Genomic DNA, 57,671 nt, shown 5'->3' on the forward strand with positions numbered 1-57,671 from the left:
CTTCAGGTCCCGCAAGCTTCGCCGCCCACGTTTCTCTTTCTTCCAATCTTCAATTGTCAAATAGCCGACCAGTCACCCCAGTCAAAACCGTCCCCTCAAGCCCAAGACTTAAAGCCCAGAACCACAAATCAGCATCGCAGCCAATCAAGGAAACACATGAGCGAGAAACTCCGTCGCCAGCAGCGCCGCCGCCCTCGTTCAGTGAGTGGGCTTATAATCCCACCGCTTTCCCTTAGTCAACACCAACACTGTAAAAATTCTGACATTTTTGTAAGTGACTGATTCTATTGTGGGATTTCTATGTGAATTCAATTGGCCGCGAAAATCGCCCTCTTTTGAGGTGTTTTCCGGAATCATTTTTACGGGTCTTTGGCGAATCCATCTTTCAAAAGGGTGAGAGGCGAGAGGTCGGCTTTCAAAACCCGCGTCAGCCCTATGTCCGCGCCGCCAATTGCCAGTTCATAGCACAGGACCTAATAGAAAGCTGAGCAATGAAGGAGCAGACAATGTTGGTCCTCGACGAAGAGCAGACCCGTGCAGCGCTGGCCTGGCCGGCGCTCATCGAAGCGATCGCCACGATGTTTGCCGGTGGCTGCGTCATGCCGGTGCGGCATCACCATGATATAGAAGTTCCCGGCGAGAGCCATGCCACGCTGTTGCTGATGCCGGCCTGGCTGCCGGGGCAATATATGGGCGTGAAGATGGTTTCGGTTTTCCCGGACAATGCCAGTCGCGCCCTGCCCGCAATCTTCGGAACCTATCTGCTTTCGTCCGGCAAGACAGGCGAAATGCTGGCAGCGATCGATGGCGGGGAGCTCACGGCGCGGCGCACTGCCGCCACCTCGGCGTTGGCGGCGCGCTATCTCGCACGCACGGATGCGCAGGAATTGCTTGTCTGCGGCACGGGGCGGCTGTCGCTCAACCTGATCCAGGCGCATGCCGAAGGACGGGAGCTGACGCGAATCGGCGTGTGGGGACGCGATCGCGACAAGGCGCAACAGGTGGCGGACGATGCGCGTGCGTTTGGTTTGGACGTACAAGCCGTCACCGATCTGGAAGCGGCCGCGCGCAGCGCCGACATCATCTCCTGCGGCACGCTGTCGAACACGCCGGTTATCCAGGGCGAATGGCTGAAGCCCGGGGCGCATCTCGATCTTGTCGGCGGTTTCAAGCCGGATATGCGCGAGACCGATGACGTCGCGATCCAGCGCGCGCAGGTCTTCGTCGATACGCGCGCCGGCGCAATGAAGGAAGCCGGCGATATCGTACAGCCGCTGAAAAGCGGCGTGCTCACGGAGGATGCGATCCACGCGGAGCTCAGCGAGCTCATACGCGGCACGCGGCCGGGGCGCACGAATGAGAACGATATAACCCTGTTCAAATCGGTGGGAGCTGCGCTCGAGGATCTTGCCGGCGCGATCCTTGCCTATGAACATGTGCGGGGCAAGCAGGCGTGACGCCGATGACACCTTCGCTGCCCGAACTGCCGGTTTCACATGTGCTCGCCAATATCGGCGCAGCGCTCGCGGACGAACGACGCGCAGTTCTGTCGGCTCCTCCCGGCGCCGGCAAAACGACGCTGGTGCCGCTCTATCTACTTGGTCAAGGCTGGCGCGGCGACGGCAGGATCATCCTGCTGGAGCCGCGGCGGCTTGCTGCAAGAGCTGCGGCGGCGCGCATGGCCTCGCTGCTCAACGAGCAGGTGGGTGATACCGTCGGCTACCGTATGCGGCTTGATAATCGCATTTCCGCAAAGACGCGCATCGAGGTGGTAACCGAAGGCGTGTTCGCGCGGATGATCCTCGACGATCCCGAACTATCGGGCGTTTCCACGGTCATCTTCGACGAATTCCACGAACGCTCGCTGGATGCGGATTTCGGCCTGGCGCTGGCGCTCGACGTGCAATCGGCGCTCCGCGAGGATCTGCGTATCCTCGTGATGTCGGCGACGCTCGATGTCGAACGTGTCGCCGCCCTGCTCGGACGCCCGCCCATCATCGAAAGCATGGGCCGGAGCTTTCCGATCGAGATCCGCCATCAGGACCGGCCGGCCGGCGAACGGATCGAGGAGACCATAACCAAGGCGATCCTGGATGCGCATGCGACGGAACAGGGATCGATCCTTGCCTTTCTGCCCGGCCAGGCGGAAATCACCCGCACGGTGGAAAGACTCGAAGGCCGATTGTCGCCGGAGACAGTGATCGCGCCACTTTACGGCAATCTCGGTCAAAAGGAACAGGATGCGGCGATCCGGCCGGCGCCGAAAGGCACGCGCAAGATCGTGCTGGCGACATCGATCGCCGAGACGTCGATCACCATCGACGGCGTGCGCATCGTCATCGACAGCGGCCTGCAGCGGCTGCCGGTTTTCGAAGCGTCGACCGGGATCACTCGGCTGGAGACGGTGCGGGTATCGCGGGCTTCCGCCGATCAGCGCGCTGGCCGTGCGGGGCGAACCGAGCCTGGTATTGCGATCCGGCTTTGGCATCCAGGCCAGACGGCGGCACTGCCGGCCTTCACGCCGCCGCAGATTCTGTCCAGCGATCTTTCCGGGCTGGCGCTTGATCTTGCCCATTGGGGCGTGCAGGACCCAGCCGCACTTGCCTTTGTCGATCAGCCGCCGGCGACGACACTGGGCGAAGCGCGGGCATTGCTGCGGCAATTGGGGGCGCTGGACACGGAGAACGGGCTGACGGCACACGGCAGGCTGATGCGCGATCTGGCTCTGCCGCCGCGGCTAGCGGCCATGGTGATTTCAGCAGCGGAGTTCGGCCAGGCACGCGAGGCGGCGATGCTCGCCGTATTGCTGACGGAACAGGGGCTCGGCGGGCAAAGCATCGATCTGGAAGAGCGCCTGCGGCGGTTCAAGACGGAAAAGGGTGAACGCGCGGAGGCGTCGCGCCGGCTAGCAGGGCGGTTGGCGACAGCGGCAGGCGACAGCAAGGCTGCGGACGCAGGAGTACAGGTCCTGGCCGGTTCATTGCTGCTGCATGCCTTCCCCGATCGCATCGCCCTGCAGCGCGGCGGCCGCGGACGCTTCGTCATGGCGAACGGGCGCGGCGCCGAATTGCCGGAGACGGAGCGCCTCGCCGGTTCGCAAATGCTTGTCATTGCCGACCTGACGGGCCGGGCGGCGCAAGGCCGTATCTTGGCAGCGGCGGAAATTGCGCGTGCTGATGTCGAGGAGCATCTGCCGGGAGAGATCCGCACCGAGGACCAGAGCCTATTCGACAAGACCAGCCGGCAAGTGCGGGCGCGGCGCGTGACGCGGCTCGGGGCCATCATCTTCGAGGAGACCCCCTTGCCTCGACCATCGGGCGAGCGGGCGGCGAAGGCGCTGGCCGACGGCATCCGCGAGCTGGGGCTCGCCGTCCTGCCCTTTTCAAAAGAGGCGACGCAATTGCGTGAACGGATCGGCTTCCTGCACCGGACGATCGGGGAGCCATGGCCCGATATGAGCGACGATGCCCTGCTTTCGCGGCTCGACGAATGGTTCACGCCATTCCAGACCGAGGCACGCGGCCTCTCCGACATCTCGGCCGGCGGGCTTTCCAACGGGTTGATGTCGCTGGTGCCGCATGAGCTGCAACGCGACCTTGGCCGGATGGCGCCGACGCATTTCGAAGCGCCGACGGGCCAGCGTCATCCGATCCAATATGAAGGCGAAGAACCGCTGCTGACGATCCGCGTTCAGGAGCTTTTCGGCCTGAAGCAGCATCCGGCCGTCGGCGGTGGGCGGCTGCCGCTGGTGCTGGAACTGACGTCGCCGGCGCACCGGCCAATCCAGACGACGCGTGATCTGCCCGGCTTCTGGGCAGGATCGTGGAAAGACGTGCGCGCCGATATGCGCGGGCGTTACCCCAGGCATCCCTGGCCGGAGGATCCGGCTGATGCTTTGCCGACGACAAGAGCCAAGCCGCGTGGTACCTGAGAATGGCCCGTTTCTTCAGAGGATTGGACAAGATGGCGGACGCGGACGCCAAGCCGCAGGACGATCACCACACCAGCCGGCGGCTCAGGCTGCAGACGCTGGTGCGGCTGCGTTGGCTCGCGGTCGGCGGCCAGACGGTGACGGTGATGATCGTCGCCTTCTGGCTGAAATTTGCCGTGCCGCTGCTGGCCTGCTGCGTGTTGATCGCCTGCCTCGCCTGGATCAACTTCTTCCTGACGCTGCGCTATCCGCCAACGCACCGCCTGGAGCCGCCGGCTGCCTTTGCGCTGCTCGGCCTCGATCTCCTGCAGCTCTGCGGGCTGCTCTTGATCACCGGCGGGCTCGCCAATCCCTTTTCCGCCCTGGTCTGCGTTCCCGTCATCATCTCCTTCGCCTCGCAGCCGATCCGCTACAGCATGGCGCTGATCGTGCTGGCGATGATCTGCATCACGGGCCTTGCCTTCTCGCCTTTTCCGCTGCCCTGGTACGATGGCATCGAGATCAACGTTCATAGCGTAATGCAGCTCGGCGTCTGGTGCTCGATCGCCTCGACCATGGCCTTTGCCGCCTTCTATGCCTACCGCGTCTCCATGGAGGCGACGCAGCTTGCCGATGCGTTATCGGCGACGGAACTGGTGCTGCAGCGGGAAAAGCACCTGTCGCAACTCGACGGGCTGGCCGCCGCCGCGGCTCATGAACTCGGCACGCCGCTGGCAACGATCAGCGTCGTCGCCAAGGAGATGGAGCGCGAGCTCAGCCAGGACGACCGCTTCCGCGAGGATGTGGCGCTGCTGCGTAGCCAGAGCGAACGATGCCGCGACATCCTGCGGCGGCTGACGACGCTCTCCTCCGAGGACGAGGCGCATATGCGGCGGCTGACGCTGTCGTCGATGATGGAGGAGATCATCGCACCGCATCGGGAATTCGGCATCAAGCTGGAGCTGATCGAAAAGAGCCCGCGCCTCGGCGAACCCGTGCTGAACCGCAACGCCGGCATCATGTACGGGCTTGGCAATCTCATCGAAAACGCCGTCGACTATGCGCGAAAGAAGGTGACCGTCACGGTGGAATATAATCCCGATACGCTGACAATCGTCATCGAGGATGACGGCAACGGGTACTCTCCCGAAATCTTGATGCGGATCGGCGAGCCCTATGTCACGACGCGACAGCGAGACGATACGGCGGGCGGCCTCGGACTGGGCCTGTTCATCGCCAAGACCCTGCTGGAACGTTCGGGCGCAGAGCTTTCCTTCGGCAATCGCGACCCTGAAACGCCGGGTGCACGCATCCGTGTTGAATGGCCGCGAATGTTGATCGACAGTAATTCGACAAAATGAATTTCACGGCTTAAAACACCGGTCGTTAAAGTCAGTAGGACTATGCAGGCGGTCTGCCGCCGGGATTGAACATGATGACGGATAAAGAGCTCACCGACCCTCATGCGGGGGCCAAGGACGCGGCGGACCATATCGGGCCCGACGCGACATTGCTGATCGTCGACGACGACGGACCCTTTCTGCGCCGGCTGGCGCGCGCCATGGAGACGCGCGGCTTCGTGGTCGAGACGGCGGAATCGGTGGCGGAAGGCGTTGCCAAATCCAAGGCCACGCCACCGAAATACGCCGTGGTCGACCTTCGTCTCGGTGACGGCACCGGCCTTGATGTCATCGAGGCGATCCGGCAGCGGCGCGACGATACGCATATCGTGGTGCTGACCGGCTACGGCAATATCGCGACCGCGGTCACTGCCGTGAAGCTCGGTGCTCTCGATTATCTTGCCAAGCCCGCGGATGCCGACGACGTCTATGCGGCGCTGACGCAACGGCCGGGCGAAAAGGCCGAGGTGCCGGAAAATCCGATGTCGGCGGATCGGGTGCGTTGGGAGCATATCCAGCGCGTCTACGAAATGTGCGAGCGCAACGTCTCCGAGACGGCCCGCCGTCTCAACATGCATCGCCGCACGCTGCAACGAATCCTCGCCAAGCGCGCACCGAAGTAACCTTCATTCAGACGAAAAAGACTTACCCGTCGCCCATTCGGCCAGCATCAGCCGCTGGGCGGCGGCGCGGGAAAAATTGAGCGTCACCGATTTGCGCGTGGCTGGTGGCAGGCGATGCTCCGGCGCCTCGCGGATCATATGCGCGCCGTAACCGTCCGACAGGAAAAGCCCGCAATCTTCCGGAAAGATATCGAGCGGCACGTCCTTGTGGGTCGCGAAGAACAGGCGATCGCAATGCAGGCGGTAATCCGGCCATTTGCGGTCGACGCGAAAATCCTCGATCGACGATTTGATCTCGATGATCCAGATCTCGCCCTTTTCGGAAAGCGTGATGAGGTCGGCGCGGCGGCCGCTGGCGAGCGGCAGCTCCGGCAAGACGGCAAGGCGCATCTCGTGCAGTAATAGTTGCACGCCCCTGCGTACAAGCATCGCCCGTTCCGACTGCCGACCGTCTATTAACGGATTGTTATTGTAAACACTTAAAATCGTCATGAATTGCCTCTGGGACCGAACAAGCGTTGTTGCAAAAAAACCATGTCCCTTTAATTTGCGCAGCGGAGCTATTTTGTCGCCCCGCACCAGCTTGCAAAGCTAAATTTAATAGAAAATAAACCGTAGTCAAAGATGGTTGATACCATCCCATTCCCTGTCACAACTCACCAAGAGACTTCCATGCGCATCCGCAATGCTATGACCGCACTCGGCCTTGTCGCAACGCTTGCCACGGCTGGTTACGCCACCACTGCCGCAGCCACGCCGACCGCTACCGCCAATTCCGCTTCCGACACCGTCAAGACGTTCGATAATGATTACGGCGTCACGAGCGACAACGGCTTCCAACTGCCGGCGATCCCGATCCAGAAGGTGAAGCCGCAGTTCCGCCGCCAGATCGTCTCCTACAAGTCTGACGAAGCTGCGGGCACGATCATCGTCAACACCCGCGAGCGCCATCTTTATTACATCCTCGGCAACAACGAAGCCATGCGCTACGGCATCGGCGTCGGCAAGCAGGGCTTTGCATGGTCGGGCACGGCATATGTTGCCTGGAAGCAGGAATGGCCGAGCTGGCATCCGCCGAAGGAAATGGCGGTCCGCCGTCCGGAAATCGCCAAGTATGTCGATGACGGCATGAACCCGGGCCTCGAAAATCCGCTCGGCGCCCGCGCCATGTATCTCTACAACGAGAAGGGCCAGGACACGCTGTTCCGCCTGCACGGCACGCCGGAATGGGCTTCGATCGGCACCGCGGCTTCCTCGGGCTGCATCCGCCTGATGAACCAGGACGTCATCGATCTCTACAACCGCGTTCTGCCGGGTCACGCCACCAAGGTCGTCGTGATCCAGTAATCGCTGGCATTATTTGGAATTCAAAAGGCCGCGGGATCGATGTCCGGCGGCCTTTTTGTTTTGGGGAACTGAGGTCCGATATTATACCGCCCTACCCGCCCTCGTCCTTCGAGGCTTCGCCTTCGGCTGCGCGCCTCAGGATGAGGGCTGATCTCTTCCCTTAGCCGCAAGACTCTCTCCACCTCATCCTGAGGCGCCTTGCCGCCAAAGCGCCAGCGCAGGCGACAAGGCCTCGAAGGATCGAGGTGGCCCCAGATGGAGGGGTCATCCCGCCTGCTTTGCCTTCAGCTCGATGCGGCGGCGGTGCAGGACCGGCTCGGTATAGCCGTTCGGCTGCTCTCGACCCTTGAGGACGAGATCAAGCGCCGCCTGGAAGGCGATAGAGCCATCGAAATTGCCGGCCATCGGCCTGTAGAGCGGGTCGCCGGCGTTCTGCCGGTCGACGACGGCGGCCATGCGCCTCATGGTCTCGACGATCTGCGCTTCGGTGATGACCTTGTGGTGCAGCCAGTTGGCCATGTGCTGCGCCGAGATGCGCAGCGTGGCGCGATCCTCCATCAGGCCGACATTGTTGATATCCGGTACCTTGGAGCAGCCGACGCCCTGATCGACCCAGCGAACGACATAGCCGAGAATGCCCTGGCAATTATTGTCGATCTCGCGCTGGATTTCTTCCGGCGTCCAGTTCGGGCGGGACGCGACCGGAACGGAAAGAATGTCGGAAAGCTTGGCGCGAGCCCGGCTTTTCAGGCCCTGCTGGACCTCAGCGACGTTGACGCGGTGATAGTGGGTCGCATGCAGCGTCGCGGCCGTCGGTGACGGCACCCAGGCGGTGTTGGCGCCGGCCTTCGGATGCGCGATCTTCTGCTCCAGCATCGCCGCCATCAGGTCCGGCATGGCCCACATGCCCTTGCCGATCTGCGCGTGACCGGAAAGGCCGCATTCCAGACCGATATCGACATTCCAGTTTTCATAAGCCGCGATCCAGGCTGCCTGCTTCATGTCGCCCTTGCGGATCATCGGGCCCGCCTCCATCGAGGTATGGATCTCATCGCCGGTGCGATCGAGGAAGCCGGTGTTGATGAAGACGACGCGTTCGCTGGCAGCGCGAATTGCTTCCTTGAGATTGACCGTGGTGCGGCGCTCCTCGTCCATGATGCCCATCTTGATGGTGTTGCGCGGCATGCCGAGCACATCTTCGACGCGCGAGAAGATCGCGACGGCGAAGGCGACCTCTTCCGGGCCATGCATCTTCGGTTTGACGACATACATGGAGCCGGCGCGGGAATTTTTATGTCCGCCGTTCGGCCCGATATCATAGAGCGCGATCAGGCCGGTGATCATGGCGTCCATGATGCCCTCAGGCACTTCATGGCCGTCGCGGTCGAGGATCGCCGGATTGGTCATGAGGTGGCCGACATTGCGCACCAGCATCAACGAGCGGCAATGCAGCTCGAAGCTCGCGCCATCTGGCGCCGTGTAGGTCACATCCGGATTGAGATGGCGGGTGAAGGTCTTGCCGCCCTTGGAAACTTCCTCCGTCAGGTCGCCCTTCATCAGGCCGAGCCAATTGCGATAGACTTCGGCCTTGTCCTCGGCGTCGACGGCAGCGATCGAATCTTCGCAGTCCATGATCGTGGTGATCGCCGATTCCAGCCGGACGTCAGAAATAGCAGCCGCATCGGCCTTGCCGATCTCGGTGCCGGCATCGAGGACGATCTCGATGTGGATGCTATTGTTCTTCAGCAGGATATGCGAGGGAGCGCTGGCGTCGCCGAGATAGCCTGCGAAGTGCCCAGCATCGGCCAAAGCCGTAGCACCGCTCTTCGTTGCGATCGCCAATGCGCCGTCCTTGACAGTAAAGCCGGTGACGTCCTTCCAGCTCGCACCGGCAAGCGGCGCGGCGGTATCGAGGAAATCACGCACCCAGGCGATGACCTTTTCACCGCGCTTCGGATTGTAGCCCCTGCCCTTCTCGGCACCGTCGGTCTCAGGGATGGCGTCGGTGCCGTAGAGCGCATCGTAAAGCGAACCCCAGCGCGCATTGGCGGCGTTCAGCGCATAGCGGGCATTCATGACGGGAACGACGAGCTGCGGGCCGGCGATAGAGGCGATTTCGGGATCGACATTGGCGGTCGAGACCGAGAAGGCCGGGCCTTCGGGAATAATGTAGCCGATCTCGCGCAGGAAGGCTTCGTAGGCGGCCATGTCCACCGGCGCGCCGTTCTTGCGATACCAATCATCCAAGGCAGCCTGCATCCGGTCGCGCTTGGCGAGCAGATCGCGGTTCTTCGGCGCGAGGTCGTGCACGATCGCCGAGAAGCCGGCAAAGAAGGTATCCGGGTCGACGCCGGAGCCTGGCAGGGCCTCCTTGACGAGGAAATCATAAAGCACCGGCTCAATCTGAAGCCCGTTCTTGTCAATGCGGCTCATACCAATCACTCCTCACGGCCGTTCTACGGCTCAATTTTTACATGCTGCCAGTTTGCGGGCGGTTAGGCTCTCCGTCAATTTGGCAATAGTTCGAAAGATTTGTGCATTTATGGAAATAATCAGTCGGCGGCTATGCGCGGGCGGCCGCTGGCGGTGGCGATGAAGCGGGCCTCGACCAGCTTGCGATTGCCCTCGATCTCAGGCGCATCGACCTGTTCTTCCACGGCGATGACGGGATCTTCGGCACCATTCAAGCGCGCTTGCGCCGTCGCCACCTCGATTGCCCGCTGCCGCGCCAGAGAAAAAGTCTTTTGCTCGTCAGTGAACCGCAAAGTCTCGCCCGCGCCATTCAGCACATAGATGCCATCCTCGGGCATGGTGACGAATACCGTGGCGCTGGTGCGAACCTGGCCGACGACGGCGCCGATCGCGTTGGCCACATCCGAATCAGCGGGAATGGCGCTGTCACTTGCCAGCATCTCGGCGATGGCAGGGTAATAGACGGGGGCGGAAGCGCCGAGGCCGACCAGAGGGCGATCGAGCGAAACGGCAAAACGGGCGATGCCCCGTGCGCGACGAAGCGCGCGGTCGATCGAGATCGATTTGGCCGGATCGAGATGGGTAACGCCGTCCTCCGCCAGGCAGGCGGCCAGGATCACGTCGGCGGACTGCCGGGTCAGGCGACCGACGATCTTTTGCGCCAGCTCCTCTATCGAGTCGGCAATCGGGCGGCCGGAGCCGTCCTTCAACCGCATTGCCAGCGCGAGACCCAACCGGGCGGCTTCCGCACTCCACTGGCTTTGCCGCCCAAGCACATGCATTGCGTCTGACGGCGTCAGGCCGCAGAGATGCACCAGGCCACGGGCAACCAGGCGGTCCAGGGTCGCTTTCTGCGACGTCGAGGTCAGAAGCTGGTCGAGCGGCAGGGGTACCCTGCCGATCTTGTCGAACAACGCCTGTTCCGACGGCTGCAAGCCGCTCGCAAGATGATCCGGTACGCCGGTGCGCACGGCAAAGCGGCCGGCGTGGCGGCCGAGATGCGGCGCACGAAGCTGCTGCTCCAGCACACCGATGACGGCCTGGCTGTGTACATGGGCTGCGAGGCTGAGCGGCAGCAGGCGGCGCGGCCCGAGTTCGAAGGCGGCGACAAGACCGCGATCGTTGATCTTCACTTCGGAATCACCGCCAAGGCCATAGGTGCGCATGGCGACCGCTTCGACCATGGTGCGATAGCCGCCGACCACCGCACCGTCGGCATCGAGCCGCGGCCGGCCGGCCTCCATCACAGCGACATCCGTGGTGGTGCCGCCGATATCGGACACCACGGCATCGTCGAGGCCGGTCAGATAGCGTGCGCCGACAAGGCTCGCCGCAGGTCCAGAAAGGATGGTCTCGATTGGACGGAGCTTAGCTTCTGCGGCCGAGATCAGCGCGCCATCACCGCGCACGACCATCATCGGCGCCGCGATGCCGCGCGTGGCCAGAAACCCTTCGCAGGCGCCGACCAGCCGGTCGATCATCGACACCAACCGCGCGTTCAAAAGCGTCGTCAGCGCCCGGCGCGGGCCGCCAAGCTTGGAGGAGAGTTCATGGCTGCAGGTGACCGGCAGATGGGAAATCTCGCGGATGCAGTCACGCACACGGATTTCATGAGCCGGATTCCGCACAGCGAAATAGCCAGCGATCGCGAAGGACGAAACGCTCTTCGAAAGCTCCGGCAGCATCGCTTCGAGCGCCGCCAGATCAAGCGGGTTCTCGTTGCCATGGACGCTGTGTCCGCCGGGTACAAACACCACTGGATCGGTCCCCAGCGCCTCGGCCAGGCCGTCACGCTTCAGATCATCGGGGCCGAAGCCGATCATTACCAGTCCGGCGCGGCCGCCCTGCCCTTCGACCAGCGCGTTGGTGGCAAGCGTCGTCGACAGCGATACGAGACCGATAGCGGAAACGGGGATGGCCGCCTTGGCGATGACCGCATCGACAGCGCCGGCAATGCCGACGGCCAAATCATGCCGCGTGGTCAGCGATTTCGCCTTGGCAACAACGCCGTCGGTTTCATGGAAGAGAACGGCATCGGTATAGGTTCCACCGGTGTCGATGCCGAGCAGGAAATGAGATGTCACAGATCAATTTACCCTTGAGGAGATGAGTGAGGCGGCAAGCGCGGAGCCTATCTCGCCCTTGGCGGGCGAGAAAGCAAAAACTTAGGATTAGGCGGGGGCTTGTCCCCGTCTAATTCTTAGTTTTTGCAAGAGCGGGGGTAGGTAGGGACGCACGAAATTTAGAAATTTGTCTGAACAAGAAACTGACCCCCTCTCTTGCAATTTCAATGGCTTAGAAATTGCGCTAAGCATTTTTAATGCGTAGCAGCTTCTGCGCCGCAATTCCTAAGCCAGTGAAATTGCTTTCTCGCCCGCCAGGGGCGAGATAATCCCGTGCCCGCAGCGCCCCTACCGCCTCGTCACCCGCATTGGCAGCCCGCCTTGCGGCTGGGTCGTCAGCTTCTGCACCGGCCAGGGATTCGTCTGATCGGTCACATCGAAACGGAAGCGGTGCATCATGACAGCAAGGGCGATGACGGCTTCCTGAAGGGCAAAGGTGGCGCCGATGCAGACGCGGGGGCCGGCGCCGAAGGGCAGGTACTGGAAGCGGTTGATCTTGCCGCGATTCTCCGGAAGGAAGCGTTCGGGCATGAAGGCACGCGGCTTGTCCCAATAAAGCGCATGGCGATGCAGTGTCCAAGGCATGATCAGTACGGTGATCCCGGCCGGGATCTCCACGCGCTCCCCGCTTGGGCTTATCCATTCATCGTCAGCAATCGAGGCGCGGTTGATGGATGGCGCCGGCGGATAGAGGCGCATCGCCTCCTCGAAGGCGGCACGGACATTCGGCATCAGGTCGAGCCAGGCGACGGGCTCGGCGCCGGTGGCGAGCACCAGATCGATTTCCGCTTCCATGACCTCGCGGATATGCGGGGTATTGGCGACGCAGTAGAGCGTCCAGGCCAGCGCCCGCGCCGTCGTCTCATGACCGGCGCCGATGAAGGTGAGGATGTTGTCCTCGATCTCCTCCATGGTCAGGCCGTCGGGGCCGGCCTTTTCCAACAGCAGCGTCAGGAAATCGTCGGGAGCGCTGGCCCGATCCCTACGCATCTTGTCGAGCCGAAGATCCATCGTCTTGCGGACGATGCCGCGAAACTTGTCGAGCACCTTCTGGCCGCCGATGCGGGTGACGCGCGGCACCCAGGAAGGCGCGCGCAGAAGATCCATCGGGTCGACGCGGCCCATGCGATGCAGAAGCTGGTTGACGTCATCGGCGAAATGGCCGCTTTCGGTGACGATCTCACCGGAGAACAGCGTTTCGGCGAGGATGGCGAAGGTAAGCTCGGTCATATCGATGGCGATGTCGAAAACCTTGCCATCGCTGCCGGCCTCCTCGTATTTGCGAACATAGGCTTCGCTCTGGCTCAGCATCTGGCCGGCAAAGCCCTGGGCATGGCGCGGCGTGAAAACCGGCGCGACGGCCTTGCGCGAGCGCTTCCAGACCTGGCCTTCCGCCGTCAGCAGGCCGTCGCGCAGGATTGGCCGGAGCACGAGCTGGCGGATATCCGACATGCGGTAATTGGAGGCATTGTCGACCAGCACATGCTTGATCAGGCCGGGATCATTGACGATCAGCGTGTGCTCGCGAAAGAAGCGCGTCATGATCCATGGCAGCGTATAGGAAGGCTCACCCCATAATTCCAGCGGATTGCGCAGGATGGTGCGGATGATCGTCAGACGCGATGGCGGGACGGTACGCGGGGTCGGGGCTGGTGGGGAAAAGGCTTCCGGGATCATGTCCATGAGATCCAATCTCCTCGAAAACCTTATTTTCGCGACGGCTCCCGAAGTTTAAAGCAGCGACTTCAGATCGTCCAGCTTATCATTGATAAGCCAGCCATAGTAATTTTCCTCCGGCCAGACCGGTTGTCCGGCCCCACGGTTCTTGGCGGCGAGCGCTGCGGCCCGCTGGCGGGAATTGCCGACATTGTAGAGCGTCGCCGTGATGCCCGGATTGCCCGAAATGTCCATGCCGGCGATCGAACGGTAGTCATCGATCGACTTGCGGATCGAGGCCGCAACGAAGGCGAGCGACAGATCCGGATCCATGATGGCCTTGTAGACGCTGCCGGCGTCCTTTTCATCCAGCTTCGGAATGCCCGACGTGCTGCTGACGAGATCGGAGAGCTCCAGCGCCGTCAGCGGATTGACCTGGCCGAGGCCGAAGGTCTGGCCGGCATAGAAGGGCTGGAAGAACACGGCGCTGAAACGGTTGTCGGGGAAGGATTTGCCGCCGACCTTCTTGCCGCGGAAATCGCTTTCCCAGACATCTTCGCGGCAGGTCCAGAGGCTGTAGGAATCCCTCTTGCCCTTGCAGGCATCGAATTGCGGCCGGGCGACAAAATCATCGACGTCTTCGCCGTCATAGGCGAAGCGGAAGCTCTGGCCGGCATAGGAGGCGGCTTTGACGTAGTAGGACTGCAGGCCGTCATAGGCGTCGACATTATAGGTATGTTCGCCGACCAGCGCGCCGATGATGTGGATGGGGTCGATGCCGTAGGCGCGCGCCGTCGACTTGATCTTCGACATGAGCTTGGTATCGGTCGCCAGCAGTTCGTGAACCTTCTGGTATTTGCGCTCGAAGGTCGAATTCGTGCCCTTGGTACGGCGCACGGAGGCACCAGGGATTGCCGGCTGCTCGGCGTTGCGGTTGCCCGGCGGCACCATGGCCGCTGCATCCGCATAGGCCGGAGTCCAGGAGAGGCTGACAACCGCCAGAAGAAGGGTGATCAGAATGCGTCGCACGATGGCTGCCCTGTCGAAGTTTCATCCGATGTTTCAATGCGGCTGCCTGACGGACAATCTTGGCCGAATAAAGCCATTCCCACGCAAAGAAGCGGGCCTTAACTAAAAAGTTAACGGCCCGCTGTCGAGTGCTTAATATGTCAAGATGCCGTCACCGGCTTAATTCCATTAGAGAATGAAGCGCGACAGGTCGGTATTGGTGGCGAGATCGCCAACATGTTCGCGCACATAGTCGGCGTCGATGGTCACCGACACGCCGGCACGATCCGAAGCGTTGTAGGAAATATCGTCCAGTACACGCTCCATCACTGTCTGCAGGCGGCGGGCGCCGATGTTCTCGACAGTGGAGTTGAGGTGCACAGCGACATCGGCCAAAGCGTCGATCGCGTTATCCGTGAAATCGAGCTTCAAGTTTTCCGTCTCCATCAGCGCCTTGTATTGGCGGATGAGGCTGGCTTCCGGCTCCGTCAGGATACGGCGGAAATCCTCTTTGCTCAAAGGCTTCAGTTCGACGCGGATCGGCAGACGGCCCTGCAATTCCGGCAGGAGATCCGAAGGCTTCGACACATGGAACGCACCCGAGGCGATGAAGAGGATGTGATCGGTCTTCACCGGGCCATATTTGGTCGCAACCGTGGTGCCTTCGACCAGCGGCAGCAGGTCGCGCTGCACGCCTTCGCGGGAAACGCCGGCGCCCATGCCGCCATCGCGGGCGGCGATCTTGTCGATCTCGTCCAGGAAGACGATGCCGTCATTCTCGGCCGATTGAACCGCTTCGCGCTGGATCGCCTCGTTGTCGATCAGCTTGTCGGATTCGTCGCGGATCAGTTCCTTGTAGGAATCCTTCACCGTGGTGCGCACCTTCTTGGTGCGGCCGCCCATGGCCTTTCCGAACATTTCGGACAGGTTGAGGACGCCGATATTGGCGCCGGGCATGCCGGGAATTTCGAAGCCGGGCATGCCGGAGCCCGTGTCGGCGACTTCGATATCGATTTCCTTGTCGTCCAGTTGGCCTTCGCGCAGCTTCTTGCGGAAGCTGTCGCGCGTTGCCGGCGAGGCCGTAGAGCCGACGAGGGCATCGAGCACCCGCTCTTCCGCGCTCATATGCGCCTTCGCCTGCACTTCGGCGCGCTTCTTTTCACGCACTAGGCCGATGCCGACCTCAACGAGATCGCGGACGATCTGTTCGACATCGCGGCCGACATAGCCGACTTCGGTAAATTTCGTCGCTTCCACCTTGATGAAGGGCGCGCCGGCAAGCTTGGCGAGGCGACGGGAGATTTCCGTCTTGCCGACGCCGGTCGGGCCGATCATCAGAATGTTCTTCGGCATGACTTCGTCGCGCAGATCGGGCTCGAGCTGCTGGCGGCGCCAGCGGTTGCGCAGCGCAATCGCCACGGCGCGTTTGGCCTCATGCTGGCCGACAATATAGCGGTCGAGTTCTGAAACGATCTCGCGGGGGGAAAAAGTGGTCATTTCGTGTGCTTCCCGTCAGGGCTAGAAACAATCAAGAGAGGAATTAGGCTTCGGAGTCGAGCGTTTCGACCACGACATTGTGATTGGTGTAGACACAGATGTCGGCGGCGATATCGAGCGCGCGGCGGGCAACGTCCTCGGCCGATTTGTCGGTATCCATCAGCGCGCGCGCCGCGGCGAGCGCAAAATTGCCGCCGGAGCCGATCGCCATGGCGCCGTGTTCCGGCTCAAGCACATCGCCGTTGCCGGTGACGGCGAGCGTCACTTGTTTGTCGGCGACGAGCATCATGGCTTCGAGGTTGCGCAGATATTTGTCCGTACGCCAATCCTTGGCAAGCTCGACGGCGGCGCGCATCAACTGACCGGGATATTGTTCGAGCTTCTTTTCCAGCCGCTCTAGCAGCGTAAAGGCATCGGCGGTCGCACCGGCGAAACCGGCAATCACGTCACCCTTGCCAATGCGGCGAACCTTGCGGGCATTGCCCTTCATTACGGTCTGGCCGAGGCTCACCTGGCCATCGCCAGCCATCACCACCTTGCCGCCCTTACGAATAGTTACAATTGTCGTCATATAAACACCTGTTTGCCCCCATTTTGGCGGGCTTTCTGCCGGGCCGCGTTTCGGCCCCGTCAAGCCCTATGTAAGAGGGCTTTTTACGATTGCAAATGCCCGTTATTTCGGAATGATGCATGTAAGCCGGCTAGATAAGTCTATACTGACTTAACTTCTGGATATTTGCCGATGTGCCTGATAAGGAACGGCCGTCAATCCCGATGGAGCAACCATGGCAGAGACCGCAGCGAGCCGCACGGCAAGCGTTTCCCGCAAGACCAATGAGACTTCGGTCTCCGTGTCCGTCAACATCGACGGCAGTGGCAAGTCGACGATTTCGACGGGCGTCGGCTTCTTCGACCATATGCTGGAGCAGCTTTCGCGACATTCGCTGATCGATATGGAGATCGACACCAAGGGTGATCTGCATGTCGACGATCACCACGCGGTCGAAGATACCGGCATCGCCATCGGCCAGGCCATTGCCAAGGCGCTGGGCGACCGGCGCGGCATTACCCGCTACGCCTCGATCGATCTCGCCATGGACGAAACGATGACGAAGGCGGCCGTCGATCTGTCCGGCCGGCCCTTCCTCGTCTGGAATGTTGCCTTCAGCGCCCCGAAGATCGGCACTTTCGATACCGAGCTGGTGCGCGAATTCTTCCAGGCCTTGGCGCAGAATGCCGGCATCACGCTGCATATCCTCAACCACTATGGCGCCAACAATCACCATATTGCCGAGACATGCTTCAAGGCCGTTGCCCGCGCACTGCGCACGGCAACCGAGATTGATCCGCGGCAGGCAGGCCGTGTGCCCTCGACAAAGGGCACCCTCGCCTGAGCCCCCGTCATGGGGAAAGTGAAGAGATGGCAAGCTATTTGATTTTGACGCCACCCGGAGGACCGGACAAAAACCAGGTGAGCACGCGCTTCATCCGCGACGGTTTTTCCTGGACCGCATTTTTGTTTCCGACACTATGGATGCTTTTTCACCGGCTGTGGCTGCAGGCCATCGCCGCCTTTCTGCTACAGGGCATCGCCCTGGAATTGATCCGCCGGCCGGAGTTTTTTGCCGCCGGCATCGCGATCCTGCTCGGCGTGCATGTCCTGGCTGCGCTTGAAGGCAACCACGCCGCGTATCGGAGCCTCGTTGCAGGCGGCTGGAAGACGGAAGACTTGGTTTCGGCGCCCAATCTGGCGACGGCCGAAGAGATCCATTTCACTACGACTGAGCCGAAGGCCGAGGAGAATATCCGTTCAAACGATTGGGATATCCCCACCTCTCCAAACAATAGCCCAAGCCGGGGCGGACCGTCTTTCGGTCTTCCCGGCTATGACGGAGGACGCTGATCATGCGCGTCGCGATTATCGATTACGGCTCAGGCAATCTGCGCTCGGCCACCAAGGCCTTTGAACGCGCCGCCCGCGAAGCCGGTATCGACGCTGAAATCGATCTGACTGACGATGCCGAGCGTGTCGCCACCGCCGATCGCATCGTGCTTCCGGGCGTCGGCGCCTATGCCGATTGCCGCCGTGGGCTCGACGCCGTTTCCGGCATGGCGGATGCGGTGATTGATGTCGTGGAACACAAGGGCCGCCCTTTCCTCGGCATCTGCGTTGGCATGCAGCTCATGTCGTCGCGCGGGCTGGAAAAGACGATCACGCAGGGGTTCGGCTGGATCAAGGGCGACGTCAAGGAGATGACGCCCGGCGATCCCACGCTGAAAATCCCGCAGATCGGCTGGAACACGCTGGATCTCAGACACCCGCACCCGCTCTTCCACGGCATTCCGACCGGATCGGAGGGGCTGCATGCCTATTTCGTGCATTCCTATCATCTGGCCGCCGACCATGCCGACGATGTCATCGCCACGACCAGTTATGGCGGAGCGATGACCGCCTTCGTTGGCCGTGACAACATGGCCGGCTCGCAGTTCCATCCGGAAAAGAGCCAGAAGCTCGGCCTCGCCCTGATTGCCAATTTTATGCGCTGGAAGCCGTGACGCTTCGCGCATTAAGGACAAAGACATGATTCTCTTTCCCGCCATCGACCTCAAGGACGGCCAGTGCGTGCGCCTGAAGCTCGGCGACATGGAGCAGGCGACCGTCTACAATCCCGATCCCGCCGCCCAGGCGAAAGCCTTTGAAGACCAGGGCTTCGAATGGCTGCATGTCGTCGATCTCAACGGCGCCTTCGCCGGCGAGACCGTCAATGGGGCGGCCGTTGACGCCATTCTCAAGGCGACGAAAAACCCTGTGCAGCTCGGCGGCGGCATCCGTACGCTCGACCATATCGAAAACTGGCTGACACGCGGGCTTGCCCGCGTCATTCTCGGCACTGTCGCCGTGCGCGATCCGGCGCTTGTCGTCGAAGCCTGTCGGAGATTTCCAGGCCATATCGCCGTCGGCATCGACGCCAAGGGCGGCAAGGTGGCGGTCGAAGGCTGGGCGGAAGCCTCCGAACTCGGCGTCATCGAACTGGCGAAAAAATTCGAAGGCGCAGGCGTGGCCGCGATCATTTATACCGATATCGACCGCGACGGCATTCTCACCGGCATCAACTGGGCTTCGACGCTGGAACTGGCCGATGCCGTTTCCATTCCCGTCATCGCGTCCGGCGGCCTTGCCTCGCTTGATGATATCCGCCGCATGATCCAGCCAGATGCCCGCAAACTGGAAGGTGCGATTTCCGGCCGCGCGCTTTATGATGGCCGGATCGATCCGAAGGAGGCCTTGGCGCTGATCAAGGCGGCCAAGGCGAAGGAGATCGCGCAATGACCCTGAAAGCCCGCGTCATCCCCTGCCTCGACGTCAAGGACGGCCGTGTCGTCAAGGGCGTCAACTTTCTCAACCTCGTCGATGCCGGCGACCCCGTCGAAGCCGCCAAGGCCTACGACGCCGCCGGTGCGGACGAGCTGTGTTTCCTCGATATCACCGCCTCTTCCGACAACAGGGAGACGATCTTCGATGTCGTGGCCCGCACCGCCGAGCAATGCTTCATGCCGGTAACGGTCGGCGGCGGCGTGCGCACCATCGCGGATATCCGCAAGCTGCTGCTTTGCGGCGCCGATAAGGTCTCGATCAATTCGGCGGCGGTCAACAATCCTGATTTCGTCGCCGAAGCGGCCGACAAGTTCGGCAATCAGTGCATCGTCGTCTCGATCGACGCCAAGCGGCGGCGTACCGAGGCACTCGGCGGCGACAATATGAGCGCCTGGGAGATCTATACCCATGGCGGCCGCAACGCGACCGGCATCGATGCCGTCGATTTTGCCCGCAAGATGGTCGAGCGCGGCGCCGGCGAACTGCTCGTCACCTCCATGGATCGAGACGGCACCAAGGTCGGCTACGATCTGGAGCTGACGCGGGCAATTGCCGATGCGGTACGTGTGCCCGTGATCGCCTCCGGCGGCGTCGGCGATCTCGACGATCTCGTTGCCGGCATCAAGGAAGGCCATGCGACGGCCGTGCTGGCGGCTTCCATTTTCCACTTCGGCACCTATTCGGTCGGCGAAGCGAAGCACTATATGTCAGAGCATGGCATCGCCATGCGGCTCGATTAGGAAGGGATAGGACGGATGAGCGGATTTACCCTTTCCGACCTCGAAAGAATCGTCGACGAGCGCTCCAAGGCTTCGCCGGAGGAATCCTGGACGGCAAAGCTTTTCGCCGCCGGTCAGCCAAAGGCGGCAAAGAAGCTCGGCGAGGAAGCGATCGAAGCCGTCATGGCGGCGGTGACCGGCGATCGCGACAATCTCACCTACGAGGCAGCCGATTTGCTTTATCACCTTATGGTCGTATTGAAGATTGCAGGCATTCCGTTGCAGAATGTCATGGGTGAGCTCGAAAGGCGCACCGCTCAATCCGGCCTTCAGGAGAAGGCCAGCCGGTAGAATGCGATGACGATAGCGACCCAAACCCTGCCTGCGCACGAGACACTCGATATATTTGAGGCGAAAGCCTATTCGCCCTATTATTTCTTTTCTTCGGACGAGTGGTCGAAATTCAGAGCCGATACGCCGCTGACGCTGACCGCCGATGAAGTGACGCGGCTGCGCTCCATGGGCGACCCGATCGATCTCGATGAAGTCCGACGCATCTACCTTTCGCTATCGCGCCTTCTGTCCTCGCATGTGGAATCCTCGCAGATCCTGTTCGAGCAGCGCAATCGGTTCCTCAGTCTTTCCGACGTCGCCAAGACGCCTTTCGTCATCGGTATCGCCGGCTCCGTCGCCGTCGGCAAATCCACTACGGCCCGTATCCTGAAGGAATTGCTGCGCCGCTGGCCGTCGAGCCCGAAAGTGGACCTGATAACGACCGACGGCTTTCTATTTCCGAATGCCGAATTGCAGCGCCGCAACCTGATGCAGCGCAAGGGCTTTCCGGAAAGCTACGATACCGCAGCACTCCTGCGCTTCCTCTCGGCGATCAAGGCCGGGCAGCCGGACGTCAAAGCACCCTGCTATTCGCATCTCGTCTATGACGTGCTGCCGGACGAATACAAAACCGTCGACCGGCCGGATATCCTGATTTTCGAAGGCATCAACGTCCTGCAATCGCGGCATCTGCCGGCGGATGGCAAGATCGTGCCGATGGTGTCCGATTTTTTCGATTTCTCGATCTATATCGATGCCGACGAGCATCTGATCCACAACTGGTACGTCGCCCGCTTCATGAAGCTGCGCGAAACCGCCTTCCGCGACCCCAACTCCTTCTTCCACCGCTACGCCTCGATCACAGAACAAGAGGCAATCGCGACCGCCGAAGGACTGTGGAAGAACATCAACCTGAAGAACCTGCGCCAAAACATCCTGCCCACCCGCCCGCGCGCTGATCTCATCCTGCAGAAAGGCAGGAATCATCTGATCGAACAGGTGGCGTTGAGGAAGCTTTAGAAGTTACGGGTTCACCCGCCTTAAGGTTAGGTTTATCCGGCCGCCGTTTTTCAGCAGAGTCGAGGTCGCCGGATAGATGCGGTCGACGCCGTGGAAGCAAAGCCTGCCTTTTCCGCCGAGAAGGACAATATCGCCGCTGGAAAGCTTGAAAGATAGCGTACGATCATTGCGGTTAAGGCCGCCGACGCGGAAGAGGCAGGCGTTGCCGAGCGAGATCGACAGCACGGGCGCCGCCAAATCCTGTTCGTCGCGGTCTTGATGCAGGCCCATGCGGGCATCGTCATCGTAGAAATTAATCAGGCAGGCTTCCGGCGGCTTTTCATAGCCCGCTATATTGCTCCAGAGATCAAACAATTGTTGCGGAATCCCCGGCCAGGGCCTGCCAGTCACCGGATGGTTCTGCTGGTAACGATAGCCGCGCTGCTTGTCCGTCACCCAACCCAGCGGGCCGCAATTGGTCATGCGCACGGACATTTCCTTGCCGGTGCCGGGCATGACCGGGGTGTAAAGCGGCGCCTCGGCGACAACGGCGCGGATGGTCTCGACCAGCGCTTCCTGAGTGGAGCGGTCGAGATAACCGGGAAGATGGCGAATTCCGTTGGGTAGGAGCATCGATATTTTCCAAGATTGGTGATCGTCAGGGAAGTGCGCCATTGCCGCGTCTTTGTGCATGGCCCCTCACCTCCGCCCTCTCCCCGCCTTGCGGGACGAGTGAGCTTACAGTACCTAATCCGAACCCGTCACGAGTGGGGAGCTTTGTTGTTTCACACTGTCGTCCCTTCTCCCTGCAGTGCGGCGAGAAGGTTGGGATGACGGGCCAGGCACAGAGCTACGGCAACAACAGACTCGCCTGACAAGCCCCATTTTACCCAATCAAACCAAAACCGCAGCCCGAAACCTATTCGCCCCCGGGCTTGCCTCGCATCTTCTTGACCTCAGAGCGACCCGATTTTTCCTTCAGGCGCCGTTCGATCGAGCCTTTGGTCGGCTTGGTCTTCTTGCGTGGCGGCGGCGGCGGTGCGGCGGCTTCGAGGATCAGTTCCTTCAGCCGCTCGCGTGCATCCTCGCGATTGCGATCCTGGCTGCGGAAGCGGCTGGCCTCGATCATCAACACGCCGTCTTTGGAAACGCGCCGGCCGGCGAGCCTCGCGGCGTTGGCCTTCACGCGGTCATTCAGCGACGGCGAATTCGGAATGTTGAAGAATAGCTGAACAGCGGTCGCGACCTTGTTGACATTCTGCCCGCCGGGGCCGCCCGCCAGAACGAATTGTTCCGTCAGTTCCCAGCCGGCAATGGTGATCCGGTCGTTGATGTAAAGCGCGTCGCTGGCCATGGTTTTCTCCGCGCCCGTCTATCCCATATTGACGCGCGGTTGAAAACAGGCAGAGGGCAAAATGAAAAACCCGGCGGACCGGCCGCCGGGTTTCACGTGAGTCATTCCTCTGTGCGGCGAATCACTCCGCCGCGACACGCAAACCCGGCGCCGCGTCACGGACGTTGCCGTCGACATGATCCTCGAACTTGGCGAAGTTGGAGACGAACATCTGCACCAGCTTTGCCGCCTGCGCGTCATAAGCCTCGCCATCGGCCCAGGTGGAACGCGGATCGAGGATTGCGCTGTCCACGCCTTCGACCGCAACCGGCACGGCGAAACCGAAATTCGGGTCGATCCGGAATTCGGCATTATCGAGATCACCCTTCAAAGCGGCGGCCAACAGGGCGCGCGTCGCCTTGATCGGCATGCGCCGGCCCGTGCCGTAGGCACCGCCGGTCCAGCCGGTGTTAACGAGCCAGCAGCCGGCGCCGTGGCGGGCGATCAGGTCCTTCAGCAGGTTGCCGTATTCGGCCGGATGACGCGGCATGAAGGGCGCGCCAAAGCAGGTCGAGAAGGTGGCTTCCGGCTCGACCACGCCTTTTTCCGTGCCGGCGACCTTGGCGGTGTAGCCGGAGAGGAAGTGGTACATCGCCTGTTCCGGCGTCAGCTTGGCAATCGGCGGCATGACGCCGAAGGCATCGGCCGTCAGCATGATGATCGTCTCCGGATGGCCGGTCATGCCGGATTCCGAGGCATTCGGGATGAAATGCAGCGGATAGGCGCTGCGGGTGTTCTCCGTCAGCGAACCATCGTCGAGATTCGGCACGCCATGTTCGTCAAGCACGACATTTTCGAGCACGGTGCCGAAACGGCGGGTCGTGGCGTAGATTTCCGGCTCGGCCTCGGCCGACAGGCGAATGGTCTTGGCGTAGCAGCCACCTTCGAAATTGAAGATGCCATTTTCACCCCAGCCATGCTCGTCGTCGCCGATCAATGTGCGGGTCGGATCGGCTGATAGCGTCGTCTTGCCGGTGCCCGACAGGCCGAAGAAGATCGCGGCGTCCCCATCAGGCCCGACATTGGCCGAGCAATGCATCGGCATGACGCCGCGTTCTGGCAGGAGGTAATTCAGGACGGTGAAGACCGATTTCTTCATTTCGCCAGCATAGGAGGTGCCGCCGATCAGGACGATGCCGTTGACGAGATCGCAGGCGATCACCGTTTCCGTGCGGCAGCCATGGCGCTCCGGATCGGCGCGGAAGCTTGGCAGATCGATGATCGTCAGCTTCGGCACGAAGCTTTCCAGCGCCGACCGCTCGGGACGAATGAGCAGGTTGCGGATGAACAGCGAGTGCCAGGCGAATTCGGTGACGACGCGCGTCGGCAGGGCGTAATCCTGGTCGGCGCCCCCGATCAGGTCCTGAACGAACAGGTCCTTGCCGTGTACATGCGCCAGCATGTCCTTGTGCAGCAGCGCGAAATGTTCTGGCGACATCGGCTTGTTGTTATCCCACCAGATTTGGTCTTCGGTGGTCGCGTTGCGGACAACGAACTTGTCCTTCGGCGAGCGGCCGGTGTGCTGCCCAGTCAATGCTCTCAGCACACCATGAGCGGTCAGATCGGCTTCGCGCCGACGAATCGCTTCCTCATAGAGATGAGCTTCCAAGAGATTATAACGAACACTGGCGGCGGCTCCCAGGCCGATCGATTCGAGTTCGGTTGCGGGATTACGGACGCCGAATTGCTCCATCGCTCTATTCCTCTACGTGGCCTCAGCCGTTAAAACTAAATAAAGCGTAGAGGCGTCTTTTTAAAAGCACAAGAGAGTAGAGCGAAAAATCTTTAATGATATCATGTATTTAATCGATTTAAATAAATTTTCATAATTTTAAATCGGTTGAATAGATACCAGCGAGACGTTTCGCCGCACAACCCGTGGTTAACTGTTTGTGTGTTCGGCAATCCGCCTCTTTATCTTTGCCACAATTTGTTCCACCTTTATCCCCATAAGCGCGCCAGGTTACCGCCAACCGAGCTGGCAAGCCACCTGGGAGCCACCTGGGGCTGGATTCCAAATCCGGGAGAGACGCGCACTGATGATGGAGACGAACACCATGTTGACAATCGCGCTCGTTGACGACGACCGCAATATCCTGACTTCCGTGTCGATTGCTTTGGAAGCCGAGGGATATAAGGTGGAGACTTATACCGACGGCGCTTCGGCGCTCGACGGATTGCTTGCCCGGCCGCCGCAATTGGCGATCTTCGATATCAAGATGCCGCGCATGGACGGCATGGAGCTTTTGCGCCGCCTGCGGCAGAAGTCCGACCTGCCGGTGATCTTCCTCACCTCCAAGGATGAAGAGATCGACGAGCTCTTCGGCCTGAAGATGGGCGCCGACGACTTCATCACCAAGCCTTTCTCGCAGCGTCTGCTGGTCGAGCGCGTCAAGGCCGTGCTTCGCCGCGCCTCCGCCCGTGAAGCCGCGAACGCGGCCAGCAGCGGCACAGCCGCGAAGCCCGGCGCCGCGCAACAGGCCCGCTCGCTGGAGCGCGGCCAGCTTGTCATGGACCAGGAACGCCATACCTGCACCTGGAAAGGTGAACCGGTGACGCTGACCGTCACGGAGTTCCTGATCCTGCATTCGCTGGCGCAGCGCCCTGGCGTGGTCAAAAGCCGCGATGCCTTGATGGATGCTGCCTATGACGAGCAAGTCTATGTCGACGACCGCACCATCGACAGCCACATCAAGCGGCTGCGCAAGAAATTCAAGATGGTCGATCTCGATTTTGATATGATCGAAACGCTGTATGGAGTCGGCTACCGCTTCCGCGAAGCGGCCTAGAGCCGGGGGATTTTAGGTCGAATCGACCTAAAATCTGAATCCGCTCGAGAGGTAGAGAACAGGGCATGATGTCGTCCGAAAACCGCTTACACTTTTCGGCATCATACTTGGATAGTTTACTGGACCGTGCGACGGGCAATGAAATAAGAGCATGCGGACAGGGTCGCCGATCCTGTCTTCGAAAGGGCCGCTGGCTTGGCACAACTGGTGCAAGATAGAGATATCGACGAGACGGAAAGCCCGAGCGACGTCAGAATCGCCCGCCGTCGGTGGACTCACCCTTTCACGCTGATCCGCCGCATCTTCGGCAATGCAGTCTTTTCGAGCCTGACGCGGCGTATCCTGTTCTTCAACCTCGCCGCCCTCGTCGTTCTCGTCGGCGGCATCCTCTATCTCAATCAATTCCGCGAGGGCCTGATTGATGCGCGCGTCGAGAGCCTGTTGACGCAAGGCGAAATCATCGCCGGCGCCGTCTCAGCATCCGCTTCGGTCGATACCAACTCCATCACCATCGACCCGCAGAAGCTGCTGGAACTGCAAGCCGGGCAGAGCATCACGCCCGTCCCGAACGACGAGGACCTGGAGTTCCCGATCGATCCGGAGAAGGTGGCGCCGGTGCTGACGCGACTGATCTCGCCGACGCGCACCCGTGCCCGCATCTTCGATGCCGACGCCAATCTGCTGCTCGACAGCCGCCATCTCTATTCGCGCGGTCAGGTGCTGCGCTACGATCTGCCACCGGTGGAAGACGCGGCTCAGAACTGGTCGGACTGGTTCAGCGGCCTGCTCAACAAGATGCTGCAGCCGGGCAACCTGCCGGTCTATAAGGAAGCGCCCGGCGGTGACGGTTCGATCTATCCGGAAGTGATGAACGCGCTGACCGGCGTGCGCGGCGCCGTGGTGCGTACCACGGAAAAGGGCGAGCTGATCGTCTCGGTCGCCGTGCCCATCCAGCGTTTCCGCGCCGTGCTCGGCGTCTTGCTGTTATCGACGCAGGCCGGCGATATCGACAAGATTGTGCATGCCGAGCGCCTGGCGATCATGCGCGTCTTCGGCGTCGCGACACTGGTCAACGTCGTTCTGTCGCTGCTTCTGTCCTCCACCATCGCCAATCCGCTGCGCCGGCTTTCGGCAGCGGCCATCCGCGTGCGCCGCGGCGGTGCGAAGGAGCGCGAGGAAATTCCCGATTTCTCCGCGCGCCAGGACGAAATCGGCAACCTGTCGATCGCCCTGCGCGAAATGACGACGGCGCTCTACGACCGGATCGATGCGATCGAAAGTTTTGCCGCCGACGTCAGCCACGAGCTGAAGAACCCGCTGACATCGCTGCGGAGCGCCGTCGAGACGTTGCCGCTCGCCAAGAGTGACGATTCCAAGAAGCGGCTGATGGATGTCATCCAGCATGACGTGCGCCGCCTCGACCGGCTGATAAGCGATATTTCCGACGCCTCCCGCCTCGATGCCGAGCTTGCCCGCTCCGATGCGAGATCGCTCGATCTCGAAGTGCTCTTGCGCGACATGATCGATATTTCCCGTCAGGTCGGGCACAGCAAGAAGGCGGTCGAGATAGACTATATCGTCGACCGCAAGCCCGGCACGAAGACCAAGTTCACCATCGATGGCCACGACCTGCGGATCGGCCAGATCGTCACCAACCTCATTGAAAACGCCCGCTCCTTCGTTGCGAAGGACACCGGAAAGATCACGGTCAGGCTGACGCGAACGCGAACGCGTTGCGTCATCTATGTCGAGGACAACGGGCCAGGCATCCAGGCGGAAAATATCGACCGCATTTTCGAGCGCTTCTATACCGACCGGCCGGAAGCGGAAGGTTTCGGGCAGAATTCCGGTTTGGGCCTGTCGATCAGCCGGCAGATCGCCGAGGCGCATGGCGGGTCGCTACGTGCTGAGAATATCGTCGACGGCGAGGGCCCGGCGCTGCTCGGCGCCCGCTTCATCCTCTCATTGCCGGCCGAAACACCGGCATGAGCAGCAAAGCGACCAATGTCCACGGGACGGCGATCGTGATCGGCAAGACCGGCCTGCTGTTTCTGGGACCATCGGGCAGCGGCAAGTCCACGCTTGCCTTCGCATGCCTTGCCGCTGCCAAGCCGCTTGGCCTTTCCGCCACATTGGTCGCAGACGACCAGGTTTTCATCACGCAGCGTGAGGGCGCCATCATCGCCGAATGCCCGCCTTCGATCGCCGGACTAATGGAGATCCGCTACACTGGCATCGTCCGCCTTCCCCATGTTTCTGAGGCCGAAATGCATTTCGCCATACGCCCGGTCGATCCGGCAACGGCCGAGCGACTACCCCCGGAAGACGAACAGATCGATGTGACTGAATCCATTCGCTTACCGCTGATCCGGCTGTCCGCGGCATCGGCCAATCCGCTTGCAGTAATTATGGCGAAAATCATCATCAGTTTGGATTAATCGGCCATTTAGGTCCTTGCAGGCGCCTAAATATCATATTTTAAGCTTGCACTTCGGCTTTTCATCGCCAAGATGTCCCCCCACCGGTGGACGACATTGCTGCATTGCGATATGGGCCACCTGTTTGCGTGTGCGATGGGAGCAGTAATATCATGATCGGACTTGTGCTTGTCACTCATGGCAAGCTGGCTGAAGAGTTTCGGCATGCCGTCGAGCATGTCGTTGGTCCGCAGAAGTTCATAGAGACGGTATGCATTGGTCCCGAAGACGACATGGACAAGCGCCGGCAGGACATCCTGCAGGCTGTTTCCGGCGCTGACGATGGGCACGGGGTCATCATCCTTACCGATATGTTCGGCGGCACTCCCTCGAATCTTGCGATCTCCGTCATGAATAGCGGTCATACCGAGGTTATTGCCGGCGTCAATCTGCCGATGCTAATAAAGCTTGCGGGCGTACGGGGCGACAACAACATGGAGAAGGCTCTGGTTGAAGCCTCCGAGGCCGGGCGCAAGTATATAAATGTGGCCAGCCGTGTACTCAGCGGCAAATGACGAGACAAACATCCCGCCCATGACGGAACTTTCCCGGGAACTTCTGATCATCAACAAACGCGGCCTGCATGCCCGCGCTTCCGCCAAATTCGTACAGACCGTCGAAGCCTATGACGCCACCATCACCGTCTCGAGGGACGGAACCACGGTGGGCGGCAATTCGATCATGGGCCTGATGATGCTTGCGGCAAGCCCCGGCTGCAGCGTGCTCGTCACCGCCAGCGGCACCCAGGCCGCCGAGGCACTGGATGCACTGGATCGTCTGGTCGCCGACAAGTTCGGCGAAGAGATGTGATCTCCGTCTCCGCGCTATGCATGCTTCAAGCGCCGGAATGCGGATCGATGCTGTAGGGATGCACGGGATAACCCGGACCAATGGCATCTTTGACACGGGCAGACCAGGCGGAGACCGCCGGGTAGTCGGTCAGCGGAAAGCCGCAATCCGCGGCGCGGTGGCTGTAGGCGTAGACCGCAATATCGGCGATCGAAAGATCGTTCCCGACAAGAAACGGAAGACCGGCGAGGCTGCGTTCCAAGGCCGAAAGAGCGCGGACCGCGGCTTCGTGCTTGCCCGAAACCAAGGCCTGATTGCGTTCCAACCGCCCAGTCAGCGTCCAGAAGCGCAGCGAGCCGATGACTGGCTCGATGTGGTATTGCTCGAAGAACAGCCATTGCATGACCTTGGCGCGCTGGTAGCGGTCCGTTGGCAGAAAGGGCGTGCCTTCGGCGAGATAGGTGAGGATCGCGTTTGATTCCGCGATCGCGTTTCCGTCCCCCAGTTCGAGAACGGGGATAGCGCCCACCGGATTGAGCTTCAGGAAGGCGTCGGTGCGGCTCTCGCCCTCGAAAATCGACACAAGATGGCTGGTATATGGGATTTCGAGGAGCCCGAGCAAAACCCTGGCTTTCCAGCCGTTCTGCGACGGCAAATAGTCATGAAGCGTGAGCATGGCGGTTCCTTCGCTGTGAAAAGGCCGAGTTTGCTCGCTACAGTCGTCTGTGCAATCCGATTCTTGCAAGCCGGACGCAGCCAATGATCGCCTAGTTTCTGTAGAGCGGCGATTTCGGCTGGAAAGCGGACTTTGCTGCCGTTGCATCCATTCTGCTTACCGCTTCGCCAGCATTGGCAAGATCAAGCCCCATCCAGTCTCTTGAGGTGGTCCAGACAGTTCGAACCCCAACTTCTTGTAGACGGCTATCGCCCGTCCATTGTCTGGATGCGGATCGGTCGCAATCACAGGTGCGCCCTCATCGAAAAGAGCCTGCATCCTCATTCCGATAAACGCTGAACCATGTCCAACGCCGACCATTTCGGGGTCTCCGATATATTGATCAATTCCCCGCGACCCTTTGGGAAGACCGGCAAAATGGTGATCTTCCCATCCGTGCACCGTGTAGTCCTGCAAGAACGCAAAGGGCCGTTCGTTAATTGAAATGATCCAGCGAGCCACCCGAGGATCAACCAGTTCTGCTTCACCATACGGCTCACCAGAACCCCACCATTCCAGGACATGCGGGCTCGACCGCCACGCCTTCAGTAAAGCGAGATCATCCAGGGTCGCTCTGCGAAACTCGTAAGGGTTGGTCGCGAACATTAGATCACTCTAGCAGATTGTGCGACGGTGAGTATGGGCCGAATCCAGACGTCCTCGCCTCAGCTATGAAAAATCGCTTGCCGCCGACACGCCGACTAGAGAAGCCCCGATAGTCTCATGACAGAGAAGCACCCTAAAAATCGACGGATATAAAGATATAAAGACTTCTTTATATCAACATTGATTTCCGGCCTGAAGCCTGCTACAGGGCATCATCCCACACGCTGTCAGCGTGCAATTCTTGTTGCATTCGGCCGAGGCGTTCGCCTGTGGTCCGTTCGCATCGTTCAGGCTGGAGACCTTCATGAGCACTGAAAAGGACTACATCGTCGCCGATATCGGCCTTGCCGACTTTGGCCGCAAGGAAATCTCGATCGCCGAAACCGAAATGCCGGGCCTTATGGCTTGCCGCGCCGAATTCGGCGAAGCGCAGCCGCTGAAGGGCGCGCGCATCACGGGTTCGCTGCACATGACGATCCAGACCGCAGTGCTGATCGAGACGCTTGTCGCTCTCGGCGCTGAAGTGCGCTGGGCATCCTGCAACATCTTTTCGACCCAGGACCATGCCGCTGCCGCGATCGCCGCTTCCGGCGTTCCGGTCTATGCCGTCAAGGGCGAAAGCCTTGAAGACTACTGGATCTACACCGACAAGATCTTCCAGTGGGCCGATGGCGGCTTCTCCAACATGATCCTCGACGATGGCGGCGACGCCACCATGTACATCCTGCTTGGCGCTCGCGCCGAAGCTGGCGAGGACGTCCTCTCCAATCCGCATTCCGAAGAAGAAGAAATCCTCTTCGCGCAGATCAAAAAGCGCCTCCAGGCATCGCCGGGTTGGTTCACCAAGCAGCGCGAAGCCATTAAGGGCGTCACCGAAGAAACCACCACGGGCGTCAACCGCCTGTATCAGCTCAGCCAGAAGGGCCTGCTGCCCTTCCCGGCGATCAACGTCAACGACAGCGTCACCAAGTCGAAGTTCGACAACAAGTACGGCTGCAAGGAATCGCTGGTTGACGGCATCCGCCGCGCCACCGACGTGATGATGGCCGGCAAGGTCGCCGTCGTCTGCGGCTATGGCGATGTCGGCAAGGGTTCTGCTGCTTCGCTTTCCGGCGCCGGCGCGCGCGTCAAGGTCACGGAAGTCGATCCGATCTGCGCCCTGCAGGCTGCCATGGACGGCTATGAAGTGGTTCAGCTCGAAGACGTCGTCTCGACCGCCGACATCTTCATCACCACCACCGGCAACAAGGACGTTATCCGCATCGACCATATGCGTGCGATGAAGGACATGGCGATCGTCGGCAACATCGGCCACTTCGACAACGAAATCCAGGTTGCCGCCCTGCGTAACCTGAAGTGGACGAACATCAAGCCGCAGGTCGACATGATCGAGTTCGCCAAGGGCAACCGCATCATCCTGCTGTCGGAAGGCCGCCTGCTGAACCTCGGCAACGCCACCGGCCATCCGTCCTTCGTCATGTCGGCTTCCTTCACCAACCAGACGCTGGCGCAGATCGAGCTCTTCACCAAGCCCGGCCAGTACAAGAACGAAGTCTACGTGCTGCCGAAGCACCTCGACGAAAAGGTTGCTCGCCTGCATCTCAGCAAGCTTGGCGTGAAATTGACGGAGCTTTCTGAAGAGCAGGCTTCGTATATCGGCGTCACTCCGAAGGGTCCGTTCAAGTCCGACCACTACAGATACTGATCTTACGATCGATATCCACAATATCTTGTGGCCCCGGCATTGACAAATGCCGGGGCTTATTTTTTGGCCCGCTCCCTTCCCGGCGATTCCCTTAGGCAGTATTGTTTTTAGACTTGATTCGTGACGAACCGGGCATGCCCGGAGCCATGAAAATGGGATGTCTTGTCGAGATGCGGCACAGTAGAGTCGGATGATTTTAGGTCGACACGACCTAAAATCTGAATCCGCTCTACAATCAAATAAGTAGAGCATGATGTCGTCCGAAAACCGCTTACACTTTTCGGCATCATGCTCTGAAGGACGGAGACAGACCGCTTATGTCTGAAGGGAAAGACAACCTGCCTGAGCCAGCGATACCCCCAGCGGCGATCGCGCGGCGGCGGCAGGGCGGCGCATATATGCTTTTACCGCGAGCAAAGCGGCGGACGAATGCAGGCCTTTTGGCCTCATTGGGTCGCTTGCTGCGTTTCAGCGTTTTCGGCGGCATCGTCAGCGGCCTGGCGGGTCCCGTTCTGGCGCAGACGAGCGCCGGCACGCCGGCGGTAGCCCGTCTCTTTACCTCCTCCGAAATGGCCGTCTTTTCCGTCATCATCGGCGTAATTTCCGCGGCACTTCTGTCGACGGTCTGGGTGGTCCGCCAGCGCGGCAATATGGAAAGCGAAAGCCGCGAGATCCGTACGGCGCTATCGGACGCGAACCAGCGCATTTCGCAGTATCAGGCGCTGATCGCCGACAAGAATCGCCGGATCGTCATCTGGGACGGGCAGAACGCACGGCCGGAGCTGCTTGGCCAGCTCCCCGTCGAGACCGGCGCGCCGCAGGACAACGAATTCCTCGCTTTCGGCCGCTGGCTGAAATCCTGGTCGGCCGGCGAGCTGGAGAAGGCGATCGACAAGCTGCGCAGCAGCGGCCAAAGCTTCGATATGGTGGTCGAGACGAACCGCGACGAGATATTGGAGGCGCAGGGCCGCATCTCCGGCGGCCGCGCCTTCGTCCGCTTCATCGCGCTCAACAATCTGCGCGCCGAACTGGCCGAGCTCAAGATCGAGCGCGACCGGCTCATGACTTCGATCTCCGCTTTCCAGAACCTGCTCGATGCCATCGACCTGCCGGTCTGGCGGCGCGATACCGAGGGCAAGCTGACCTGGGTCAACCAGGCCTATGGCGAAGCAGTCGAGGCGGTGTCGCCGGATGAAGCCATCCGCGAAGGCCGCGAATTCCTGACGACCGTCGCGCGCGAGCGCATCCGTGCATCCACCACGCCGGAATCGCCCTTCCACGACAAGATTTCCACCGTCGTACACGGCAACCGCACCTTCTTCGATGTCATCGACGTCAAATCGCCGGACGGTTCGGCAGGCATCGCCATCGACGTTTCGGAAGCGGAAGCGGTTCGCGCCGAGTTGGCACGCACCTTGAAGAGCCATGCCGAGACGCTCGATCATCTGGCGACACCGGTCGCGATTTTCGACGGCGACCGGCGGCTGCAATTCTACAATCAGGCCTTCGTCCAGCTCTGGGAGCTCGACATCGCCTTCCTCGAGAAGAAACCTGACAATAGCGAGCTGCTGGATCGGCTGCGCGGCGCCAAGAAGCTGCCGGAGCAATTGAACTGGAAGACCTGGAAAGACGGAGTCTTGTCCGTCTACCGCGCGCTCGACACCCAATCGGATCTCTGGCACCTGCCGAACGGTCAGACCCTGCGGGTTTTCGCCACCGCCCACCCGCAAGGCGGCGCCACATGGGTATTCGAGAATCTGACCGAGCAGGTCGATCTCGAAACCCGCTACAACACGCTGGTCAAGGTGCAGGGCGAGACGATCGACCATCTCTCCGAAGGCGTTGCCGTCTTTGGCCCCGATGGCCGCATCCGCCTCTCCAACCCGGCATTCCGCATCCTGTGGAACATCACCGAGGCACAGGCGAAGCCCGGCACGCATATCCAGGCTCTGGCCGAGGCCTGCGCGCCCTCCTACGACCGGCCGGACGGCTGGAAGCGGTTTGCGGAGCAGATCACCAGCTTCGACGACGAACGCCCGTCGTCGCAGGGCACGCTGGAGCTCTATTCCAATCTCGTGCTCGACTATGCCGTCATTCCGCTGCCGAATGCGCAGACCATGCTGACCTTCGTCAACAAGACCGACAGCGTGCGCGCCGAACGGGCGCTGACCGAAAAGAACGAGGCGCTGCTGAAGGCCGACGAGCTGAAGAACGATTTCGTCCAGCATGTTTCCTACGAGCTGCGCTCGCCGCTGACCAATATCATCGGCTTTACCGATCTTTTGAAGACGCCGGGCATCGGGTCGCTGAACGACCGGCAGGCAGAGTATATCGATCATATCTCCACCTCTTCCTCGGTGCTCTTGACGCTGGTCAACGACATTCTCGATCTTGCAACGGTCGATGCCGGCATCATGCGGCTGAACTATTCCGAGATCGGGCTCGACGACCTGCTGGACGAGGTGTCGATGCAGATCGCCGATCGGCTGCAGGAAAGCGGCGTCACGCTGGAAATCACCGTCCCCGCCCATCTCGGTTCCGTGGTTGCGGATCAACAACGGCTGAAGCAAATCCTGCTCAAGCTTCTGACCAACGCCGCCAATTTCGCGCCGGAAGGCTCGACGATCGAATTGAGATGCGCACGCGAAGGCACCGATTTCGTCTTCTCGGTCGCCGACAAAGGTCCGGGCATCCCTGAAGAGATCATGCGTACGGTGTTCAACCGCTTTGCTTCCAGCGGCAAGGGCGGCAAGCGCAGCGGCGCCGGTCTCGGTCTCTCCATCGTCGAAAGCTTCGTCAGCCTGCATGACGGCCAGGTCTCGATCGAAAGCCAGCCGGGCAAGGGAACCACGGTCACGTGTCGGATTCCCTCCGCCGAATTGCCGCACTCCGTCGCAGCAGAATGACAGCAGCGAACACAAGCATCTCCCTTTTCCTGGCAGACGACGCGGCAACCACTCGCCTGGGCGAAGATCTGGCGCTGGCGCTCAAGGCCGGCGACTGCCTGGCGCTGTCGGGCGATCTCGGCGCCGGCAAATCCTCGCTCGCCCGCGCCCTGCTGCGCGCCATGGCCGATGATGCCGAACTGGACGTGCCGAGCCCGACCTTCACGCTCGTGCAATCCTACGAGCTGCGCATCCCGGTTTCGCATTTCGATCTCTATCGTCTGGGCGACCCCAGTGAGCTCGACGAGCTCGGCTTTGACGAGGCGTTGCAGACCGGCATCTGCCTGGTGGAATGGCCGGAGATGGCCGAAGGCGAACTGCCGAAAGAGCGCATCGATCTCAAGCTCGAGCACGAAGGCGAAGGCCGCCGCGCGACCATTGTGGCATCGGCCAAGCAATTCGCCCGCATCCAGCGCGTTCTGGCGATCCGCGCTTTCCTCGACACCAATGGTTATGCCGGCGCTCGGCGGCGTTTTCTGACAGGCGATGCTTCGCTGCGCGCCTACGAATCCATCCATCCGCATGGCGGCGGTAAGCGTGTGATCCTGATGGACTGGCCGCGGCTGCCCGAAGGGCCGCCGGTGCTCGACGGAAAGCCCTACCCCAAAGTCGCGCATCTCGCCTGGGATGCCTATCCCTTCGTGGCGATCGCCAATGTCCTGCGCGAAAACGGCTTTGCCGCGCCGGAGATCTTCGCGGCCGACTATGATCAGGGCATTCTTTTGATCGAGGATCTCGGCACCGATGGCGTGCTCGACAAGGAAGGCAAGCCGATCGCCGATCGCTACCGGGCAAGCGTCGCCTGCCTGGCGCATCTGCACAGCCTTCATATCCCGCAGGACATCCCGGTCACGCCGGATCACGTCCATCATATTCCGGATTTCGACCGGACGGCCATGACGATGGAAGCGCGGTTGCTCATCGACTGGCATCTGCCCTGGAAACGCGGTGCGCCGGCGAGCGACGAGGAAAGGGCCGACTATCTGGCGATCTGGAATGGCCTGATCGGTAAGCTGGACGATGCGGAAAAGAACCTGCTGCTGCGCGATTTCCACTCGCCGAACATCATCTGGCGGGCCAAGGAAAAGAGCATCCAGCGAATCGGCCTCATCGATTTCCAGGATGCGATGATCGGGCCGACGGCCTATGACCTCGCCTCCATCGTCCAGGACGCGCGCGTCACCATTGAGCGCGATCTGCATGATGAATTGATGGCGGATTATCTGTCGCTGCGGCATACCCAAGGCGGTTTCGACGAAGCAAAGTTCCTGAAGAGCTGGGCGATCATGTCGGCGCAGCGCAATTGCAAGCTCGCCGGCCTCTGGGTGCGGCTGCTGCAGCGCGACGGCAAGCCCGGCTATATGAAGCATATGCCACGCACGCTCGCCTATCTCGCCATCGCTTTCGAACACGAAACGCTCGCTCCGTTGCGCGAATGGTGTGCACGAGCTGGAATAGGCGACGTCTAGCTGACCGAGACCGGGCGACGGTTTTCCTGCAATATGCTAAAGGAAGACAGCCGAGCGAATCACAAATTCGAGACGAGATGACCATCAAGCAAGCCATGGTATTGGCCGCGGGCCTCGGGACCCGCATGCGGCCAATTACCGATACCATCCCAAAACCGCTGGTAAAGATCGCCGGCAAGCCGATGATCGATTATACGCTGGATGCCCTGGCCGAAGCCGGTGTCGAGCGGGCCGTCGTGAACGTCCATCATCATGCCGATCAGATGGAGGCGCATCTTCGGAACTATCGCGGATTAGACATCCTGATCTCAGATGAACGCGATGCGCTGATGAACAATGGCGGCGGCATCGTCAAAGGCCTGACGCTGCTGAGCCGCGATTCTGTTTTCGTCATGAATGCCGACTTGTTCTGGATCGGCGAGAAACCCGGCCAACCAACAAACCTCGAGCGATTAGCCGGATTCTTCGACGAGCAGCGCATGGACATGGCCATGCTGTGCGTCGAGCTGGAAAGAACCACGGGTCACAACGGCAAGAACGATTTCAGCATGGCTGGGGACGGCCGGCTTACACGCTATCGCGACGCGCAATATAATGGCGTTGTCTATGCCGGCGCCTTCGTCATGAACCCCTCCCTTCTTGACGATGCGCCAAATGATGCCTTCAACATCAACATCTATTTCGACAAGGGAATCGCCAAGGGCCGGCTCTACGGCACGATGATGGACGGCCATTGGCTGACCGTCGGCACGCCGGAGGCGATCGGCGAGGCGGAGGAAACGATCCGGACTTTCCGGGCGTTTGCGTGACGGATGACGGGCGGGCACCGGCAACGCATCCTGACGATCCCGGCGGGCCTGCCTTTTCTCAAGACCCTTGCCAGCGCTCTCTGTGATGGCCGACTGACCGAGCACTTTCGCCACGATCCCGGCGATCCGCTATCGCTTGCCAAGGTTACCATCTTCCTGCCGACAAGGCGCGCAGCGCGCGTGCTGCGTTCGGAATTCGTCGATCTGCTTGGCGGCCGCTCCGCGATCCTGCCGGTGATCCGCCCGCTCGGCGAGACGGACGACGATAGCGGCTATTTCGAAGAGGCTCTGCCCGCGACCGCGGATCTGGCACAGCCGCTTGCCAATACCGCGCGGCTGTTGGAGCTGGCACGGCTGATCCTTGCCTGGCGCAACAGGCTGCCGCAGATCGTCCGCGACATTCATTCGGATTCGCCGCTTGTTGCTCCCGCAAGCCCGGCGGATGCGATCTGGCTCGCCCGCAATCTGGCCGAACTCATCGATTCCATCGAGACCGAGGATAGCGACTGGGCCGAGCTTGCCAAGCTTAGCGCCGACGACCATGCGCTCTGGTGGCAATTGACGACCGAATTCCTGCAGATTGCCAGTGCTTTCTGGCCGGCGCGGCTGGAGGAACTCGGCAAATCCTCGCCCGCCAGACACCGCAACGCCATCCTGCGTGCCGAGGCGCAACGGCTTGCCACAATGCAGCATGCCGGGCCGATCATCATCGCCGGCTCCACCGGTTCGGTTCCGGCAACGGCGGAGCTGATTGCCGCCGTTGCCTCCCTGCCGCAGGGCGTCATTGTGCTTCCGGGGCTCGATCTTTCGATGCCGGAGGAGGACTGGCGGCTTGTGGCGCCGGAGACGGGCGCTGGCGCTAGGGTCGATCCGACGACACGCAGCCATTCACAATATGGCCTGTCGCTGCTGTTGAAGCGGCTGCGCGTGGAGCGAAGCGATGTGGAAACCGTCGCCGAGGCGCCGGAGAGCATGCAGATTCGCGCTGAGGTCCTGTCGCGCGCCCTGGCGCCGGCGAAAGCGACCAGTGGCTGGGGTGCATGGCAAAAGACGCTGGCGCCTGACGCGATTGCGCGAGCCTTCGCCGAGGTCGCCCTGATTGAGGCGACGAACGAACGCGAAGAGGCGACGGCAATCGCCATCGCCTTGCGGCTCGCGCTGGAGAAGCCGGGGCGCAACGGCGGCGAAAGCCAGGCGGCACTGATCACGCCGGATCGCAATCTGGCGCGGCGCGTGACGGCGGAGCTGGCCCGCTTCGGCATCACCGCCGACGATTCGGCCGGAACGCCGCTCGCCGCCACGCCGCAAGGGGCGCTGCTGCAATTGCTGCTCGAGGCCACGCTTCGCCCCGGCGACCCCGTTGCCATCGTCTCGCTCATCAAGCATCCCCTCGCCCGCTTCGGTTTTCGCACGGATGCCTTGCAGCTTGGCGTCGATGCGCTGGAAGTGCTCGCCTTGAGGGGCGGCATCGCCGATGTCGATATCGGCGCGCTGGAATCCCTGCTCGACCGGCAGCTCACCGAACAGGCAATGGACCGACATGCGCCGCACTGGCGCAAATCCCTGCCTCCGGAAGCCGTGGAACATGCGCGCGCGCTGGCCCGAAAGATCGCAGCGGCATGCGAGCCGCTGACCTCAGCGCTTTCGCCGGCATCCACCGGACTTCCCACCCTTTCTGAATGGGCCGATCGCACGGGCCGGGCCCTTGAAGCAGTCGCCGCCGATGAGCGCGGCAATCTGGCCGGGCTCTGGTCCGGTGAGGCTGGCGATACGCTGGCGAGCCTGCTGAAGGAGGTCATGGACACCGACGGCCAGCTTGAAGCGGACGGGCCGCAGTGGATCGATATCATGGCCGCGCTCTCCGCCGGGCAGTCGGTCAAGCCGCGGGCGCTGAGCCATCCTCGCCTGTTCATCTTCGGCACGCTGGAAGCGCGCCTGCAGAGCGTCGATACGCTAATTCTCGGCGGGCTCAACGAAGGCTCCTGGCCGGGCCAGACCGCCAACAATCCCTTCATCTCCCGCACGATGAAGACCGAGATCGGCCTGGAACCGCCGGAGCGCCGCATCGGTCAGCTTGCCCACGATTTCGAAATGGCGAATGGGACGCGCGACTTGATTTATTCGCGCGCATTGCGACAGGGCTCGACCCCGACCGTGGCGTCGCGCTGGCTGCAGCGGCTGATGGCGCTGGGCGGCAAGACGTTTGCCGGGGAATTGAAAGCGCGCGGCGATCAATATCGCCATTGGGCTGGGATGATCGACGAAGGCGAAAACCAGGCGCCGGCGTTGAGGCCATCCCCGAAACCGCCAGCCGAACTGCAGCCAAGAAGCTATTCCTTCAGTGAGGTCGGACGCCTTCGCCGCGATCCCTATGCGATCTACGCCCGACGCGTCCTGCGGCTCGACCCGATCGCTCCCTTCAACCGCGAGCCCGGCCCGGCCGAGCGCGGCACGCTCTATCACAAGATCATCGATCGCTTTATCCGTGAGGGTCATATCGCCGGAACGCCGAATGCATCGCTGGCTATGGATCGTATCGTGGCCGAGCTTTTCGACGCGGAGCAACTGCCGGTTCATATCGATAGCGTCTGGCGGCCACGTTTCCGCGAAGTGGCGCGCGCTTTCCTCGCCTGGGAGGCGGAGCGGCGGCCGGAGATCCGCTCGACGGCAACGGAAGTGCCTGCGGGCGTCGAGATCGAGCCGATCGGCATCCGCTTGACCGGCGTTGCCGACCGCATCGATTTCAAAGGCAGCAGAGCCGCCGACATCATCGACTACAAGACCGGCTACAATCCTTCGCCGGCGCAGGCCCGCGCGCTGCTCGATCCGCAATTGGCTCTGGAGGCTTACGCACTCAAGGCCGGCGCTTTCCGCGATGTCGGCGCACTTGCTCCGGAGAACCTGCTTTATGTGCGTCTGAGGCCCGGCGATCGCTTCAAGGTCGATCAGGTCAACAACGAACTTTCCGGCCGCAGCGGCAAGACGGAAACAAAGTCGGCTATGGATTTGGCGGAGGAGTCGATGGACCAACTCGTCAAATTCGTTGCCCTGCTGCAGTCCGGCGAAAAGGGCTTCTCGTCACGGCTGATCCCCGCCCAGCAATTTGAATATGGCGGCGACTACGATCACCTGGCCCGTGTCTCCGAATGGTCGACGGCAGAGACCGAACAGGAGGGAGGCGGCGATGAGTGAGCTTTCCGACGGCGAACTCAGCGCCCTGCCCGATAGCGACGATCCTGGCGTCTGGATCGGCTGGACGACGGTGCAGCAATCCATTGCCTCCGATCCGGAACGATCCGCCTGGGTCTCGGCCAATGCCGGTTCCGGCAAGACGCATGTGCTGACGCAGCGCGTCATCCGCCTGCTGCTCGCGGGCGCGCGGCCCTCGGCCATTCTCTGCCTCACCTACACCAAGGCCGCCGCGTCGGAGATGTCGAACCGCGTCTTCGATCGTCTGGCTGCCTGGGCAACATTGCCGGACGAGGAGCTGAAGGCGCGAATCACCGAGATCGAAGGCGCGGAGCCGGGTCTCTTGAAGCTCGCCGAAGCTCGCCGCCTCTTCGCCAAGGCGCTGGAAACGCCGGGCGGGCTGAAGATCCAGACGATCCACGCCTTCTGCGAAGCGCTGCTGCATCAATTCCCGCTGGAAGCCAATGTCGCCGGCCATTTCTCGGTTCTCGACGATCGCGCCGCGGCGACCCTGCTGGATGATGCCCGTCGGTCCCTGTTGACGGCAACGCCGCATGATCCGAATGCCGAACTTGCCGAGGCCTTCGCCTATGTGCTCGATCTCGGTGATGAATCCGGCCTGGAGACATTGCTGGGCGAGATCGTCGCCAACCGCAATGCTATCAGGCGCTTCACGGCGGAAGCCGAACGGAACGGCGGCATTGAGGCCGCGCTGCTTACCCGGCTCGGTCTCTCTCCCGAAGACACGGAAGCTGGGATCGCGGAGCAGTATTGGCCTCTGCCCGGTCTTTCCGGCTCGACGCTGGAGCTTTACCTCACGCTTGCCGATCTCAAGGGCGGAGCGAAAGCGCAGGATATCGCCTATGGGCTGCGCCTTGTCAAACGTGAAGCGAACCCGATCGCCCGCGCAGAGATTCTCGAGAAGGTCATGCTGACCGCCAAGGGCGAGCCGAAGTCGGACAGCCAGTTTTTCGTCAAGGCGATGCTGGCCGATGCACCCGCGCTGGCCGACGCAGTCGCTGCCGCCCGCGCCCACGTCGTCGCTTGCCGCGACCGGCTGAAGCTGATGCGGATGTATCGCGCCACCCGGGCGGCGCTTACCCTCGCCGACCGGCTGAACCGCGACTATGAAGAACTGAAGAAGCGGCGCAGCCAGCTCGATTTCGAAGACCTGATCACCCGCACCGCCGATCTGCTGACCAAGAAGGACGTCGGCCCCTGGATCCACTACAAGCTGGACCAAGGCATAGACCATATCCTCGTGGACGAGGCACAGGATACCAGCCCGATCCAATGGAGCGTCATCCAATCGCTGGCGGAGGATTTCTTCTCCGGCGAAAGCGCGCGCCCGACCCTCAGGACGATCTTCGCGGTCGGCGACGAAAAGCAGTCGATCTATTCCTTCCAGGGTGCGCGGCCCGAACGTTTCTCCGAGGAGAGCGACCGGACGCGGCGGCGCGTGGATAATAGCGGCCAGCAGTTTTCATCGATCCGCCTTCCGCTCTCCTTCCGTTCCACCGCCGATGTGCTGGCCGCCGTCGACCATGTCTTCACCGCGCCCGAGAATGCCCGTGGCCTCAGTGCCGCCGCCGAGCCCGTCGTGCACCGCTCCAGCCGCATCGGTCATCCCGGCGCCGTCGATCTCTGGGAGATGATTGCGCCCGAGCCGCTGGCGAAGGAGGAAGACTGGACGGCGCCCTTCGATTCGACGCCGGAAAGCGCGCCGGCGGCGATCCTGGCGCGGCGCATGGCGCAGACAATCGGCAACATCATTGGCCGCGAGACGATCATCGACAAGGGAAAGGCGCGCTTCATCGAGGCCGGCGATATATTGGTGCTGGTGCGCAAGCGCGACAGCTTCGTCAACGCGCTGACCCGGGCCTTGAAGCGGCGCAACAACATTCCCGTCGCCGGCGCCGACCGGCTGGTGCTGACTAGCCACATCGCCATTCAAGACCTTTTGGCGCTTGGCCGCTTCTTGCTGCTGCCGGAAGACGATCTTTCGTTGGCAGCGCTATTGAAGAGCCCCCTGTTCGATCTCGGCGAAGACGATGTGTTCGCGGTTGCAGCCTATCGCGGCGGCGATGAAAGCGTCTGGAGCCATCTCCAGAAATTCGCCGATGACGGCAATGAGCGCTTCCGGCATGTCGTCGACCGGCTGAAGACCTTTCTGGCGCTCTCCAAAAGCCTGTCCGTGCATGACTTCTACGCTCGCGTTCTCGGCAGCTTCGGCGGCCGGCGGCAATTCCTGGCGCGGCTCGGCACCGAAGTCAGCGACATCCTCGATGAGTTCCTGACCTTTACATTGGACCACGAAACCTCCGGTCTGCCGGGCCTGCAATCCTTCATCTCGACGCTGGAGCTGGAGGCGCCGACCGTGAAGCGGGAGCAGGACAAGGGCCGCAACGAGGTGCGGATCATGACGGTGCATGCCTCCAAGGGCCTGGAAGCGCCGATCGTCTTCCTCGTCGATGGCGGCGGCAAGGCCTTTACCCATACGCATTTGCCGAAGCTGCGCCTGATCGAGACCGGCAAAGGCGAAATCCCGCTGCCCGTCTGGGTGCCGGTCAGCGCACTTGCCAATTCGCTGACACAGGCCGATGCGACGAGGCTGCAGTCGCTGGCGGAGGAGGAATATCGCCGCCTGCTCTATGTCGGCATGACACGCGCCGCCGACCGGCTGATTGTCTGCGGCTATCGCGGCATTCGCGAAAACGCCGATACATGGCATGCTATGATTTTCAGGACGCTGCGCCAGGATGGCGAGCGCTGCACGCCTGTCAGCTTTTCCGGACCGGATGGCGAGTGGCAGGGTTTGAGCTGGCGCGTGACCCAGGTCGAGCGCAGTTTCGAGCACATGGAACAGGCGGAAGCGACCGTGGACCGAGGAGCGCTGCCGGTGGGATTAAGCCGGCCGCTGCCGCCGCAGCGAAACCTACCCCGGCCGCTCAGCCCTTCCGGTGCCGGCACCATCATCGACGATGAAGCCGACAATCTGCTTGTCGCCTCGCCGCTGTTCACCGAGAAGCCCAAATCGGATCGCTCGCTGGAAAAGGGCCGCTTCATCCACCGCATGCTGCAGACATTGCCGGAGATCGCGCCGGCAGATCGCGCCGATGCCGCGCGGCGCTACGCCGAGCGAGCCGCACGCTTCTGGCCTGAGGCCGAACGCGAAGCGCTGATCAACGCGGTGATGGCGCTGCTGTCGCACCCAGACCTGCAGGGTGTTTTCAGCGCCCATGCCCAGGCCGAAGTCTCGATCATGGGCACGCTGACGCTCGGCGATCAAAACTATGCCGTCTCCGGCCGCATCGACCGGCTGACCGTGCTCGACGATCGCGTGGTCATCCTCGACTACAAAACGAATCGCGTGCCGCCGCGTGGTGCCGAAGGGATTCCTTTCGCCCACCGGGCCCAGCTTGCCATCTATCGCGAGATCCTTTCGCCGCTCTATCCCGGCAAACGCATCGATTGCGTGCTTGTCTACACCGAGAACGCCTCGATCCACACGCTCTCCCAAGAAGCGCTCGCATTGGCGCTTGCGGAGCTCAAAACAAAGTGAAATACCAAATATTGAAATTTGGGCACCGCACCATCACATATCTAGCAACCCGCAAATCCTGGTAAGGAGCAGCCTATGGCTACCGTGAAAGTCGATACCTCCAACTTCGCTGCCGAAGTCCTGCAGTCCGCAGAGCCTGTCGTCGTTGATTTCTGGGCCGAATGGTGCGGTCCGTGCAAGATGATCGCGCCTGCTCTCGAAGAGCTCGCCGTACAGTTCGAAGGCAAGGTGAAGGTCGCCAAGCTCAACATCGATGAAAACCCGGAACTGGCTGCCCAGTTCGGCGTTCGCTCGATCCCGACGCTTGCCATGTTCAAGGCCGGCGAAGTTGCCGACATCAAGGTTGGCGCCGCTCCCAAGACCGCCCTGCAGAGCTGGATTTCCAGCGCTGCCTAATCGGTATCGACTGAGAGAATGAAAAAGCCCGCTTCGTGCGGGCTTTTTGTTGGTCGGAGAACACGGGCCATCCTCGCTCTTCGAGGCTTCGTACCATCAGGGCGAGGATGGAGCAGCTCGTCGCCACGGCAACGCAGAGATGAATGATGAGCCCGTAGCGCGGCTGGGCGAAAAGGTCAGCCCTCATGCCGAGGAGGCCCGCAGGGCCGTCTCGAAGCACGAGAGCGGGTTGTTGATCAAGGCACCGGAATCACTTCGGCGGCGTGCCGTTATCGGCAAGGACATCACCGACGAGATATAGCGAGCCGCCGATCAGAATGCGCGGCGCCGGCAAATCGGGTACGGCCAGTTCCTTGATCGCATCCAGCGCTTGGCCGACGCTCGACATCGGTTCGGCCACCAGACCAGCATCGTAAGCCGCGCCGGCCAAAACCACGGGATCGATCATCGAATCGCTGCCGCGGATCGGCACGCAATAGACCTTTTCCGCCAGGCCGGTGAATGCCTTGAAATAGCCGACAGGATCCTTGGTATTGATCATGCCGGTAATCAGGAACAACGGTCGCGGCTGGCGCTCCTCGAAATTGGCCATGGCTTCGGCAATGACCTCGCCGGCGCCGGGATTGTGGCCGCCGTCGACCCAGATTTCCGCGCCTTCGGGTGCGTGCACCAACAAATCGCCTTCCGTCAGACGCTGCAGGCGGCCCGCCCATTCGACCGAGGCCATCGCCTTTTCCATCATCGCTTCGGTGACGACAAAGCCCGCGGCCTTGACGGCACGGATGGCAGCGGCGGCGTTGGCATATTGATGCCGGCCCGGCAGGCGGGGCAGCGGCAGGTCGGCGAGACCGAACTCGTCCTGATAGACCAGCCGGCCATATTCCTCGTGAGCGGAAAAATCCTGGCCGAAAACCGCCGTCGGGCAACGCAGCCGCTCGGCAGTCGAGATCAGCACGTCCAAGGCGGCATCATATTCCTGATGGCCGATGACCACGGGACGGCCGGGTTTCATGATCCCCGCCTTCTCGGCCGCGATCAGCTCGACGCGGTCGCCGAGATAGGGCTGGTGATCGAGCGAGATCGGCATGATCACGGAGGCGGCCGGATCGGAAATGACGTTGGTGGCGTCGAAACGGCCGCCGAGGCCGACTTCGATGATCGCGACATCGGCCGGCTGCTCGGAAAACAGCATGAAAGTCGCCGCGGTCAGGATTTCGAAGACCGTGATCTTCTCGCCGCCATTGGCGTCGGCAATCCGCCGGAGCACATCGGCGAAAACCGCATCGTCGACGAGCTTGCCGCGGCCGCCCTTGATGCCCAGGCGGTAGCGCTCGTGCCAATTGACGAGATGTGGCGAGGTATGGACATGCACGCTCAGGCCGCCGGCCTCGAGAAGCGCTCGGCAGAAGGCCGTCACCGAGCCCTTGCCGTTGGTGCCGGCGACATGGATCACCGGCGGCAACTTTTTATGCGGATTGCCGAGGATGTCGAGCAGCCGAGTGATTCTATCCAGCGAGAGATCGAAGCCTTTGGGGTGCAGCCCCATCAGCTTGTCGATCTCCCGTGCCGCCTCGCTCATTGCGGATTGATCCATAGCCGTCATCCCGCACCTCCGCCTTTGGCCATCCGTTTTAGATCAGGCGCGCGCCACCATCGGCAACGCCGCGCCATTCAGGTCCTTCGCAGACACATCATTCGCCGGCTTCTTGGTCAGTATCTTCAGAAGCGTTGCCAGCGTGTCGGGGATGTCGTGACGCTTGACAACCATGTCGACCATGCCGTGCTCGAGCAGATATTCCGAGGTCTGGAAGCCTTCCGGCAGCTTTTCGCGGATCGTCTGTTCGATGACGCGCTTGCCGGCAAAGCAGATTTCCGCACCCGGCTCCGCAAGATGGACATCGCCGAGCATGGCGTAGGAGGCGGTGACGCCGCCGGTCGTCGGATTGGTCAACACGACGATATAGGGCTGGCCGGCTTCCTTCAGCATGTCGACGGCAACCGTCGTGCGCGGCAATTGCATGAGGGATAGAATGCCCTCCTGCATGCGCGCACCGCCCGATGCCGGGAACATTACCAGCGGGCACTTTTCGGCGATGGCGCGTTCGAACGCCTTGACGATCGCTTCGCCAGCGGCGATGCCGAGCGAACCGCCCATGAAATTGAATTCATGCACGACGGCAACGAGCTTCAGGCCACGAACCTTGCCGACGCCGACGAGAATCGTGTCTTCCTGCTCGGTCTTGACGCGGCTGTCCTTCAGGCGGTCGGTATATTTCTTCGAATCGCGGAACTTCAGCGGGTCCTGCGCGACCTTCGGCTGCGGCAGAGCTTCGTACTCACCATTGTCGAAGAGATCGGCAAGGCGGGCCTTGGCCGGCATCTTCATATGGAAGCCGGAGGCGGGAATGACCCACTTATTGTCTTCCAGATCCTTATGGAAGACCATCTCGCCGGTCTCCGGGCACTTGATCCAGAGATTTTCCGGCACTTCGCGGCGGCCCAGCATGGAATTGATCCGCGGGCGGACGTAATTCGTGATCCAGTTCAATTCGAAAACTCCTGATCGACTGAATTAACCGATATCGTAGTCGACACAGAGCGGTTCAGCGTCTCACGGAATCGCTTTCCCGCTCTATCCCTCTGTTTTTACGCAATTCCGGACGGAAAACCGCTTCGCACTTTTCCTGGAATTGCTCTAATGCGCACAGGCCGTTTCTTCAACCGAATCCGATTGAAGCTTTCCGCCTATGTGGGAAAACTATTCGGCAGCAACAAGGCGCGCCGAACGCGTCCCCGTCGACAGACCGCGCACCAGCGTGGCAACGGCCTGGATGGTGTCTGATGTCGCCTTGCCGTCCTTGGTCAGGCTGGTGGCGATCTGGTTGACGATGGCCGTACCGACGACGACGCCATCGGCGGAAGCGCCGATCAGCTTGGCATGCTCGGCCGTCTTGACACCGAAGCCGACGCAAACCGGCAGGTCCGTATGCTGCTTGATGCGCTTGACGGCGCCGGAGACCAGCGACGGGTCCGGCAAAGCAGAGCCGGTGATGCCGTTCATCGAAACGTAGTAGACGAAGCCGGACGTATTGTTCAGCACGGTCGGCAGGCGCTTGTCATCGGTGGTCGGCGTCGCGAGACGGATGAAATTGATGCCCTTGCGGATCGCCGGGATGCAGAGCTCGTCATCCATTTCCGGCGGCAGATCGACGACGATGAGGCCGTCGATCCCAGCGGCAATCGCGTCGTCGAGGAACTTCTCGACACCGTAGATATAGATCGGATTGTAGTAGCCCATCATCACGATCGGCGTATCGGCATCCGTCTTGCGGAAATCGGCAGCGAGCTGCAGCGTCTTCTTCAGCGTCTGGCCGGCCTTCAGGGCGCGCTGGCCGGCAAGCTGGATCGCCGGGCCATCGGCCATGGGATCGGAAAAGGGCATGCCGAGTTCGATGACGTCGGCGCCGGCTTCCGGCAGCGCCTTCATGATGCCGAGCGAGGTCTCATAGTCGGGATCACCACCCATGAAATAGGTGACGAGTGCCGGGCGGCCTTCAGCCTTCAAAGCGGCGAAGCGTTTGTCCATACGTGCGGTCATGGCGTCTAACTCACATTCCCAGAATCTTGCCGACGGTGAAGATGTCCTTGTCGCCGCGGCCGGAGAGGTTCATCAGGATGATCTCGTCCTTGCCCATCTTCGGCGCGCGCTTGATGACTTCGGCAAGCGCATGGCTCGGCTCGAGTGCCGGAATGATGCCCTCGAGGCGCGTCAGCGTCTGGAAGGCTTCCAGCGCCTCATGGTCCATGATCGGCACGTATTCGACGCGGCCGATATCATTCAGCCAGGAATGTTCCGGGCCGATGCCGGGATAGTCGAGGCCGGCCGATATCGAATGTCCTTCCTTGATCTGGCCGTCGCCATCCTGCAGCAGGTAGGTGCGGTTGCCATGCAGCACGCCGGGCGAGCCAGCGGTGATCGAGGCGCAATGCTCGTCGCCCTGCAGACCCTTGCCGCCGGCTTCGACGCCGACGATCTTGACGTCCTCGTCATCGAGGAAGGGATGGAAGATGCCGATGGCGTTCGAACCGCCGCCGACGGCAGCGATGACGAGATCCGGCAAGCGGCCTTCAGCCTCAAGCATCTGCTGCTTGGCTTCCGTGCCGATGACCGACTGGAAGTCGCGGACCATTTCCGGATAGGGATGCGGGCCGGCGGCCGTGCCGATCAGGTAATAGGTGTCGTCGACATTGGTGACCCAGTCGCGAAGGGCCTCGTTCATGGCGTCCTTCAGCGTGCCGCTACCGGCGGTGACCGGAATCACCTCGGCGCCGAGCAGCTTCATGCGGAAAACGTTCGGCGCCTGGCGCTCGACGTCGGTTGCGCCCATGTAGACGACGCAGGGAAATCCGAAGCGGGCGGCCACCGTTGCGGAGGCGACGCCATGCTGGCCGGCGCCGGTTTCGGCGATGATGCGGGTCTTGCCCATGCGCTTGGCGAGCAGGATCTGGCCGATACAATTGTTGATCTTATGCGAGCCGGTGTGGTTCAGCTCTTCGCGCTTGAAATAGATCTTGGCGCCGCCAAGCTCGGCCGTCAGGCGCTCAGCGAAGTAGAGCGGGCTCGGGCGGCCGATATAATGGGCGCCGAGCGACTTCAGCTCTGCCTGGAAGGCCGGATCGTTCTTCGCCTTGTTCCATTCCTCCTGCAGATCCAGGATCAGTGGCATGAGCGTTTCGGCTACGAAACGGCCGCCATAAATGCCGAAACGGCCGTCCTCATCGGGGCCGGCACGGAAGGAATTGGGTTTGGGCGTCTGGTTCACTCTCTACTCCCTGCTGCCGGTTCCGGCAGACATGCTTCTGTAAAAGCGTCGAAAAACTGGTCGATCTTCCCGAGATCCTTCACGCCCGGCGCACTTTCGAGGGCGGAGGAAAGATCGATACCCGTGGCCTTGGTGGATGCCAGCGCCTCAGCGACATTGTCCTTGTTCACACCGCCAGACAGCATGTAATCCACCCGATCGTCGAGCCAGCTCATCAGGCTCCAATCGAAGGACACGCCGTTTCCGCCCGGCAGCTCCGAACCGGCCGGCGGCTTAGCATCGAACAGGAACCGGTCGGCAATGCCGATATAGGATTCCACCCGCTTCAGATCGCCGGCATCGCGCACCGCCATGGCCTTCATGACGGGGACATTATAGACCGCTTTGATCGTCAGCACACGCTCCGGGCTTTCACTGCCATGGAGCTGCAGCATATCCGGCTTCACCAGCGACATGATCTCGTCGAGATCGTCATTCGTGGGATTGACCGTGACGGCAACGATCTTCGCCTTGCCGCGCGCGCGTTCCGCCAGTTGTCCGGCCAGATCGGGCTCGATATAGCGCGGGCTCTTTTCGAAGAAAATAAAACCGATATGGGTAGCCCCGCGCTCCAGAGCGCGGTCCACCGCTTCCGGCGTCTTCAGGCCACAAATTTTGACATCGGGGTTCATGGCAGCGAAGTGACATGAAATTGCAAAAGAGTCGAGCCTAAAGGCGACGCGCGGGGAATTTTACGCTGTTCGGAAGCAATGGGCAGCATGGGCTCATCGGCGTAGGGCGCACCCAAGCAATGCTTCATGAGAACTAGCTTTCGTTTCCAAATAATGACCGTCGGACCTTGAGTGCCGCCCGACGATCAAGTGATCAGGCGGGAAGTCTGCTAAACTTGCGAAGGTTCTTGTCGACGAAAGACTCCGGCAGGAAGCGGCGTATGAAACGGATCTGTCCCGCTGCCTTGCCTGCAGTGTAGCGTCTCTTCGGCGATGCGGCGCTCGCGGCTTTCAGCACCATGCCGGCGACGACCTCCGGCGCATCACCCGTCCCAATAATCTCGCGCATCAGTTTCTCTGCATTGGTGCGAGCCGTATCGTATAACGGAAGCGGATGATCCGGTCGCGTCAGGTTCTCCTCGAAGGACGTACGGGTGACACCGGGCTCCACGAGCACGACACGGATGCCTTGTGTTCGGACCTCGTGGTCAAGGGATTCGGAATAGCCCTCGATCGCGTGCTTGGTCGATGCGTAAAGCGCGTTATAGGGAGCGGGGATCAGCCCAAGGATGGAACTCATGTTGATGATCCTGCCTTTGCGCTGACGTCTCATCACTGGAAGGATTGCATTCGTCATCCGCAGGACGCCGAAAAAGTTCACCTCGAACAGAGCCTTCGCCTGCGCGGCAGAGGATTCCTCGGCTCCGCCAAGCAATCCGATCCCGGCATTGTTGACGAGAAGATCGATCCGTCCTGCGCGGGCGAATATCTCATCTACCGCCCTTTGCACCGATTCCTCGTCGGTAACGTCGCATACCAGCATGGCAACTCCGTCCGGAGTATCCGGCATGGGCTTGCGGCTGGTTCCAAACACTCTGTATCCAGCGCGTCGCAACGCTTGCGCAGTCACCAACCCGATACCGGAGGAAGCGCCCGTAACCAGGGCGACGCCGCTTTCTATCTTGCTCATCTGTCTCTGCTTTCATTTTGGCATGGAACATCAACGAACAACCTGTTACTATCAATTCAGTAGTAAGTCACTATCAAAAAGATATCGACATGAAGAATCTTTCGAACCAGCCATGCCTCATCGCCCGCAGCCTTGCATTGGTAGGCGATGCGTGGAGCATGCTGATCATGCGGGACGCCCATACGGGGCTCACTCGCTTTGACGAATTCCGCAAGAGCCTTGGCATCGCGCCGACAATGCTGACTGCCCGACTGGCCGCGCTTACGGAAGATGGTCTGCTGGAAAAGCGACGCTACTCGGAGCGGCCTCCGCGCGATGAATACGTGCTGACAGAGGCGGGCCAGGACTTCCTTCCCGTGCTGTTTGCGATTGGAGCATGGGGACGGAAGCATCGCCCCTGCAATGATGTGACCCGGTTTTTCGACGCCGAGACGGGTACCGAAATCGATCCCGTCACCATCGACCGGGCAACCGGCGCGCAGATTGGAACACGTCCCATCCGCATTGCTGCGCCTGACAACGCCGTCGAATGAGGAAGTTCAGCCGCCTTCCGCGGCCTGCTCAATCAAAATCGATCGCGTGCAGCTGGCTGCCATGACGCTTCAGCCAGGCCTTGGCTTCGTCCATGTCGGGGCAGAGCTTGCGGCAGAGGGCCCAGAAGCGCGGGCCGTGGTTCATTTCGCGTAGGTGCGCGACCTCGTGGGCGGCGAGATAGTCGATCACCAGGGGCGGCGCCATGACGATGCGCCAGGAGAAGCTCAGATTTCCGCCCGAGGAGCAGGAACCCCAGCGGCTGCGGGTATCCTTCATGCTGATGGAGGAGACCGTGGCGCGGATCGCTTTCGCGTGCAACGCCACCAGCTTTTCCAGATCGGCGCGGGCCTCCTTCTTGAGGAAGGTGGCGATGCGCCGGCCGGCATGTTCCGGCAGGCCGCTGACACGCAGCACTGGCAAACCATCGGCGTTGACAGCCTCGGTCAGGCCGCGCAGGCTGCCGGTATGCTCGATGCGATGGCGGATACCGCGCAGGAGGATTTCGCTGCCGCTCTGAAGATTTGCCTGGGTGGAGAATTTCGCAAGCTTGGTCAGCAGCCAGCCCTGATGCCGGTCGAGGAAGGCATTGACCTCGCGGGCGGCGAGGCCGCGCGGAATGGTCATCTTCAGCGCCCGTCCGCCGGGCTCGATCCTGAGCGTGATCCGCGTTGCGCGCTCATGCTGACGGATCGTCAGGGGCATCAGCCGCCCGGCCACGTCCAAGGTGCGCGTTTCCGGCGCGGGCGGCTTGGGAACAGGTCGGCGGGATCTGGACGAAAGCGGAAACATGAAAAGCAGTTTTATACGATTCGCTGGGGTTTCTGGCAAAGAAAAACCGGCATCGCCGGATGCCGGTTCTGACTGGAAAAGCTGTTGTAATTACGGCGTTTTAAATTCGGAAGCCGGGCCGTTGTCATCGTTGCGCTTGACGTTGTTACGGTCGCGCATGAAACGGTCGAACTCTTCCTGATCCTTGGCGCGGCGCAGTTCGCGGACGTAGGTGTCGAACTCGGCACGCATTTCATCGAGTTTGCGGCGCTCCTCTTCGAGGCGCTCCAGCTCTGCCCGGCGCCAATCGTCGAAGGCGACATTGCCGGTGGAAAAATGCTGGCGATAACGGCCGCGGTGGCGGCCGCAGCCGGCAAACATGCCGTCGGCCTTCTGGTTCACATCCCGTTTGAAATCTCTCAGGCGTTCGCCGAAGAGAATATAGGCAAGCATGGCGAGACCCAGAGGCCAGAAGACCACGAAGCCAAGTATCATCAGGGCAATGGTAGCCGGAGTCCAATCCGGGCGAAGCAATGCTGACTGGTGGTTCATCGTGAGGTATCCTCGCAGTAAGGCGGCCCGGCCACATGCCGAACCGCTGGAATCGAGATGGTAACCTCTTCGTGAGCCTTCAATGGCTTTTGCCGGGAAAATCGGACAAGCCCTTGAATCCGGCCCAATAATTCAACAAAAGCTAATTATTTGCAATTTCAGGCAGATTTGCCGCCCTTGATCACACGCTTGACCACTGGCTTTCCGGTGCGGCTATGTTCGCGGGTGAAAGCGACGATGCGCGGCGCGATTTCGCGACGGAAACGCGAACCGTTGAAGACGCCGTAATGGCCGACATCCGGCTGCAGGTAGTGCATCCGCATATCGTCGGGAATGTTGGTGCAGATGGTCTGCGCCGCCTTGGTTTGACCGACACCGGAAATGTCGTCGTTTTCGCCTTCGACTGTCAGCAGGGCGACATTACGGATCGCCGTCGGATCGACGCGCTGGCCGCGGTGCGTCAGCTCACCCTTCGGCAGCGCGTGCTTCATGAACACCTGATCGACGGTCTGCAGGTAGAATTCCGCCGTCAGATCCATGACCGCCAGATATTCGTCATAGAAATCGCGGTGCTTCTCCGGCTCGCCGTCGTTCTTGACGAGGTGCATGAAGAAGTCCTTATGCGCGATCATGTGCCGGTCGAGGTTCATCGACATGAAGCCGGAGAGCTGCAGGAAACCGGGATAGACCGGGCGCATGAAGCCCGGCTGCGGCCAGGGCACGTTCATGACGACATTGTCGGCGAACCATTCGAGCGGCCTGTCCTTGGCAAGCTGGTTTACTGCCGTCGGGTTGATGCGCGTGTCGATCGGACCACCCATCAGCGTCATCGACGAGGGCGACAGCGGATCGCCGGCCGCTTCCATCACCGCGGCTGCGGCCAGGACCGGCACGGAGGGCTGACAGACGGCAATGACATGGGTGTCCGGCCCGAGATGATGCAGCATCTCGATGACGTAATCGATGTAATCTTCCAGATCGAAGGTGCCTTCGGTCATCGGCACCATGCGGGCATCGATCCAATCGGTGATGTAGATATCGGCATTAGGTAGCAGCGCTTCTACCGTCCCGCGCAGCAGCGTCGCATAGTGACCCGACATCGGCGCGACAATCAGGATGCGCGGATCGCTGCCATGGCCGGCGGGCAGGCTGCGCTCGAAATGGATGAGATTGCAGAAGGGCTTGTTCCAGACGATCTTTTCGTAGACCGAGACCGGCTTTCCTTCGATCGAGGTTTCAGGCAGGCCGAATTCCGGCTTGCCGTAGCGGCGGGTGGTGCGCTCGAAGACTTCGAGACTTGCCGTCAACGTGCGGCCAAGCATCGTATGGGACAGAGGGTTTAGCGGATTGGCATAGGCCAGGCGCATCATGTCGGCAGCGGCGCGGAAGGGTGCGAGGGCGGCATGATTGAGTTCATAAAGCTGATAAAACATAAAATCATTACCTTTCGAGGTGATCAGACGAGAACGCTACCCCCAGCGCGCGCCTCGTCCATGAAGCTCTTTCTGTTGAGACTATCAGTTTTTGTTGCAGGGCAACATAACCCTTTCGGAATCTTGCGCATGTAAAAATGCCGGAGAATCGTCTCTCCGGCATCAATAATGGTCTCAAAACGTTAAAGTTCCTGATCGTGCACGTTCATCAAGCGTCAGCCAGGAAGGTTTGACGCTGCGTGCCGAGACCTTCCATGCCGAGCTCGACGACGTCGCCGGGCTTCAGATATTGCGGCGGCTTCATGCCCATGCCGACGCCCGGAGGCGTGCCCGTGGAGATGACATCGCCCGGATGCAGCGACATGAACTGGCTGAGATACGAGACGAGGTAGGCGACGCCATAGACCATGGTCTTGGTCGAGCCGTTCTGCATCATCTGGCCGTTGACCTTCAGCCACATGCCAAGCTTCTGCGGATCGGCGACTTCGTCCTTGGTGACGAGCCAGGGGCCGATCGGGCCGAAGGTGTCGCAGGACTTGCCCTTGGTCCACTGTCCCGAACGCTCAGTCTGGAAGCCGCGTTCGGAGACGTCGTGGGAAACGCAGTAACCGGCGACATAATCCAATGCGTCGGCCTCGCTGACGTATTTCGCGGTCTTGCCGATGACCACGCCGAGCTCGACTTCCCAATCGGTCTTTTCCGAGCCGCGTGGGATCAGCACGTTGTCGTTCGGGCCGACGATGGCAGAAGTTGCCTTCATGAAGATGATCGGCTCCGGCGGCACGGTGGCGCCGGTTTCGGCGGCATGGTCGGAGAAGTTCAGGCCGATGCAGATGAACTTGCCGGTGCCGGCGACGCAAGCGCCGATACGGCCTTCCGCCAATTCCGGCAGGCTCTTCGGATCGAGCGCGGCGATCTTCGCCAGGCCGGCAGGCGAAATCGCCTCGCCGCCGATATCGGCGACGTGAGCGGAGAGATCGCGGATCTTGCCGTCGCTATCCAGAAGCGCCGGCTTTTCCTTGCCGGCATCGCCAACACGCAACAATTTCATAGGTCTTCCTTCCCTGCATTTTCAAAGATGAGATTGGTTTCACCATATATGAACGAATTATTCATCAGTGTCACCCATCGATTTCTGGCCTAACATGTCTCGCCCGCCTGCACCGGAACAACGGCGTTCCTATGACGATGGCAAGGAGCGCGCGATTTCGACAATGGTGGCAAAGGCGATATCGACATCTTCCGCCGTCGTCTCGAACTGTCCGGCCTGAAAGCGAATGACCAGCCTGCCATCGACCCGCGTCTGCGTCAGATAGATGCGGCCATCATTGTTGATGGCGGCAATCAGGCGCTGGGTATGGCTTTCCTGCTCGATGCCGGCGGGTGCCTTGTGATCGAAGGAGAAGAGCGACAGGAACGGCTTGGTGACGATCTCGAAATCCGGCTCGGCGGCCAGACGTTTTGCCAGGGTCTCGGACCAGGCAACATGGTTGCGGATCATCGTGCGCAGGCCTTCGAGACCGTGATAGCGCAACAGGAACCAGAGTTTCAGCGCGCGGAAGCGGCGACCGAGCGGCACGGACCATTCGGAATAATTGATGATACCATCGTGACCATGGGTGCGCAGAAATTCCGGATGAATTGCCAGCGTCCGCACAAGGGATTCCGGCTCGCGGATGAACTGCACGGAGCAATCGAACTGCGCACCAAGCCATTTATGCGGATTGAAGACGATGGAATCGGCCTGTTCGACGCCCTGCCACAACGCCCGGAATTCGGGGCAGATCATGGCCGAGCCGGCCCAGGCTGCGTCGACATGCACATAGAGCCCTTGGGCGTGTGCGACTTCGGCGACCGCTGCAATATCATCGCAGCCGCCGATACTCGTGCCGCCAACACACGCGATGACGCCGGCCGGCAGCAGGCCCGCCGCGCGATCCTGTTCGATCGCAGCAGCGAGCGCCTCGGTATCCATAGCGTGGTTCGGGCCGATGGAAGGGATACGGACCAGGTTCTCCGAGCCGATGCCGGATATCCAGATGGCGCGATCGATCGACGTATGGACCTGATCGGTGGAATAGATGCGGATGGTTTTGTTCGCCGCAAGCCCTTGACTGTTGCCCTGCCAGCCGAGCGCTCGTTCGCGCATGACCAGAACCGCTGCCAGCGTCGCCGTCGAGGCGGAATCCTGGATGACGCCGGTGAAGCCCTCGGGCAATCCAAGTGCCTGGCGCAGCCAGTCGACTACCTTGGTTTCCAGCTCGGTGGCGGAAGGCGAGGTCTGCCAGAGCATGCATTGGGCGGCGATCGCGCTGACGAGATATTCGGCGACGACCGAGACCGGGGCGGCATTGGCGGGGAAATAGGCGAAGAAGCGCGGGTGCTGCCAGTGCGTCATGCCGGGAACGAGGATATCCTCAAAATCCTTGAAGATATCCTCCATCGCTTCGCCGGATTCGGGCGGAGAATCCGCGATATGCGCTGCGATTTCGCCGGGCTTCGTCTGGGCCCGCACCGGCCGGTCGCGGAGCGATGCGCGATAGTCCGCCCCCCAATCCGCCGCCTTTTCCGACCAGCGCCGAAACTCCTCCCAATCCATGACCGCCTCCACACTTCGTCAGAACGAGGCGACCTTAGACCGGTTTTCTGAGGCGGTCGAGTATCAGAAAAGCTCGTCGAGCGCAGGGCCAGCCGGCACAATTCCAGTCGGATTGAGTGCCGCGATGGAGTAATAGCCGCGCTTGATATGGTCGAAGCTGACGGTCTCGGCGATGCCGGGCCAATCGAGCATGCGACGGCAGAAGGCCTGGAGGTTGGCATAGTCCGACAGGCGGCGGAGATTGCATTTGAACAGGCCGTGATAGGCAAGATCGAAGCGAACGAGGGTCACGAAAAGCCTGATGTCGCTCTCGGTCGGGTGCTCGGCGAAGAGGAAGTCCTTGCCCTCCAGTTCGCCTTCAACCCAATCGAGGCAATCGAACACATCGCGGAAGGCTTCTTCATAGGCGATCTGTGTCGTCGCGAAACCGGTGCGGTAGACGCCATTGTTGAGGACCGGATAGATGCGGGCGCTGAAAGCATCGATATCTTCGCGCCGGCCGGCCGGATAAAGATCGATCGCATGGCTGGCGAGATCGCCGAAACCGTCGTTCAACATGCGCAGAATATCAGCGGATTCGTTGTTGACGATCGTGCCCTTCCGCTTGTCCCAAAGCACCGGCACGGTGGCGCGGCCGGAGAAGAGCGGATCGGCCTTCGTATAGATTTCGTGCACATAGCTGGCGCCGTTGACCGGATCGTCGGTCGCGCCGGGGTAATCGCCGAACCGCCAGCCTTGCTTGCTCAAGGCCGGCTCGACCACCGATACGGAAATGACCTCTTCCAAACCCTTCAGCTTGCGGCCGATGAGCGTGCGCGAAGCCCAGGGGCAGATCAGCGCGACATAGAGATGGTAACGGCCGGCTTCGGCTGCAAAACCACCCTCACCCGTCGGGCCTGGTCGCCCATCCGATGTCACCCAATTGCGGAAGCTCGATGTCTGGCGAACGAAGCCGCCCTTTTCATCCTTGGCCTG

At 61.2% G+C, this 57,671-nt stretch carries 49 protein-coding genes (1 of these 49 running past the window's edge); 25 read left to right on the forward strand and 24 right to left on the reverse strand.

Features of this window, described 5'->3' with window-relative positions:
• Positions 1 to 506: 506 nt before the first annotated feature.
• The 4 genes from lhpI (at position 507) to PH547_RS28120 (ending at position 5,933) form a co-directional block, all read left to right on the forward strand.
• The gene (gene lhpI, locus PH547_RS28105) at positions 507 to 1,457 is read left to right on the forward strand and encodes a bifunctional Delta(1)-pyrroline-2-carboxylate/Delta(1)-piperideine-2-carboxylate reductase (protein ID WP_285170022.1); all 951 of its coding nucleotides are present in this window, start codon (positions 507 to 509) and stop codon (positions 1,455 to 1,457) included.
• 5 nt (positions 1,458 to 1,462) lie between these two features.
• On the forward strand, positions 1,463 to 3,931 hold the full coding sequence (gene hrpB / locus PH547_RS28110; RefSeq protein WP_104824930.1) for an ATP-dependent helicase HrpB: 2,469 nt from the start codon (positions 1,463 to 1,465) through the stop codon (positions 3,929 to 3,931).
• A 2-nt stretch (positions 3,932 to 3,933) separates the two neighbouring features.
• The gene (locus PH547_RS28115) at positions 3,934 to 5,271 is read left to right on the forward strand and encodes an ActS/PrrB/RegB family redox-sensitive histidine kinase (protein WP_104821487.1); all 1,338 of its coding nucleotides are present in this window, start codon (positions 3,934 to 3,936) and stop codon (positions 5,269 to 5,271) included.
• A 74-nt stretch (positions 5,272 to 5,345) separates the two neighbouring features.
• Entirely contained in the window at positions 5,346 to 5,933 is a 588-nt protein-coding gene (locus PH547_RS28120; protein ID WP_104824929.1) for an ActR/PrrA/RegA family redox response regulator transcription factor, read from the forward strand.
• Positions 5,934 to 5,936: 3 nt separating this feature from the next.
• Here PH547_RS28120 and PH547_RS28125 read toward each other — a convergent pair whose 3' ends face one another.
• A complete protein-coding gene (locus PH547_RS28125) occupies positions 5,937 to 6,425 on the reverse strand; it encodes an MmcB family DNA repair protein (RefSeq protein ID WP_104821486.1) in 489 nt (162 codons plus the stop codon).
• Between the two features lie 180 nt (positions 6,426 to 6,605).
• Here PH547_RS28125 and PH547_RS28130 point away from each other — a divergent pair, with 180 nt between their 5' ends.
• A complete protein-coding gene (locus PH547_RS28130) occupies positions 6,606 to 7,280 on the forward strand; it encodes a L,D-transpeptidase (RefSeq protein ID WP_104821485.1) in 675 nt (224 codons plus the stop codon).
• Positions 7,281 to 7,544: 264 nt separating this feature from the next.
• Here the strand turns inward: PH547_RS28130 and PH547_RS28135 are convergent, their stop codons facing one another.
• The 6 genes from PH547_RS28135 to hslV form a co-directional block, all read right to left on the reverse strand.
• Positions 7,545 to 9,713, reverse strand: coding sequence for a malate synthase G (locus PH547_RS28135; protein WP_285170023.1), 2,169 nt, complete (start codon positions 9,711 to 9,713; stop codon positions 7,545 to 7,547).
• Between the two features lie 119 nt (positions 9,714 to 9,832).
• Entirely contained in the window at positions 9,833 to 11,836 is a 2,004-nt protein-coding gene (locus tag PH547_RS28140; RefSeq protein WP_285170024.1) for a hydantoinase/oxoprolinase N-terminal domain-containing protein, read from the reverse strand.
• A gap of 327 nt (positions 11,837 to 12,163) precedes the next feature.
• On the reverse strand, positions 12,164 to 13,558 hold the full coding sequence (locus tag PH547_RS28145) for a cytochrome P450 (protein WP_104821482.1): 1,395 nt from the start codon (positions 13,556 to 13,558) through the stop codon (positions 12,164 to 12,166).
• A 48-nt stretch (positions 13,559 to 13,606) separates the two neighbouring features.
• Positions 13,607 to 14,560 (reverse strand): DUF1402 family protein, encoded by a 954-nt coding sequence (locus PH547_RS28150; protein WP_104821481.1) that lies wholly within the window; start codon positions 14,558 to 14,560, stop codon positions 13,607 to 13,609.
• A 168-nt stretch (positions 14,561 to 14,728) separates the two neighbouring features.
• The gene (hslU, locus tag PH547_RS28155; RefSeq protein WP_104821480.1) at positions 14,729 to 16,036 is read right to left on the reverse strand and encodes an ATP-dependent protease ATPase subunit HslU; all 1,308 of its coding nucleotides are present in this window, start codon (positions 16,034 to 16,036) and stop codon (positions 14,729 to 14,731) included.
• Positions 16,037 to 16,079: 43 nt separating this feature from the next.
• Positions 16,080 to 16,607 (reverse strand): ATP-dependent protease subunit HslV, encoded by a 528-nt coding sequence (hslV, locus tag PH547_RS28160; RefSeq protein WP_104821479.1) that lies wholly within the window; start codon positions 16,605 to 16,607, stop codon positions 16,080 to 16,082.
• 214 nt (positions 16,608 to 16,821) lie between these two features.
• Between hslV and hisB the strand changes: the two genes are divergently transcribed.
• From hisB to coaA, 7 genes are read left to right on the forward strand one after another with little or no spacing between them, the layout of a single operon-like run.
• Entirely contained in the window at positions 16,822 to 17,430 is a 609-nt protein-coding gene (gene hisB / locus PH547_RS28165; protein WP_104821478.1) for an imidazoleglycerol-phosphate dehydratase HisB, read from the forward strand.
• Between the two features lie 26 nt (positions 17,431 to 17,456).
• On the forward strand, positions 17,457 to 17,939 hold the full coding sequence (locus PH547_RS28170) for a DUF2628 domain-containing protein (RefSeq protein WP_104821477.1): 483 nt from the start codon (positions 17,457 to 17,459) through the stop codon (positions 17,937 to 17,939).
• Between the two features lie 2 nt (positions 17,940 to 17,941).
• Positions 17,942 to 18,592 carry an imidazole glycerol phosphate synthase subunit HisH gene (hisH, locus tag PH547_RS28175; protein ID WP_104821476.1) on the forward strand — a complete coding sequence of 217 codons (651 nt, stop codon included), beginning with the start codon at positions 17,942 to 17,944 and terminating at the stop codon, positions 18,590 to 18,592.
• A gap of 25 nt (positions 18,593 to 18,617) precedes the next feature.
• Positions 18,618 to 19,367: a 1-(5-phosphoribosyl)-5-[(5-phosphoribosylamino)methylideneamino]imidazole-4-carboxamide isomerase gene (gene hisA / locus PH547_RS28180; protein ID WP_104821475.1), complete on the forward strand. Its 750-nt coding sequence runs from the start codon at positions 18,618 to 18,620 to the stop codon at positions 19,365 to 19,367.
• Positions 19,364 to 20,152, forward strand: a complete 789-nt coding sequence (hisF, locus tag PH547_RS28185; protein ID WP_104821474.1) for an imidazole glycerol phosphate synthase subunit HisF — start codon at positions 19,364 to 19,366, stop codon at positions 20,150 to 20,152. The genes hisA and hisF overlap by 4 nt, the downstream gene beginning before the upstream one ends.
• Positions 20,153 to 20,167: 15 nt before the next feature.
• Positions 20,168 to 20,482 carry a phosphoribosyl-ATP diphosphatase gene (locus PH547_RS28190; RefSeq protein WP_104821473.1) on the forward strand — a complete coding sequence of 105 codons (315 nt, stop codon included), beginning with the start codon at positions 20,168 to 20,170 and terminating at the stop codon, positions 20,480 to 20,482.
• 6 nt (positions 20,483 to 20,488) lie between these two features.
• On the forward strand, positions 20,489 to 21,484 hold the full coding sequence (coaA, locus tag PH547_RS28195; protein WP_104821472.1) for a type I pantothenate kinase: 996 nt from the start codon (positions 20,489 to 20,491) through the stop codon (positions 21,482 to 21,484).
• A gap of 3 nt (positions 21,485 to 21,487) precedes the next feature.
• Here the strand turns inward: coaA and PH547_RS28200 are convergent, their stop codons facing one another.
• The 3 genes from PH547_RS28200 to PH547_RS28210 all read right to left on the reverse strand — a co-directional run bounded on the left by PH547_RS28200 (position 21,488) and on the right by PH547_RS28210 (position 24,549).
• Positions 21,488 to 22,096 (reverse strand): alpha-ketoglutarate-dependent dioxygenase AlkB, encoded by a 609-nt coding sequence (locus PH547_RS28200; protein ID WP_104821471.1) that lies wholly within the window; start codon positions 22,094 to 22,096, stop codon positions 21,488 to 21,490.
• A gap of 286 nt (positions 22,097 to 22,382) precedes the next feature.
• Positions 22,383 to 22,817 carry an alternative ribosome rescue aminoacyl-tRNA hydrolase ArfB gene (gene arfB / locus PH547_RS28205; protein ID WP_104821470.1) on the reverse strand — a complete coding sequence of 145 codons (435 nt, stop codon included), beginning with the start codon at positions 22,815 to 22,817 and terminating at the stop codon, positions 22,383 to 22,385.
• 121 nt (positions 22,818 to 22,938) lie between these two features.
• Positions 22,939 to 24,549 carry a phosphoenolpyruvate carboxykinase gene (locus PH547_RS28210; RefSeq protein ID WP_104821469.1) on the reverse strand — a complete coding sequence of 537 codons (1,611 nt, stop codon included), beginning with the start codon at positions 24,547 to 24,549 and terminating at the stop codon, positions 22,939 to 22,941.
• Between the two features lie 364 nt (positions 24,550 to 24,913).
• Between PH547_RS28210 and PH547_RS28215 the strand changes: the two genes are divergently transcribed.
• The 5 genes from PH547_RS28215 to PH547_RS28235 all read left to right on the forward strand — a co-directional run bounded on the left by PH547_RS28215 (position 24,914) and on the right by PH547_RS28235 (position 28,932).
• Entirely contained in the window at positions 24,914 to 25,645 is a 732-nt protein-coding gene (locus tag PH547_RS28215) for a response regulator transcription factor (protein ID WP_199773506.1), read from the forward strand.
• Between the two features lie 195 nt (positions 25,646 to 25,840).
• Complete coding sequence (locus PH547_RS28220; RefSeq protein WP_104821467.1) at positions 25,841 to 27,634, forward strand: sensor histidine kinase; 1,794 nt, start codon at positions 25,841 to 25,843, stop codon at positions 27,632 to 27,634.
• Positions 27,631 to 28,083, forward strand: a complete 453-nt coding sequence (locus tag PH547_RS28225; RefSeq protein WP_104821466.1) for an HPr kinase/phosphorylase — start codon at positions 27,631 to 27,633, stop codon at positions 28,081 to 28,083. Before PH547_RS28220 ends, PH547_RS28225 begins: the two co-directional genes overlap by 4 nt.
• A gap of 152 nt (positions 28,084 to 28,235) precedes the next feature.
• Positions 28,236 to 28,637: a PTS sugar transporter subunit IIA gene (locus PH547_RS28230; RefSeq protein ID WP_104821465.1), complete on the forward strand. Its 402-nt coding sequence runs from the start codon at positions 28,236 to 28,238 to the stop codon at positions 28,635 to 28,637.
• Between the two features lie 19 nt (positions 28,638 to 28,656).
• Positions 28,657 to 28,932, forward strand: coding sequence for an HPr family phosphocarrier protein (locus PH547_RS28235; RefSeq protein WP_104821464.1), 276 nt, complete (start codon positions 28,657 to 28,659; stop codon positions 28,930 to 28,932).
• Between the two features lie 25 nt (positions 28,933 to 28,957).
• Here PH547_RS28235 and PH547_RS28240 read toward each other — a convergent pair whose 3' ends face one another.
• Together PH547_RS28240 and PH547_RS28245 are read right to left on the reverse strand one after the other, a co-directional pair.
• Complete coding sequence (locus tag PH547_RS28240; protein ID WP_104821463.1) at positions 28,958 to 29,587, reverse strand: glutathione S-transferase family protein; 630 nt, start codon at positions 29,585 to 29,587, stop codon at positions 28,958 to 28,960.
• A gap of 156 nt (positions 29,588 to 29,743) precedes the next feature.
• The gene (locus PH547_RS28245) at positions 29,744 to 30,232 is read right to left on the reverse strand and encodes a GNAT family N-acetyltransferase (protein ID WP_104821462.1); all 489 of its coding nucleotides are present in this window, start codon (positions 30,230 to 30,232) and stop codon (positions 29,744 to 29,746) included.
• A 304-nt stretch (positions 30,233 to 30,536) separates the two neighbouring features.
• Here PH547_RS28245 and ahcY point away from each other — a divergent pair, with 304 nt between their 5' ends.
• The 7 genes from ahcY (at position 30,537) to trxA (ending at position 44,307) form a co-directional block, all read left to right on the forward strand.
• The gene (ahcY, locus tag PH547_RS28250; protein ID WP_104821461.1) at positions 30,537 to 31,937 is read left to right on the forward strand and encodes an adenosylhomocysteinase; all 1,401 of its coding nucleotides are present in this window, start codon (positions 30,537 to 30,539) and stop codon (positions 31,935 to 31,937) included.
• A gap of 317 nt (positions 31,938 to 32,254) precedes the next feature.
• A complete protein-coding gene (locus PH547_RS28255; RefSeq protein WP_285170025.1) occupies positions 32,255 to 34,843 on the forward strand; it encodes a PAS domain-containing sensor histidine kinase in 2,589 nt (862 codons plus the stop codon).
• The gene (gene tsaE, locus PH547_RS28260) at positions 34,840 to 36,351 is read left to right on the forward strand and encodes a tRNA (adenosine(37)-N6)-threonylcarbamoyltransferase complex ATPase subunit type 1 TsaE (RefSeq protein ID WP_285170026.1); all 1,512 of its coding nucleotides are present in this window, start codon (positions 34,840 to 34,842) and stop codon (positions 36,349 to 36,351) included. The genes PH547_RS28255 and tsaE overlap by 4 nt, the downstream gene beginning before the upstream one ends.
• 77 nt (positions 36,352 to 36,428) lie before the next feature.
• Positions 36,429 to 37,160: a nucleotidyltransferase family protein gene (locus PH547_RS28265; RefSeq protein ID WP_104821458.1), complete on the forward strand. Its 732-nt coding sequence runs from the start codon at positions 36,429 to 36,431 to the stop codon at positions 37,158 to 37,160.
• A gap of 3 nt (positions 37,161 to 37,163) precedes the next feature.
• Positions 37,164 to 40,352, forward strand: coding sequence for a double-strand break repair protein AddB (addB, locus tag PH547_RS28270; RefSeq protein WP_285170027.1), 3,189 nt, complete (start codon positions 37,164 to 37,166; stop codon positions 40,350 to 40,352).
• Positions 40,345 to 43,911, forward strand: coding sequence for a double-strand break repair helicase AddA (gene addA / locus PH547_RS28275; protein ID WP_285170028.1), 3,567 nt, complete (start codon positions 40,345 to 40,347; stop codon positions 43,909 to 43,911). Before addB ends, addA begins: the two co-directional genes overlap by 8 nt.
• A 75-nt stretch (positions 43,912 to 43,986) precedes the next feature.
• Entirely contained in the window at positions 43,987 to 44,307 is a 321-nt protein-coding gene (gene trxA, locus PH547_RS28280; RefSeq protein WP_028753820.1) for a thioredoxin, read from the forward strand.
• Between the two features lie 250 nt (positions 44,308 to 44,557).
• Here the strand turns inward: trxA and PH547_RS28285 are convergent, their stop codons facing one another.
• The 6 genes from PH547_RS28285 to PH547_RS28310 form a co-directional block, all read right to left on the reverse strand.
• Positions 44,558 to 45,886 (reverse strand): bifunctional folylpolyglutamate synthase/dihydrofolate synthase, encoded by a 1,329-nt coding sequence (locus tag PH547_RS28285; RefSeq protein WP_199773553.1) that lies wholly within the window; start codon positions 45,884 to 45,886, stop codon positions 44,558 to 44,560.
• A 57-nt stretch (positions 45,887 to 45,943) separates the two neighbouring features.
• Positions 45,944 to 46,855, reverse strand: coding sequence for an acetyl-CoA carboxylase, carboxyltransferase subunit beta (accD, locus tag PH547_RS28290; protein ID WP_104821455.1), 912 nt, complete (start codon positions 46,853 to 46,855; stop codon positions 45,944 to 45,946).
• 210 nt (positions 46,856 to 47,065) lie between these two features.
• A complete protein-coding gene (trpA, locus tag PH547_RS28295; RefSeq protein WP_104821454.1) occupies positions 47,066 to 47,905 on the reverse strand; it encodes a tryptophan synthase subunit alpha in 840 nt (279 codons plus the stop codon).
• 10 nt (positions 47,906 to 47,915) lie between these two features.
• Positions 47,916 to 49,130, reverse strand: a complete 1,215-nt coding sequence (gene trpB, locus PH547_RS28300; protein WP_104821453.1) for a tryptophan synthase subunit beta — start codon at positions 49,128 to 49,130, stop codon at positions 47,916 to 47,918.
• Positions 49,127 to 49,801: a phosphoribosylanthranilate isomerase gene (locus PH547_RS28305; RefSeq protein ID WP_104821452.1), complete on the reverse strand. Its 675-nt coding sequence runs from the start codon at positions 49,799 to 49,801 to the stop codon at positions 49,127 to 49,129. Before PH547_RS28305 ends, trpB begins: the two co-directional genes overlap by 4 nt.
• 193 nt (positions 49,802 to 49,994) lie before the next feature.
• On the reverse strand, positions 49,995 to 50,810 hold the full coding sequence (locus PH547_RS28310) for an oxidoreductase (protein ID WP_104821451.1): 816 nt from the start codon (positions 50,808 to 50,810) through the stop codon (positions 49,995 to 49,997).
• An 89-nt stretch (positions 50,811 to 50,899) separates the two neighbouring features.
• On the opposite strand from PH547_RS28310, the gene PH547_RS28315 reads away from it, so the two are divergent.
• Positions 50,900 to 51,343, forward strand: coding sequence for a winged helix-turn-helix transcriptional regulator (locus PH547_RS28315; protein ID WP_104821450.1), 444 nt, complete (start codon positions 50,900 to 50,902; stop codon positions 51,341 to 51,343).
• A 28-nt stretch (positions 51,344 to 51,371) separates the two neighbouring features.
• Here the strand turns inward: PH547_RS28315 and PH547_RS28320 are convergent, their stop codons facing one another.
• The 6 genes from PH547_RS28320 to PH547_RS28345 all read right to left on the reverse strand — a co-directional run.
• A complete protein-coding gene (locus tag PH547_RS28320; RefSeq protein WP_104821449.1) occupies positions 51,372 to 52,133 on the reverse strand; it encodes a M48 family metallopeptidase in 762 nt (253 codons plus the stop codon).
• A gap of 90 nt (positions 52,134 to 52,223) precedes the next feature.
• The gene (locus PH547_RS28325; protein WP_104821448.1) at positions 52,224 to 52,664 is read right to left on the reverse strand and encodes a DUF2852 domain-containing protein; all 441 of its coding nucleotides are present in this window, start codon (positions 52,662 to 52,664) and stop codon (positions 52,224 to 52,226) included.
• Between the two features lie 158 nt (positions 52,665 to 52,822).
• Positions 52,823 to 54,097 carry a polyhydroxyalkanoate depolymerase gene (phaZ, locus tag PH547_RS28330; RefSeq protein WP_104821447.1) on the reverse strand — a complete coding sequence of 425 codons (1,275 nt, stop codon included), beginning with the start codon at positions 54,095 to 54,097 and terminating at the stop codon, positions 52,823 to 52,825.
• Positions 54,098 to 54,305: 208 nt separating this feature from the next.
• Positions 54,306 to 55,148, reverse strand: coding sequence for a fumarylacetoacetate hydrolase family protein (locus PH547_RS28335; RefSeq protein ID WP_104821446.1), 843 nt, complete (start codon positions 55,146 to 55,148; stop codon positions 54,306 to 54,308).
• 129 nt (positions 55,149 to 55,277) lie between these two features.
• Positions 55,278 to 56,696 carry a pyridoxal phosphate-dependent decarboxylase family protein gene (locus PH547_RS28340; protein ID WP_104821445.1) on the reverse strand — a complete coding sequence of 473 codons (1,419 nt, stop codon included), beginning with the start codon at positions 56,694 to 56,696 and terminating at the stop codon, positions 55,278 to 55,280.
• A 63-nt stretch (positions 56,697 to 56,759) separates the two neighbouring features.
• Positions 56,760 to 57,671, reverse strand: the 3' portion of a protein-coding gene (locus PH547_RS28345) for a glutathione S-transferase family protein (protein WP_104821444.1). It continues 42 nt past the right edge of the window; only the last 912 of its 954 coding nucleotides appear in the window; its start codon lies beyond the right edge, outside the window — the gene reads right to left on this strand; its stop codon occupies positions 56,760 to 56,762.

It is taken from the genome of Rhizobium cerradonense (genome assembly GCF_030182455.1).
In the GTDB taxonomy this organism is placed as follows: domain Bacteria; phylum Pseudomonadota; class Alphaproteobacteria; order Rhizobiales; family Rhizobiaceae; genus Rhizobium.

Coding starts and splice junctions, on each gene's coding strand:
- coaA (WP_104821472.1), top strand. CDS start 20,489: ATGACGATAGCGACCCAAACCCTGCCTGCGCACGAGACACTCGATATA.
- PH547_RS28145 (WP_104821482.1), bottom strand. CDS start 13,558: ATGGACATGATCCCGGAAGCCTTTTCCCCACCAGCCCCGACCCCGCGT.
- hisF (WP_104821474.1), top strand. CDS start 19,364: ATGACCCTGAAAGCCCGCGTCATCCCCTGCCTCGACGTCAAGGACGGC.
- PH547_RS28190 (WP_104821473.1), top strand. CDS start 20,168: ATGAGCGGATTTACCCTTTCCGACCTCGAAAGAATCGTCGACGAGCGC.
- PH547_RS28240 (WP_104821463.1), bottom strand. CDS start 29,587: ATGCTCACGCTTCATGACTATTTGCCGTCGCAGAACGGCTGGAAAGCC.
- phaZ (WP_104821447.1), bottom strand. CDS start 54,097: ATGTTTTATCAGCTTTATGAACTCAATCATGCCGCCCTCGCACCCTTC.
- lhpI (WP_285170022.1), top strand. CDS start 507: ATGTTGGTCCTCGACGAAGAGCAGACCCGTGCAGCGCTGGCCTGGCCG.
- PH547_RS28130 (WP_104821485.1), top strand. CDS start 6,606: ATGCGCATCCGCAATGCTATGACCGCACTCGGCCTTGTCGCAACGCTT.
- hrpB (WP_104824930.1), top strand. CDS start 1,463: ATGACACCTTCGCTGCCCGAACTGCCGGTTTCACATGTGCTCGCCAAT.
- tsaE (WP_285170026.1), top strand. CDS start 34,840: ATGACAGCAGCGAACACAAGCATCTCCCTTTTCCTGGCAGACGACGCG.
- PH547_RS28310 (WP_104821451.1), bottom strand. CDS start 50,810: ATGAGCAAGATAGAAAGCGGCGTCGCCCTGGTTACGGGCGCTTCCTCC.
- PH547_RS28325 (WP_104821448.1), bottom strand. CDS start 52,664: ATGAACCACCAGTCAGCATTGCTTCGCCCGGATTGGACTCCGGCTACC.
- PH547_RS28225 (WP_104821466.1), top strand. CDS start 27,631: ATGAGCAGCAAAGCGACCAATGTCCACGGGACGGCGATCGTGATCGGC.
- hslU (WP_104821480.1), bottom strand. CDS start 16,036: ATGACCACTTTTTCCCCCCGCGAGATCGTTTCAGAACTCGACCGCTAT.
- hisA (WP_104821475.1), top strand. CDS start 18,618: ATGATTCTCTTTCCCGCCATCGACCTCAAGGACGGCCAGTGCGTGCGC.
- ahcY (WP_104821461.1), top strand. CDS start 30,537: ATGAGCACTGAAAAGGACTACATCGTCGCCGATATCGGCCTTGCCGAC.
- PH547_RS28255 (WP_285170025.1), top strand. CDS start 32,255: ATGTCTGAAGGGAAAGACAACCTGCCTGAGCCAGCGATACCCCCAGCG.
- hslV (WP_104821479.1), bottom strand. CDS start 16,607: ATGACGACAATTGTAACTATTCGTAAGGGCGGCAAGGTGGTGATGGCT.
- PH547_RS28230 (WP_104821465.1), top strand. CDS start 28,236: ATGATCGGACTTGTGCTTGTCACTCATGGCAAGCTGGCTGAAGAGTTT.
- PH547_RS28120 (WP_104824929.1), top strand. CDS start 5,346: ATGACGGATAAAGAGCTCACCGACCCTCATGCGGGGGCCAAGGACGCG.
- PH547_RS28245 (WP_104821462.1), bottom strand. CDS start 30,232: ATGTTCGCGACCAACCCTTACGAGTTTCGCAGAGCGACCCTGGATGAT.
- PH547_RS28340 (WP_104821445.1), bottom strand. CDS start 56,696: ATGGATTGGGAGGAGTTTCGGCGCTGGTCGGAAAAGGCGGCGGATTGG.
- PH547_RS28265 (WP_104821458.1), top strand. CDS start 36,429: ATGACCATCAAGCAAGCCATGGTATTGGCCGCGGGCCTCGGGACCCGC.
- PH547_RS28315 (WP_104821450.1), top strand. CDS start 50,900: ATGAAGAATCTTTCGAACCAGCCATGCCTCATCGCCCGCAGCCTTGCA.
- PH547_RS28125 (WP_104821486.1), bottom strand. CDS start 6,425: ATGACGATTTTAAGTGTTTACAATAACAATCCGTTAATAGACGGTCGG.
- PH547_RS28285 (WP_199773553.1), bottom strand. CDS start 45,886: ATGAGCGAGGCGGCACGGGAGATCGACAAGCTGATGGGGCTGCACCCC.
- addB (WP_285170027.1), top strand. CDS start 37,164: ATGACGGGCGGGCACCGGCAACGCATCCTGACGATCCCGGCGGGCCTG.
- PH547_RS28170 (WP_104821477.1), top strand. CDS start 17,457: ATGGCAAGCTATTTGATTTTGACGCCACCCGGAGGACCGGACAAAAAC.
- trxA (WP_028753820.1), top strand. CDS start 43,987: ATGGCTACCGTGAAAGTCGATACCTCCAACTTCGCTGCCGAAGTCCTG.
- trpA (WP_104821454.1), bottom strand. CDS start 47,905: ATGACCGCACGTATGGACAAACGCTTCGCCGCTTTGAAGGCTGAAGGC.
- PH547_RS28115 (WP_104821487.1), top strand. CDS start 3,934: ATGGCCCGTTTCTTCAGAGGATTGGACAAGATGGCGGACGCGGACGCC.
- PH547_RS28235 (WP_104821464.1), top strand. CDS start 28,657: ATGACGGAACTTTCCCGGGAACTTCTGATCATCAACAAACGCGGCCTG.
- addA (WP_285170028.1), top strand. CDS start 40,345: ATGAGTGAGCTTTCCGACGGCGAACTCAGCGCCCTGCCCGATAGCGAC.
- PH547_RS28215 (WP_199773506.1), top strand. CDS start 24,914: ATGTTGACAATCGCGCTCGTTGACGACGACCGCAATATCCTGACTTCC.
- PH547_RS28200 (WP_104821471.1), bottom strand. CDS start 22,096: ATGCTCCTACCCAACGGAATTCGCCATCTTCCCGGTTATCTCGACCGC.
- PH547_RS28335 (WP_104821446.1), bottom strand. CDS start 55,148: ATGAAATTGTTGCGTGTTGGCGATGCCGGCAAGGAAAAGCCGGCGCTT.
- hisB (WP_104821478.1), top strand. CDS start 16,822: ATGGCAGAGACCGCAGCGAGCCGCACGGCAAGCGTTTCCCGCAAGACC.
- PH547_RS28210 (WP_104821469.1), bottom strand. CDS start 24,549: ATGGAGCAATTCGGCGTCCGTAATCCCGCAACCGAACTCGAATCGATC.
- arfB (WP_104821470.1), bottom strand. CDS start 22,817: ATGGCCAGCGACGCGCTTTACATCAACGACCGGATCACCATTGCCGGC.
- hisH (WP_104821476.1), top strand. CDS start 17,942: ATGCGCGTCGCGATTATCGATTACGGCTCAGGCAATCTGCGCTCGGCC.
- PH547_RS28320 (WP_104821449.1), bottom strand. CDS start 52,133: ATGTTTCCGCTTTCGTCCAGATCCCGCCGACCTGTTCCCAAGCCGCCC.
- PH547_RS28135 (WP_285170023.1), bottom strand. CDS start 9,713: ATGAGCCGCATTGACAAGAACGGGCTTCAGATTGAGCCGGTGCTTTAT.
- PH547_RS28305 (WP_104821452.1), bottom strand. CDS start 49,801: ATGAACCCCGATGTCAAAATTTGTGGCCTGAAGACGCCGGAAGCGGTG.